Source organism: Ruegeria sp. CG3, from assembly GCF_056537205.1.
In genome coordinates this window covers 1-55288 of the sequence record NZ_JBQFRC010000007.1, presented here as the reverse complement: position 1 = coordinate 55288, position 55288 = coordinate 1, and the positions used below count along the sequence as shown (strand labels likewise).

The 55288-nt window shown below is 63.3% G+C and carries 47 protein-coding genes and 1 tRNA gene; 15 read left to right on the top strand and 33 right to left on the bottom strand.

Features of this window, described 5'->3' with window-relative positions; all coding sequences use genetic code 11:
- Positions 1–367 precede the first annotated feature (367 nt).
- The gene (gene katG / locus ACR0NB_RS18820; protein WP_480776485.1) at positions 368–2575 is read right to left on the bottom strand and encodes a catalase/peroxidase HPI; all 2208 of its coding nucleotides are present in this window, start codon (positions 2573–2575) and stop codon (positions 368–370) included.
- A 304-nt stretch (positions 2576–2879) separates the two neighbouring features.
- On the opposite strand from katG, the gene ACR0NB_RS18815 reads away from it, so the two are divergent.
- On the top strand, positions 2880–4499 hold the full coding sequence (locus ACR0NB_RS18815; protein ID WP_480776484.1) for a GMC family oxidoreductase: 1620 nt from the start codon (positions 2880–2882) through the stop codon (positions 4497–4499).
- Here the strand turns inward: ACR0NB_RS18815 and ACR0NB_RS18810 are convergent, their stop codons facing one another.
- Entirely contained in the window at positions 4500–5360 is an 861-nt protein-coding gene (locus ACR0NB_RS18810) for an SDR family oxidoreductase (RefSeq protein WP_170364247.1), read from the bottom strand.
- Between the two features lie 87 nt (positions 5361–5447).
- On the opposite strand from ACR0NB_RS18810, the gene ACR0NB_RS18805 reads away from it, so the two are divergent.
- Positions 5448–6083: a class I SAM-dependent DNA methyltransferase gene (locus tag ACR0NB_RS18805; RefSeq protein WP_170438810.1), complete on the top strand. Its 636-nt coding sequence runs from the start codon at positions 5448–5450 to the stop codon at positions 6081–6083.
- Positions 6084–6089: 6 nt separating this feature from the next.
- On the opposite strand, the gene ACR0NB_RS18800 is transcribed toward ACR0NB_RS18805, so the two are convergent.
- From ACR0NB_RS18800 to ACR0NB_RS18790, 3 genes are read right to left on the bottom strand one after another with little or no spacing between them, the layout of a single operon-like run.
- Positions 6090–6869, bottom strand: coding sequence for a carnitinyl-CoA dehydratase (locus tag ACR0NB_RS18800; protein ID WP_480776483.1), 780 nt, complete (start codon positions 6867–6869; stop codon positions 6090–6092).
- 2 nt (positions 6870–6871) lie between these two features.
- Entirely contained in the window at positions 6872–8929 is a 2058-nt protein-coding gene (locus ACR0NB_RS18795; RefSeq protein WP_170438814.1) for an acetate--CoA ligase family protein, read from the bottom strand.
- 2 nt (positions 8930–8931) lie between these two features.
- On the bottom strand, positions 8932–10092 hold the full coding sequence (locus tag ACR0NB_RS18790) for an acyl-CoA dehydrogenase family protein (RefSeq protein WP_480636878.1): 1161 nt from the start codon (positions 10090–10092) through the stop codon (positions 8932–8934).
- Positions 10093–10170: 78 nt separating this feature from the next.
- Here ACR0NB_RS18790 and ACR0NB_RS18785 point away from each other — a divergent pair, with 78 nt between their 5' ends.
- Positions 10171–11118, top strand: a complete 948-nt coding sequence (locus ACR0NB_RS18785; RefSeq protein ID WP_480776482.1) for a GlxA family transcriptional regulator — start codon at positions 10171–10173, stop codon at positions 11116–11118.
- On the opposite strand, the gene ACR0NB_RS18780 is transcribed toward ACR0NB_RS18785, so the two are convergent.
- Together ACR0NB_RS18780 and ACR0NB_RS18775 are read right to left on the bottom strand one after the other, a co-directional pair.
- Entirely contained in the window at positions 11115–12104 is a 990-nt protein-coding gene (locus ACR0NB_RS18780) for a sterol desaturase family protein (RefSeq protein ID WP_170447131.1), read from the bottom strand. The genes ACR0NB_RS18785 and ACR0NB_RS18780 overlap by 4 nt on opposite strands.
- A gap of 11 nt (positions 12105–12115) precedes the next feature.
- Entirely contained in the window at positions 12116–12871 is a 756-nt protein-coding gene (locus ACR0NB_RS18775; RefSeq protein ID WP_480776481.1) for a class II aldolase and adducin N-terminal domain-containing protein, read from the bottom strand.
- Between the two features lie 115 nt (positions 12872–12986).
- Between ACR0NB_RS18775 and ACR0NB_RS18770 the strand changes: the two genes are divergently transcribed.
- A complete protein-coding gene (locus ACR0NB_RS18770) occupies positions 12987–13871 on the top strand; it encodes a LysR substrate-binding domain-containing protein (RefSeq protein ID WP_480776480.1) in 885 nt (294 codons plus the stop codon).
- A gap of 3 nt (positions 13872–13874) precedes the next feature.
- Here the strand turns inward: ACR0NB_RS18770 and ACR0NB_RS18765 are convergent, their stop codons facing one another.
- Positions 13875–14300, bottom strand: a complete 426-nt coding sequence (locus ACR0NB_RS18765; protein WP_480776488.1) for a VOC family protein — start codon at positions 14298–14300, stop codon at positions 13875–13877.
- 127 nt (positions 14301–14427) lie between these two features.
- On the opposite strand from ACR0NB_RS18765, the gene ade reads away from it, so the two are divergent.
- The 3 genes from ade (at position 14428) to ACR0NB_RS18750 (ending at position 18108) form a co-directional block, all read left to right on the top strand.
- Positions 14428–16230, top strand: coding sequence for an adenine deaminase (gene ade, locus ACR0NB_RS18760; RefSeq protein ID WP_480776479.1), 1803 nt, complete (start codon positions 14428–14430; stop codon positions 16228–16230).
- Positions 16227–17690: an AMP nucleosidase gene (locus tag ACR0NB_RS18755; protein WP_480776478.1), complete on the top strand. Its 1464-nt coding sequence runs from the start codon at positions 16227–16229 to the stop codon at positions 17688–17690. Before ade ends, ACR0NB_RS18755 begins: the two co-directional genes overlap by 4 nt.
- 130 nt (positions 17691–17820) lie before the next feature.
- Positions 17821–18108 (top strand): HU family DNA-binding protein, encoded by a 288-nt coding sequence (locus ACR0NB_RS18750; protein WP_170340577.1) that lies wholly within the window; start codon positions 17821–17823, stop codon positions 18106–18108.
- Positions 18109–18216: 108 nt separating this feature from the next.
- Here ACR0NB_RS18750 and ACR0NB_RS18745 read toward each other — a convergent pair whose 3' ends face one another.
- A complete protein-coding gene (locus ACR0NB_RS18745) occupies positions 18217–19413 on the bottom strand; it encodes a BCCT family transporter (protein ID WP_480776487.1) in 1197 nt (398 codons plus the stop codon).
- Positions 19414–19597: 184 nt separating this feature from the next.
- Here ACR0NB_RS18745 and ACR0NB_RS18740 point away from each other — a divergent pair, with 184 nt between their 5' ends.
- The gene (locus ACR0NB_RS18740) at positions 19598–20485 is read left to right on the top strand and encodes a DMT family transporter (RefSeq protein ID WP_480776477.1); all 888 of its coding nucleotides are present in this window, start codon (positions 19598–19600) and stop codon (positions 20483–20485) included.
- On the opposite strand, the gene ACR0NB_RS18735 is transcribed toward ACR0NB_RS18740, so the two are convergent.
- Positions 20461–20982 (bottom strand): glutathione peroxidase, encoded by a 522-nt coding sequence (locus ACR0NB_RS18735; protein ID WP_480776476.1) that lies wholly within the window; start codon positions 20980–20982, stop codon positions 20461–20463. The genes ACR0NB_RS18740 and ACR0NB_RS18735 overlap by 25 nt on opposite strands.
- Positions 20983–21127: 145 nt before the next feature.
- Here ACR0NB_RS18735 and msrB point away from each other — a divergent pair, with 145 nt between their 5' ends.
- Positions 21128–21577: a peptide-methionine (R)-S-oxide reductase MsrB gene (msrB, locus tag ACR0NB_RS18730; RefSeq protein WP_480776475.1), complete on the top strand. Its 450-nt coding sequence runs from the start codon at positions 21128–21130 to the stop codon at positions 21575–21577.
- Positions 21574–22086 (top strand): peptide-methionine (S)-S-oxide reductase MsrA, encoded by a 513-nt coding sequence (msrA, locus tag ACR0NB_RS18725; RefSeq protein ID WP_170391424.1) that lies wholly within the window; start codon positions 21574–21576, stop codon positions 22084–22086. Before msrB ends, msrA begins: the two co-directional genes overlap by 4 nt.
- A 3-nt stretch (positions 22087–22089) precedes the next feature.
- Here msrA and ACR0NB_RS18720 read toward each other — a convergent pair whose 3' ends face one another.
- From ACR0NB_RS18720 to ACR0NB_RS18685, 8 genes are all read right to left on the bottom strand, one after another.
- Entirely contained in the window at positions 22090–24093 is a 2004-nt protein-coding gene (locus ACR0NB_RS18720; protein WP_480776474.1) for a hydantoinase/oxoprolinase N-terminal domain-containing protein, read from the bottom strand.
- Positions 24094–24164: 71 nt separating this feature from the next.
- A complete protein-coding gene (gene queG / locus ACR0NB_RS18715; protein WP_480776473.1) occupies positions 24165–25202 on the bottom strand; it encodes a tRNA epoxyqueuosine(34) reductase QueG in 1038 nt (345 codons plus the stop codon).
- Positions 25203–25277: 75 nt separating this feature from the next.
- Positions 25278–25943, bottom strand: coding sequence for an FtsZ-binding protein FzlA (fzlA, locus tag ACR0NB_RS18710; protein ID WP_170340588.1), 666 nt, complete (start codon positions 25941–25943; stop codon positions 25278–25280).
- A 59-nt stretch (positions 25944–26002) separates the two neighbouring features.
- Positions 26003–26743 carry a monofunctional biosynthetic peptidoglycan transglycosylase gene (gene mtgA / locus ACR0NB_RS18705; protein WP_170433449.1) on the bottom strand — a complete coding sequence of 247 codons (741 nt, stop codon included), beginning with the start codon at positions 26741–26743 and terminating at the stop codon, positions 26003–26005.
- A gap of 40 nt (positions 26744–26783) precedes the next feature.
- Complete coding sequence (locus ACR0NB_RS18700) at positions 26784–27701, bottom strand: Hint domain-containing protein (RefSeq protein WP_480776472.1); 918 nt, start codon at positions 27699–27701, stop codon at positions 26784–26786.
- A 176-nt stretch (positions 27702–27877) separates the two neighbouring features.
- Positions 27878–32410, bottom strand: coding sequence for a glutamate synthase large subunit (gltB, locus tag ACR0NB_RS18695; protein ID WP_480776471.1), 4533 nt, complete (start codon positions 32408–32410; stop codon positions 27878–27880).
- Positions 32407–32844: a GFA family protein gene (locus ACR0NB_RS18690; protein ID WP_005979708.1), complete on the bottom strand. Its 438-nt coding sequence runs from the start codon at positions 32842–32844 to the stop codon at positions 32407–32409. Before ACR0NB_RS18690 ends, gltB begins: the two co-directional genes overlap by 4 nt.
- A 28-nt stretch (positions 32845–32872) precedes the next feature.
- Positions 32873–34306: an NAD(P)-dependent oxidoreductase gene (locus ACR0NB_RS18685; protein ID WP_170363909.1), complete on the bottom strand. Its 1434-nt coding sequence runs from the start codon at positions 34304–34306 to the stop codon at positions 32873–32875.
- 228 nt (positions 34307–34534) lie between these two features.
- On the opposite strand from ACR0NB_RS18685, the gene ACR0NB_RS18680 reads away from it, so the two are divergent.
- On the top strand, positions 34535–35338 hold the full coding sequence (locus tag ACR0NB_RS18680) for an undecaprenyl-diphosphate phosphatase (protein WP_480697837.1): 804 nt from the start codon (positions 34535–34537) through the stop codon (positions 35336–35338).
- Here ACR0NB_RS18680 and ACR0NB_RS18675 read toward each other — a convergent pair whose 3' ends face one another.
- The gene (locus ACR0NB_RS18675; protein ID WP_480776470.1) at positions 35339–36322 is read right to left on the bottom strand and encodes a complex I NDUFA9 subunit family protein; all 984 of its coding nucleotides are present in this window, start codon (positions 36320–36322) and stop codon (positions 35339–35341) included.
- 211 nt (positions 36323–36533) lie between these two features.
- On the opposite strand from ACR0NB_RS18675, the gene ACR0NB_RS18670 reads away from it, so the two are divergent.
- Positions 36534–36620 (top strand) — tRNA-Leu (locus tag ACR0NB_RS18670).
- A 56-nt stretch (positions 36621–36676) separates the two neighbouring features.
- Here the strand turns inward: ACR0NB_RS18670 and ACR0NB_RS18665 are convergent.
- From ACR0NB_RS18665 to ACR0NB_RS18610, 12 genes are all read right to left on the bottom strand, one after another.
- Positions 36677–37657 (bottom strand): hypothetical protein, encoded by a 981-nt coding sequence (locus tag ACR0NB_RS18665; protein ID WP_480776469.1) that lies wholly within the window; start codon positions 37655–37657, stop codon positions 36677–36679.
- Between the two features lie 91 nt (positions 37658–37748).
- Positions 37749–38201 (bottom strand): SRPBCC family protein, encoded by a 453-nt coding sequence (locus ACR0NB_RS18660; RefSeq protein WP_093963846.1) that lies wholly within the window; start codon positions 38199–38201, stop codon positions 37749–37751.
- 106 nt (positions 38202–38307) lie between these two features.
- Positions 38308–39120, bottom strand: coding sequence for an XdhC family protein (locus ACR0NB_RS18655; RefSeq protein WP_480633867.1), 813 nt, complete (start codon positions 39118–39120; stop codon positions 38308–38310).
- Between the two features lie 12 nt (positions 39121–39132).
- Positions 39133–40323, bottom strand: coding sequence for a vWA domain-containing protein (locus ACR0NB_RS18650; RefSeq protein WP_480634041.1), 1191 nt, complete (start codon positions 40321–40323; stop codon positions 39133–39135).
- Entirely contained in the window at positions 40323–41123 is an 801-nt protein-coding gene (locus ACR0NB_RS18645) for an AAA family ATPase (protein ID WP_480776486.1), read from the bottom strand. Before ACR0NB_RS18645 ends, ACR0NB_RS18650 begins: the two co-directional genes overlap by 1 nt.
- 168 nt (positions 41124–41291) lie before the next feature.
- Positions 41292–43709 carry an aerobic carbon-monoxide dehydrogenase large subunit gene (locus ACR0NB_RS18640; protein WP_480776468.1) on the bottom strand — a complete coding sequence of 806 codons (2418 nt, stop codon included), beginning with the start codon at positions 43707–43709 and terminating at the stop codon, positions 41292–41294.
- On the bottom strand, positions 43706–44200 hold the full coding sequence (locus ACR0NB_RS18635; protein ID WP_093963851.1) for a (2Fe-2S)-binding protein: 495 nt from the start codon (positions 44198–44200) through the stop codon (positions 43706–43708). Before ACR0NB_RS18635 ends, ACR0NB_RS18640 begins: the two co-directional genes overlap by 4 nt.
- 14 nt (positions 44201–44214) lie before the next feature.
- Positions 44215–45048, bottom strand: a complete 834-nt coding sequence (locus tag ACR0NB_RS18630) for an FAD binding domain-containing protein (protein ID WP_480776467.1) — start codon at positions 45046–45048, stop codon at positions 44215–44217.
- A gap of 133 nt (positions 45049–45181) precedes the next feature.
- A complete protein-coding gene (locus ACR0NB_RS18625) occupies positions 45182–46258 on the bottom strand; it encodes an MHYT domain-containing protein (RefSeq protein WP_170365947.1) in 1077 nt (358 codons plus the stop codon).
- A gap of 141 nt (positions 46259–46399) precedes the next feature.
- Entirely contained in the window at positions 46400–47938 is a 1539-nt protein-coding gene (locus ACR0NB_RS18620; RefSeq protein ID WP_093963852.1) for a tripartite tricarboxylate transporter permease, read from the bottom strand.
- Positions 47939–47947: 9 nt separating this feature from the next.
- Entirely contained in the window at positions 47948–48379 is a 432-nt protein-coding gene (locus tag ACR0NB_RS18615; protein ID WP_170340610.1) for a tripartite tricarboxylate transporter TctB family protein, read from the bottom strand.
- A 78-nt stretch (positions 48380–48457) separates the two neighbouring features.
- Positions 48458–49426 (bottom strand): Bug family tripartite tricarboxylate transporter substrate binding protein, encoded by a 969-nt coding sequence (locus ACR0NB_RS18610; RefSeq protein ID WP_170361035.1) that lies wholly within the window; start codon positions 49424–49426, stop codon positions 48458–48460.
- 157 nt (positions 49427–49583) lie between these two features.
- Between ACR0NB_RS18610 and ACR0NB_RS18605 the strand changes: the two genes are divergently transcribed.
- From ACR0NB_RS18605 to ACR0NB_RS18595, 3 genes are read left to right on the top strand one after another with little or no spacing between them, the layout of a single operon-like run.
- On the top strand, positions 49584–50255 hold the full coding sequence (locus ACR0NB_RS18605) for a response regulator transcription factor (protein ID WP_170340612.1): 672 nt from the start codon (positions 49584–49586) through the stop codon (positions 50253–50255).
- Entirely contained in the window at positions 50248–51645 is a 1398-nt protein-coding gene (locus tag ACR0NB_RS18600; protein WP_480776466.1) for a sensor histidine kinase N-terminal domain-containing protein, read from the top strand. The genes ACR0NB_RS18605 and ACR0NB_RS18600 overlap by 8 nt, the downstream gene beginning before the upstream one ends.
- Positions 51642–52682, top strand: a complete 1041-nt coding sequence (locus tag ACR0NB_RS18595) for an ABC transporter substrate-binding protein (RefSeq protein WP_480776465.1) — start codon at positions 51642–51644, stop codon at positions 52680–52682. Before ACR0NB_RS18600 ends, ACR0NB_RS18595 begins: the two co-directional genes overlap by 4 nt.
- Here ACR0NB_RS18595 and ACR0NB_RS18590 read toward each other — a convergent pair.
- Together ACR0NB_RS18590 and ACR0NB_RS18585 are read right to left on the bottom strand one after the other, a co-directional pair.
- Positions 52679–54187: a heme biosynthesis HemY N-terminal domain-containing protein gene (locus tag ACR0NB_RS18590; RefSeq protein ID WP_480697850.1), complete on the bottom strand. Its 1509-nt coding sequence runs from the start codon at positions 54185–54187 to the stop codon at positions 52679–52681. The two genes, ACR0NB_RS18595 and ACR0NB_RS18590, sit on opposite strands and share 4 nt — an antisense overlap.
- A 10-nt stretch (positions 54188–54197) precedes the next feature.
- Positions 54198–55288, bottom strand: a 1091-nt coding sequence (locus ACR0NB_RS18585; RefSeq protein WP_480776464.1) for a COG4223 family protein, incomplete at its 5' end; no start/stop codon positions are given.

Genomic DNA, 55288 nt, shown 5'->3' with positions numbered 1-55288 from the left:
CCGGTCTCTCCCAGGCGTCTCAACCGTCTTTCCAGTCCGTCAGGCCGTCCTTCCGACCAACCAACACCGCCTCAGCAGCGCCGGTGAAGGGGTATTTACGGATTAGGTCCGGGACCTGCAACCCCCATTTTGAAAAAACTTCGCAATTCTCGGCGGAATCTTTCCTGTGTTAATAAAAACAATAGGTTAGATTAATAATTCCCACGATTTCTCCCATTTTTGCGGTATGCGTTGGCCGTTTTGCAGGGTCCCTCTACGCGGTGTGGGTGGAATCGTGGCCGCGCGTCTTGGCAAGACCAGGACTCGGGTACGACAAACGCCGCCACGGTTTCCCGTGGCGGCGCTGATCATGGGAGCTGTTCCGCCCTCAAGTCAGGTCGAAGCGGTCCGCGTTCATCACCTTGGTCCACGCCGATACGAAGTCACCGACAAATTTGGCGTCGGCATCTTTCTGGCCGTAAACCTCGGCCAGAGCCCGGAGTTGTGAATTGGAACCGAATACCAGGTCAACGCGGGTTCCGGTCCACTTCACCTCACCCGAAGCCCGATCCCGGCCTTCATACACTCCTTTGGCGTCTGCCGCCGGCTTCCATTCGGTGCGCATGTCCAGCAGATTGACAAAGAAGTCATTGCTCAGAACCCCGACCCGGTCTGTCAGGACGCCATGCGCCGTGCCACCGAAATTCGCACCCAGAACGCGCATACCGCCGACCAGGACGGTCATCTCGGGTGCCGACAGGGTCAACAGTTGCGCCTTGTCCACCAGCAACTCTTCAGGAGACACGCTGTACTCCTTGCGCTGGTAATTCCGGAACCCATCCGCGATTGGTTCAAGCGGGGCGAAGGACTCGGCATCGGTCTGGTCCTGTGTGGCATCCGTACGGCCGGGCACAAAGGGAACATCGATGTCATGCCCGGCAGCCTTGGCGGCTTTTTCGATCGCCGCAACGCCGCCCAGCACGATTACATCCGCAAGTGAGACCTTCTTGTTGCCGGACTGCGCGGCATTGAACTCGGCTTGCACCGCCGCCAGAGCATCCAGCGCCTTGGACAGTTTCTCGGGCTCGTTGACGTCCCAATCTTTCTGGGGCGCTAGCCGGATGCGGGCACCGTTGGCGCCACCGCGCTTGTCCGAGCCGCGGAAGGTCGAAGCTGAGGCCCATGCCGTCGCGACCAATTCCGACACCGACAGGCCACAATCCAGCAGCCGGGCTTTCAGGTCGGCCACGTCCGCGGCGTCGATCAGATCATGGTCCACCGCCGGCACGTTGTCCTGCCAGATGAGCTCTTCTGCCGGCGCCTCGGGACCGATGTAGCGCGCCTTTGGCCCCATATCGCGATGGGTCAGCTTGAACCAAGCGCGCGCGAAGGCGTCGGCGAACTCGTCGGGGTTTTCGTGGAACCGCTTCGAGATCGGCCCATAGATCGGATCCATGCGCATCGCCATGTCGGCGGTGGTCATCATCGTCTTGACCTTTTTCGACGGATCATGCGCAGCTGGTGCCATGTCCTCTTCCTTGACGCCGACCGGCTCCCAGATCCACGCTCCGGCGGGGCTTTTGGTCAGGTTCCAGTCATAACCGAACAGAAGGTCGAAATAGCCGTTGTCCCACTTGATCGGGTTCGCGGTCCAGGCGCCCTCGATTCCGCTGGTCGTGGTATCGTCACCCTTGCCTGTGCCGTATTTGTTGATCCAGCCAAAGCCCATCTCTTCGATCGGCGCGGCCTCGGGTTCGGGGCCGACCAGCGCCGGGTCCCCGGCACCATGCGCCTTGCCGAATGTGTGGCCACCGGCAACCAGCGCGACGGTCTCTTCATCGTTCATTGCCATCCGGGCAAAGGTGTCTCGGATGTCGCGGCCCGAGGCCAGCACGTCCGGCTCCCCGTCCGGGCCTTCGGGGTTCACGTAGATCAGGCCCATCTGCACGGCGGCCAGCGGATCTTCCAGATCGCGCTCACCCGAGTAGCGGCTGTGCGGGTTTTCGGTCGGGGCCAACCATTCTGTCTCGGCACCCCAATAGATGTCTTCCTCGGGCGCCCAGATGTCCTCCCGGCCGCCGGCAAAGCCGAAGGTCTTGCCGCCCATCGATTCAATGGCGCAGTTGCCGGCCAGGATCATCAGGTCGGCCCACGAAATCTGGTTGCCGTATTTTTGCTTGATCGGCCACAGCAGACGACGGGCCTTGTCGAGGTTGCCGTTGTCCGGCCAGCTGTTGAGCGGCGCGAACCGCTGGTTCCCGGTCGAGGCGCCGCCCCGCCCGTCAGCCGTCCGGTAGGTACCGGCGCTGTGCCAGGCCATGCGGATGAACAGACCGCCATAATGGCCGTAATCCGCCGGCCACCAATCCTGCGAGTCCGTCATCAGGTCATACAAGTCCTGTTTCAACGCGTCATAGTCGATCTTCTTGAACGCGTCGGCATAGTTGAACTCGGCCCCCAGCGGATTGCCGGCCGGCTGGTGCTGGTGCAGGATCGCCAGGTTCAGCTGGTTGGGCCACCAGTCCCGGTTCGATCGGGTTCCGGCGCCGTGCATGATGGGGCATTTGCCCGTGTTGGGGTTGTCGCTTCCGTCCATCTTAATCTCCGATCCTGGCTGGTGTCTGTCTGTTTGCGAGGCAACCGTGCGTATGGCACGTCAAAAAGGGGCGGACCGCAGTCCGCTGGAATACCCCGAGTCATAGCAAATCCCTGTCATGAGAAAAAATTTTGTTTTCGGATCGATTTGATAGGTATTGATTATGGCTCTGCCGTGATCTTTCAAACCGATCCCCATCCACATGACGCGGCGTTTCCCGCCGCCCCGATTGCGTTTTGCCGCCGGTGCTTCAAACTGCGGGCCGTGACGCGCGACACCGCGCGGGCCACAGGGGAGGATCGCCATGCAATTCGACTACGTCATCGTCGGCGGAGGGTCCGCGGGATGTGTGCTGGCCAACCGTCTGAGCGCCAATCCGGGCACGCGGGTCTGCCTGCTTGAGGCGGGCGGGGGCGGGAACGGCATTCTGGTGCGGATGCCTGCCGCTGTGGTCGCCATGCTGCCGGGACGACCCAAGATCAACAACTGGGCCTTTGAAACGGTGCCGCAACCGGGGTTGAACGGGCGCACGGGCTATCAGCCGCGCGGCCGCGCCTTGGGCGGGTCCAGCGCGATCAACGCAATGCTCTATGTGCGCGGACAGCGGCAGGATTATGACGGCTGGGCCGATCTGGGCTGCGAGGGCTGGGACTGGGACAGCGTTCTGCCCTATTTCAAACGGTCCGAGAACAACGAGCGCGGCGTGGATGACCTGCATGGCGCCGACGGCCCGCTTCAGGTGTCCGATCAGAAAGAAGAACGCCCGATCACGCGCGCCTTCGTCGAGGCCGCCGCCCAGTTGCAACACAAGGTGACCGACGATTTCAATCGCGGCGACAACGAAGGCGCGGGGCTGTACCAGGTCACCCAGTTCCACGACCCCGCCAAAAACGGCGAGCGGTGCTCGGCCGCCGCGGCCTATCTGTTTCCAGTCATGGACCGGCCCAACCTGACGGTCATCACCGGGGCACAGGCGCGCGAGATCACCTTTGACGGCCACCGCGCAACCGGCGTGATCTATCGCCAGGGCGGCAAGGGCGCCGACCTTACTGTCACCGCCGCGCGCGAGGTTCTGGTCTGCTCGGGCGCGCTGAAATCGCCGCAACTGCTGCAGCTGTCGGGCATCGGCGACCCCGAGGACCTGACCCCGCATGGCATCACCGTCCGCCACGCGCTGCCGGGCGTGGGCAAGAACCTGCAGGATCACCTAGATTTCATCCTGGCCTACAAGACGAAGGACACCGACAATTTCGGCATCGGCGCCGCCGGTACGGTGGGGCTGATCAAACACCTTATGCGCTGGCGCAAGACCGGCGTGTCGATGGCGGCCACCCCCTTTGCGGAAGGGGCGGCCTTTCTGAAGACCGCTCCGGATCTGGACCGCCCCGACATCCAGCTGCATTTCACCATCGCGCTGGTGGATGACCACGCGCGCAAGCTGCATCTGGGCTATGGGTTCAGCTGCCATATCTGCAAACTGCGCCCCGAAAGCCGCGGCACCGTTTCGCTGCACAACGCCGACCCCTTTGCCGCCCCGGCGATCGACCCGGCCTTTCTGTCCGACCCGCGCGATCTGGACACGATGATCAAGGGCGCGCGGATGACGCGCGAAATCCTCGAGGCACCGGCCCTCGCCAAATACCGCCACAAGGAAATGTTCGGCACCGACACCGCCCGGACCGACCCGGATTGGGAAGGCCATATCCGCGCGCGGGCCGATACGATCTATCACCCCGTGGGCACCTGCAAGATGGGGGTGGACGATTTGGCAGTGGTCGATCCGCAGCTGCGCGTGCGTGGGCTGCAGGGGCTGCGGGTGGTCGATGCCTCGGTCATGCCGACGCTGGTCTCGGGCAACACCAACGCCCCCACGATCATGATCGCGGAAAAGGCCGCCGACATGATCCTGGCGGATGTGGTCTGATCAGTCGCCGTTCAACGTCTGATCCGCGTGCAGCGCCTCAAGGCCCACGCGGTAGTTGGGATATTTCAACGTCACGCCCAGATCGGTCTTGATCCGGTCGTTCCGAACGCGCTTATTCTCGTTGTAGAAACTGCGGGCCATCGGCGTCAGGTCGGCCGTGTCGAAATCCACCGCAGGCGGCAGCGGCAGGCCCTGAAGTTGCGCGGCATAGCCGATCACGTCCTGTGGCGGCACCGGTTCGTCATCGCATACATTGTAGATCGCGCCCGGATCAGGACGTCGCATCGACGCCTCGAGCACCTGCGCAATGTCTTCGACATGAATACGAGAAAACACCTGCCCCGGCTTGATGATCCGCCGCAGACCGCCTTTTTTCAGCTTGGAAAACGGCCCCCGGCCCGGCCCGTAGATGCCCGCAAGGCGAAAAATGTGCAGCGGCAGGCCGGGGATCGCGGCCCAGTCCTGCTCGGCCCGCAACCGCCAGCGCCCGCGCTCGGCCGTGGGTGTCGCCGGCGTGGTTTCATCGACCCAGTCCCCCTGGTGGTCGCCATAGACGGCGGTGGTCGACAGGTACCCGACCCAGTCGAACTGACCGGCGCGCGCGGCAATCTCATCCCGCAGGGCGGCCAGAACCGGATCTCCCTTGGCCGTGGGCGCGGTCGAGATCAGCAGATGCGTGACCCCGTCCAGGTCGGGGGCCTCGCCCGGCCAGACCAGCGGTTCGGCCCCGGCGGCGCGGATGGCGTCCTTCTCGGCGGCATCGCGGGTGGTTCCGACGATGCGCCAACCCTTGGGGGCCAGCCGGCGCGACAGGGCGCGGGCGGTATAGCCGTGCCCGAATGAAAAAAGCGTTCCAGTCATGGCCCCTTGATGATCGCGCCGCGGGCGGGATGCAAGCGCCGGATGGCCGCACTTGATTCGAATCCCCGCCTGCGCCTTCATGGTGTCATGAGTGATGACAAACCCAGCCTGCACGCGGCCTATGCGCTGAAAACTCCGGCAGACAACAAACGGCTCTATGCCGAATGGGCCGGAGATTACGATCGCGGATTCGCCGCGCGCGAGGATTACCAACTGCACATCCACACCGCCCGCGCCTTTGTCGGCGCCGGAGGGCAGGGCCCGGTGCTGGATGTGGGCGCGGGAACCGGCCTGTGCGGCGCGGTTCTGGCCGATCTGGGCGTGGGGCCGATCGACGCCACCGACATCAGTGCCGAGATGCTGGACAAGGCGATGCGCAAGGACATCTACCGCGACGCGATCGAGGCTGACCTGAACGAAGGCATCCCGGTTCCGCGCGAAAGCTATTCGGGCATCGTGTCGTCGGGCACCTTCACCCACGGCCATCTGGGCCCCGAGGTTTTCCCCGCCCTGCTGCGGGTGGCCCGGCCAGGGGCGCAATTCGCCCTGTCGATCAACGCCAAACACTTCGAGGCGCTGGGATTCGCAACCGCCTTCGACAATCTGCAGGCCGAGGGCCGGATCGAACATCTGACCCTGACCCCGGTTCGCATCTACGGCGATCTGGCCGCCGGCCCCAACAAGGACGACACCGCGCTGATCGCCCTGTTCGAGAAATCCTGATCCGCCTCAGCGGCCCTTCCAGACCGGGTCACGCTTCTCGGCGAAGGCGCGAGCCCCTTCCAGATTGTCCTCGGAGCCATAGAGAACATCGACCGTGCGCAGCTGGCGTTTGGTGATGCGGTTCATGATGTTCTGGAACTTGGAATCTTCGGCCTCGCGCAAGATCTCCTTGATCGCGGCGTAGACCAGCGGCGGGCCGCTTGCCAGCAGGCGCGCCAGGTCCCATGCCCGGTCCATCAGCCGGTCGGCCGGGACGATCTCGTTCACCAGCCCCCAGCGGTGCGCCTCTTCGGCGTCGAACCAACGGCCGGTCAGCAGTAGTTCCATCGCGATGTGATAGGGGATGCGCTTGGGTAGCTTGACGCTGGCCGCATCCGCCACTGTGCCCGAACGGATTTCCGGCAGGGCAAAGGTGGCGTGATCGGCGGCCAGGATCATGTCGGCGCTCAGGGCCAGCTCCAGCCCGCCGCCGCAGGCGATGCCGTTCACGGCGGCAATCACCGGCTTGTTCATGTCGCGCAACTCCTGCAAGCCGCCGAAACCGCCGACCCCATAATCGCCGTCCACCGCATCGCCCTCGGCCGCGGCCTTCAGGTCCCAGCCGGGGCAAAAGAATTTTTCGCCACCCCCCGTCAGGATCGCCACGCGCAGGTCGGGATCGTCGCGAAAGTCGCGGAACACTTCGCCCATGACACGGCTGGTCGCCAAATCGATGGCATTCGCCTTGGGCCGGTCCAACGTGACCTGAAGGATTGCACCATCGCGGTGGGTTTTGATCGGGTTCATGGTCATGCCTTTCGGATCAGGGCATCAACGGCGACCACACTGTCGGCCGCGCAGATGAGAGGGTTGATTTCAACTTCGTCCACGACCGCCGCGTTGGCAATGACGTAGTTCTGCACCGCCATGGCCACCCGCACGACCGCATCGATATCCACGCCGGGCTTGCCCCGATATCCGCTCAACACGGGCGCACAGGCCAGCTTGCCCAGCGCGTCGCGGACCGCAGACGGCGTGGACGGGATCAGGATCGAGGTAGAGTCGCGCAGGAGCTCGGTCAGAACCCCGCCCGCCCCAAGGGTCAGCACATAGCCATGCGCCGGGTCGCGGGTGACGCCGATCAATAGCTCGACAATCCCGGCCGGGGCCATTTCCTCGATCAGAACCTCATCGGTGCCGATTGATCTCGCGACCTCGGGCAGATCTTGTGCAGAAACGCCCAGCTGCACCGCGCCATGTTCGGATTTGTGCGCCAGGCCAACGCCTTTCACCACAAAGGGTCCGCTCAGACCGTCCACCGCCTTTCCCGCCCGATCCGCCCGCGCGACGACCGAGCGGGGAATCGGCACGCCGCAAGCGGCCAGTTCGGCCTTGGCCTGGGCCTCGGTCAGAGCGGTTGTGGCCGCATTGGCGGCGGGCAGCAGAACAGGCTCCTGCGGTTGGGGATGCGGGCGGGCCGCAGCGCGTGTCGCCGCCAGCGCCTCACGCAGCCCGGCAAAGGGCACGACACCGCCCGCCATCAACCGCTCGGCTACGTCCTCGGGCATCAGTTCCGGCAAGGTCGCGGCCACGGCAAAGGGACGACCGGTTTCGCTTGCGCAGGTCAACGCCGCACGGGTGGCGCAGTCCCAATCGGCGGCATCGGTGTGAGGGTAGTCAACGATCGAGATCGTCATCGCCACATGCGGCCCCGTCATCGCCGACCACGCCCGTGCCATCGCGTCAGCGTCGCGCCAGACATAGGTGTGGTAGTCCAGCGGATTGGCCAGCGCCACCATCGGCCCCAGCGCCGCGCGCAGGCCCGAGACCTGATCCGCGGTCAGCGGCGGAAAGTGCAGGCCGGATCCTTCGGCCATGTCGGCGGCCAAGCTGGCCTCGCCACCGGAACAGCTGATCGTCGCCACTCCGGTCCCGTCCAGCGGCCCGGTGACATGCAACAGCTTCAGTGTTTCCAGAAACTCGGGCACGTCCCCCAGCCGCGCGATTCCCAGCCGGTCCAGAAACGCCTGCGCCCCGGCATCGTCCCCCGCCAGCGATGCCGTGTGCGAAATGGTCGCTGCCTGCGCGTGTTCCGACCGCCCCACCTTGAGCGCCACGATCGGCACGCCACAGTCATGCGCCTTGGCGGCCAGCGCCTCCCACTTGCGCAGGTCGCCAAAGCCTTCGACATGCACGCCGATGGCGGTGATCCGGTCATCCTCCAGCAGCGCCATGGCGATTTCGGCCTGATGGGTCTGCGCTTGATTCCCGCAGGTTAGCATAAAGGCCAGCGGCAGCGCCCGGCGCTGCATGGTCATGTTGATGGCGATGTTCGAGCTTTGCGTCAGTATCGCGACGCCCCGGTCCACCGGGCGCATCCCGTGCTGGTCGGGCCAGATCGCCACCCGGTCCAACCCGTTGACGAAGCCGTAACAGTTGGGACCGAGGATCGGCATGTCCCCCGCCGCAGCGACCAGTTGCGCCTGCAGATCGGCCCCATCTGCGTCCTCGGCCTGCGCCTCGGTAAAGCCCGAGGCGAAGCACACCGCCCCGCCCGCGCCGATGCGGGACAGAACCTCGACCGCCTCGATGGTGGCGCGGCGATTGATGCCGACAAAGGCCGCGTCGGGCGCTTGGGGCAGGTCTTCGATCGTGGCAAAGACGCGCTCGCCCGCCACCTCGTCGGCCTTGGGATGCACCGGCCAGACCGGGCCGGTGAAGCCCAGTTTCCGCACCTGCCGGATGACCTCGGCGCACCATGCGCCTCCGCCAATCACCGCCAGCGAGCGGAACCCCAGCATCCGCCTCAGCGCGGCGAGCTTTCCCGGCGCGAGCGCACCCGCCGCGCCGCTGAGGCCCGGCGTCATGTTCACGCCCCCAACGCGCGCAGCAGGTCGCGGCTGATGATGTGGCGCTGGATCTCGCTGGTGCCGTCCCAGATTCGCTCGACCCGGGCATCGCGCCAGAAGCGTTCCAGCGGATAGTCATCCATCAGACCCATTCCGCCATGCACCTGGATCGCCGCATCGGTCACCCGCGCCAGCATTTCCGAGGCATAGAGCTTGGCCGAGGCGATCTCGCGATTGGCGGGCAGGCCCTTGTCCAGCCGGTCGGCGGCGGCCAGGGTCAGCAGGTCGGCGGCGTCGATCTCGGTGATCATGTCGGCGATCTGAAAGCTGACGCCCTGAAACTTGCCGATCTTCTGGCCAAACTGTTCGCGGGTGGCGGCATAGTCCAGCGCATAGTCGAAGGCCCGGCGGGCGCGGCCCACGCACATGGCCGCCACGGTGATTCGAGTGGCATACAGCCAGGTGTTCATCACCTCGAACCCGCCATCGACCTCGCCCAGCACCTGCGCGTCGGGCAGGCGGCAGTCGTCGAAATCCAGCACCATGTTCTTGTAACCGCGATGACTGACCGATTTGTAGCCGTCGCGGATGGTGAAGCCCGGCGTGCCGCGATCGACCAGAAAGGCGGTGATGCGCTTCTTGGGGCCTTTCGGCGTCTGATCCTCGCCCGTGGCGATGAAGACGATGATGAAATCGGCATGTTCCGCGCCCGAGATGAAATGCTTGGTGCCATTCACCACCCAGTCGCCGCCGTCACGCACGGCCGAGCATTTCATGCCCCGCACGTCCGAACCCGCGCCCGGTTCGGTCATCGCCAACGCATCCATTTTCTCGCCGCGCACGGCAGGCATCAGATAGCGTTCGACCTGATCACCCTGACAGGCCATCAGGATGTTCTGCGGCCGCCCGAAGAAATGGTTCAACGCCATCGACCCGCGCCCCAACTCGCGTTCGACCAGCGCGAATTCCAGATGGTTCAGCCCCGCGCAGCCGACGCTTTCGGGAAAGTTGCAGGCGTAGAAGCCGAGTTCGATCGTCTTGCGCTTGATCTCGTCGGCGATCTCTTTCGGTACATCGCCGGAGCGTTCGACCAGCTCTTCGTGGGGATAGATCTCATTCTCCACAAAGCTGCGGACAGTCGAGACGATCATCTCCTGCTCGTCGGTCAGGCCATATTGCATCGCGGGTCTCCGGTTTCTGGGCGTGCGATAATCCTGACGCGGCTTGAGGTCGCAATAATGCAGAACTAGACTTCAATCATGCAGAGATGGACCAAATCACCCGCCGCACCGCAGCGATTCGGGGTACTTCTGTTCGACGGGTTCTCGAACCATTGTCTGGCCAATGCGGTCGAGCCGCTGCGCGCGGCCAACACGCTGTCGGGGCAGCGACTGTATGACTGGCAATTCCTGTCACTGGATCCAAGGCCGGTCACGTCGTCCTCAGGGTTGCAGGTGGCACCCCATGCGGCGCTTACGGATGCGGATGGGGATATGCTGCTGGTGATGCCCTCCTACGGGTTTCAAGCACATGGTGGTTGGCGCACCCAGGCGGGGTTGCGTGCGGCGACGCGGCGCTTTCGCACCCTCGCCGGGCTGGACACCGGCAGTTGGTTGCTGGCCCAGGCCGGATTGCTGAACGGCCACCGCGCCACGATCCATTGGGAGGAACTGACCGCGTTCACCGAGCGATTCCCCGAAGTCGAGACCTGCCGCGAGCGCTATGTCATCGACGGTGACCGCATCACCTGCTCGGGCGCCATGGCCGCCTTTGATCTGGTGATGCACCTGATCGGGCAGGATCACGGTCAGGCGCTGGCACTGGAAGTCGCGCAGCTGTTCATGACGCGCGACTCCGCCCGGTCACATTCCGGCGGCGCAGGCTCGGCCAGTTCGCATGTCAACAAGGCGCTGGCACTGATGCAGGAAAATCTCGAGACCCCTCTGCCGATCCCCGAGATCGCCCGGCGCGTGGGACGGTCGCAAAAAGCACTGGAATCCCGGATGCGGGCGGACTTGGGGGCCGGGCCGGCTAAGGTCTATCGTCGGATGCGTCTGAACCTTGCGCGCAAGCTGGCCGCGGAAACCGGCCTGAGTATCGCCGAAATCGCTCTGCGCGCGGGATATGAGGACCCCAGCGCGCTGACCCGCGCCTTTCGGGCCGAGTTTGGACTCAGTCCACGAGCCCTGCGCAGCCGGTCCCGCTAGGTATACATCTGTTTCTTGTAGGCCCGCGTCCGCGTCGTCGCCTCGGCCGACCCGTCGTGGTAGGTGCCGAACCACTTGTCGAACGGGATCTCGGACGTGCCGTAGTTGCACTCGAAATACCGGTGGTGCAGCTGGTGAAAGAAATCGCCTGCCCGCGCGGCATCCGTGTCCCCTGCTTTCAGCTTTTCGAACCCCGAATGGGACAGGACCGGGCTGATCTGCTGGAAATAGACATGAAACAGCAGATGCAACGGGTTTGAGGGCACGATCAGGTGGATGAAATAGGTCGTGAAATACAGCAGATTCTCGTACCAGTGGTTCGAGATGCCCGACCACGGCCCAACATTGACGTTGCGGTGATGAACGGCGTGCACATGCTTGTACAGTTTCGGGTGATGCTCCAGCCGGTGCACCCAATAGAAATGCAGACCCGACCACATCGGAATGAACAGCATCCAGACCACGCACCAGACCGGCGCGCTGGCCCAAGTGACCGTTGGCGCATACCCGTTGGCCATCGCCCAGTAGATACCCCATTGATAGACGGTCGCCACCGTCATGGCGCTGCCCAGGGTCCACCAGATGTTGTCCCAGACCTGATTGCGGAAGGTGAAGGTTCCGTTGTCGCGGGTCAGGTCGCGGCGATCGAACTTTTTGTACATACCCTGCCCCTTGCGCATGTAGAGCCACCAGTGCAGCCCACCCGCAACAAGGATCTGAGGCACCATGTTCAGCAGCCAGACGCGGAACATCCAGCCGGGCGCAAAGCTTTGCATCGCCTCGAGCGGCGGCAGGAACAGCACATAAGCAATCACGGCCAGCCCCATGCACAGGGTCAGCGCTGTGATCGGCAGCCACGCCCCGGAATACCATTTCAAAACGGCGATCGGGCGCGGTGGCCAACTGAACAAAGGGTTCAACGCAACAGGGTCAGACGGCCGATAGTGCCAGCGGGCGGCTTCGGGATCATGCGGGGCATCGGTCATGATAAAACCCTCTAGGTGGCGTAGTCCGAGCCTTCCGCATCCAGAACGGCCTTTATTTCGCGCAGATGCGCCTCGGCCTGCCCCGGGTAGTCATCCAGCTCCTGCGCGGTCTTTTCGGCGATCTCGTCCGAAAGCACCCGCAACGGCCGGCCCGTCTGAAGGGCGCGTACATAGGTCTCGGCGGCGCGCTCGAAATAATAGAGTCTGTTAAAGGCATCCGCTGCATTGTTGCCAATCACCAGCACCCCGTGGTTGCCCATGATCATGACCTTCTTTTTCGGGTCCTGCAGCATTCCAGCGCAACGCTCACCCTCGCTTTCAAAGGCCAAACCGCCGAATTCGTCATCAATGACATAGCGGTTGAAAAAGGTTGCGGTGTTCTGGTCGATCGGCGGCAGGTTGCTGTCGGCCAAGGAGGCCAGGACAGTGGCAAAAATCGAATGCACATGCATCACGCAACGCGCATGCGGGCATCTCCGGTGAATCGATCCATGCAGACCCCATGCGGTCGGGTCCGGTGCTCCGGGCTTGTTCATCGTGTCGGGATCGTTGGCATCCAGCAGCAGAAGGTCCGAGGCGCGGATGCGCGCGAAATGCATCTGGTTCGGGTTCATCAGGAACTGCGTGCCATCCTCGTTCACGGCAAGGCTGAAATGGTTGGCCACCCCTTCATGCATGTTCAACCGCTCGATCCAGCGGAAAGCGGCGGCCATGTCCACGCGCTCCTGCCAGTGGTCGATATTCGGTTTCAGACTGGTAACGCTCATCCGGGGGGCTCCATTCGGCTTGGACAGGTGGCTGGTGAAAACCGTGCCGGGCCGGGGCGCAATTGACCAACGAAAAAATTGGCGCTTTGGCATTAGCTGAACTTATGATTGGATTATGAAACCCCGGACTCCCCTTCCCCCGCTTGGCTGGCTGCGCACCTTCGAGGCCGCCGCCCGCCACCTGTCGTTCACCGGCGCGGCGCGCGATCTGAACATGACGCAAAGCGCCGTCAGCCAGCAGATCAAATCGCTCGAGGGCTATCTGGGCCAGCCCCTGTTTCACCGGCGCCCCCGCGCATTGGAACTGACCGAGGCCGGAATCACCTATCTGCCCGTGGTACGCGAGGCGTTCCGGACGTTGGTGCGTGGCACCCAGGCCGTGACCGGGCAGCAGGAAAACACCGTTCAGGTGCAGTGCAACATCACCTTTTCGGTGAACTGGCTGGCCCGGCGCCTGCCCGCCTTCCGCGCGCTGCACCCCGATGTCCACCTGAACATCTTCACCGAGTTGTGGGAGCCGCGCGAGATGGCCGAAGGCGCGGCGGTCGAGATCCGCTATTCCCTGCGCCCGGCCGACACGGTCCGCACCGAGCTTTTGCGCAGCGATCACTACTACCCCGTCTGCGCCCCAGACTATCCGGTGACGCTGGAAACCCTTCAACAACAGCCGTTGTACGATTGTTCGAATCTGCTGTCGAACTGGGCCAGCTGGGCCGAAGATCAGGGTCTAAACTGGGGCAATCCGCCGATTGCCTATGCCACGACCTATATGGTCGGCCTGTCCGTTGCGATGGCCGGCGGCGGGCTGTGTCTGGCCCATGACACGATCGCAAAACGCCTGCTGGACGAAGGCCGTCTGATCGCGCCGTTCGAGCATCGCGCGCCGATGCCCGAAGCCTATTACCTGCTGCTGTCGCCCCAGGCCGAGGAGACCCCGGGTGCCGTGGCCTTTGCCGAGTGGATCAGGGCGGAAATCGCGGCCGAGCAACACCGCGCCTGACTTTCAGCCGTCTTTGGGGCAGCTGGCAACCCAGGCATAGCCGTTCTCGCACAAAATATAGGTCTCGCGCAGGCCATGGGGCTTGTCGGTCGGCTCCTGCAGCACGACCGCGCCTGCGGACCTGGCGCGCTCCGCCGCCTCGTCCGGGTCGGTGTCGTACAGGTGAATCTCGATCCCGCCACCGCGTGGGGGCGTTTCGGGAACCAGCCCCAGCAGCGGGTTGGAATGATAGGTGCCGTCCGAATGCAGCTGAAACACCTGATCGCCATAGGTGACGATGGCAAAATCCGTCGTCACCTGATGGGATTTCAGGCCAAAAACAGTCTCCAAAAAAGCGCATTCCGCCCGCACGTCGCGCACCAGCAGGTTCAGCCCGATCCCGCGCAGGCTGCGGCCGAAACTGTCCGCATCTATGGTTTCGTAATCCATGTCGCTACCAGACCCCGCATCGCAGCGCGGATCAAGCATTTGCTGCCCCGCGCCCGGTCGGATGACGGTTTCATGAAGGTGGCACGGCAGGGGTTGCACCTTCCGATGCATTCGGGAAAGTTGTGCCATGGAATACGCACCCTTCCCCTCTTGGCCCGACGTCGCCCCCCGCCTGATCGCCGTTGCCGCTGGCCGCGAAGCCGCCGACATGGTCATTCGCGGCGGGATCTGGATCAACGTGCACAGCCGCGAGGCGCTGCCCGATCACTCCATCGCCATCGCCGCCGGACGCGTGGCCTATGTCGGCCCCGACGCCAGCCACTGCATCGGGCCCGACACACAGATCATCGAGGCCAAGGGCCGCTACATGATCCCCGGCCTGTGCGACGCGCATATGCACATCGAATCCGGCATGCTGACCCCGGCCGAGTTCGCCCGCGCGGTGATCCCGCATGGCACCACGTCGATGTTCACCGACCCGCATGAAATCGCCAATGTCCTGGGGTTGGACGGCGTGCGGATGATGCATGACGAGGCGCTGATGCAGCCGGTCAACATCTTCACCCAGATGCCGTCCTGCGCGCCCTCGGCGCCCGGGCTGGAAACCACGGGCTACGAGATCACCGCCGAAGACGTGGCCGAGGCGATGACCTGGCCCGGCATCATCGGGCTGGGCGAGATGATGAACTTTCCCGGTGTGATCAACTCCGATCCCAAGATGCTGGCCGAAATCGCCGCCACCCAGCGCGCGGGAAAGACGGTGGGCGGACACTATGCATCCCCTTATTTAGGGCCTGATTTTGCAGCCTATGTCGCCGGCGGCCCGGCGGATGACCACGAAGGCACCTGCGAAGCCGACGCCATTGCCCGCGTGCGGCAGGGGATGCGGTCGATGATGCGGCTGGGCTCGGCCTGGTATGACGTGGAAAGCCAAATCACCGCCGTCACCGAAAAGGGGCTGGACCCGCGCAACTTCATCCTGTGCACCGATGACTGCCACTCGGGCACGTTGGTGAACGAGGGCCACATGAACCGCGTCGTGCGCCATGCCATCGCCTGTGGCTGCGACCCGTTGATCGCGTTGCAGATGGCCACGATCAACACCGCCACCCATTTCGGGCTGGAACGCGAGATCGGCTCGATCACGCCGGGCCGCCGGGCGGACGTGATCCTCAGCTCGGACCTGACCGACTTGCCGATCGAGATGGTCATCGCGCGCGGGCAGGTGGTGGCCGAGAACGGCGCGATCACGGTGGATTGCCCGCATTTCGACTGGCCTGACCGGGCACGCAACACGGTGCATCTGGGCCATGCCCTGACCGCTGCCGATTTCGAGATCACCGCGCCCGAAGGCGCAAACCGCGTGCGTGCCAATGTGATCGGCGTGGTCGAGAACCAAGCCCCCACCCAGGCGCTGAAGGCCGAGCTGCCGATCATCGGCGGGCTGGTCGAGGGCGAAGGCGATGTCTGCCAGATCGCGCTGGTCGAGCGGCACCGGGCCACGGGAGGCGTGACCAACGCCTTCGTGTCTGGCTTTGGCTATCAGGGCCGGATGGCCATGGCCTCGACCGTGGCGCATGACAGCCACCACATGATCGTGGTCGGCACCGACCGCGATCAGATGGCGCTGGCCGCCAATCGCCTGGCCGAAGTAGGCGGCGGCATCACCATCTTCCGTGATGGCGAAGAACTGGCGCTGGTCGAACTGCCCATCGCCGGCCTGATGTCCGACAGCCCGGCCTCCGACGTCGCGGCCAAGGCGCAGAAGATGGTCGAGGCGATGCAGGCCTGCGGCTGTCAGTTGAACAACGCCTACATGCAGCACTCGCTGCTGGCCCTTGTCGTCATCCCCGAACTGCGGATATCCGATCTGGGACTGGTGGATGTCCGCACATTCGAAAAAATTGACCTTCTGGAACCCCTCGCATGACAAAAATAACAACGCCCGACCCACGGGACCCCGAGATTTTCACCGATGCCGCCGCGGCCGTTGCCCGGCTGGAAGAGCTGTACAACGAGGCCACCGCCTTTCTGTGCGACAGCTTTGCCGAGGCCATGGAAAGCGGCACGCCCAAGGTCCGTTACAGAGCCTATTACCCGGAAATTCGTATCCGTACGGCGTCTTACGCGCATGTGGACAGCCGCCTGAGCTTTGGTCACGTGTCCGAGCCCGGGGTACATGCTACTACCGTGACCCGGCCGGATCTGTTCCGGTCCTACCTCACGCAGCAGATCGCGCTGCTGATCAAGAACCATAACCAGCCGGTGACCATCGGCCCCTCGACCACGCCGATGCCGGTGCATTTCGCCGTGGCCGGCAACCCCGATCTGGTGGTCCCTCATCAGGGTGCTGCAGGGTTCACCCTGCGCGACGTGTTCGACGTGCCCGATCTGACCACCACCAATGACGACATTGTCAACGGTGTGCACGAACCGCAGGATGGCGTCGGCCCACTGGCCTTGTTCACCGCCCAGCGCATCGACTATTCTCTGGCCCGGCTGGCCCACTATACCGCCACCGACCCGGACCATTTCCAGAACCACGTTCTGTTCACCAACTACCAGTTCTACGTCTCGGAATTCGAGAACTATGCGCGCGCGCAACTGGCCGACCCCGACAGCGGCTATACCAGTTTCGTCTCGACCGGGAATGTCGAAATCACCGACCCCGACGCGCCGCTGCAACAGCCGCTGAAACTGCCGCAGATGCCGACCTATCACCTGAAACGCGCCGACGGGTCGGGGATCACGCTGGTCAATATCGGCGTCGGGCCATCCAACGCCAAAACCGCCACCGATCACATCGCGGTGCTGCGCCCACATGCCTGGCTGATGGTCGGCCACTGCGCGGGGCTGCGCAACACGCAGGCTCTGGGGGACTTCGTGCTGGCCCATGCCTATCTGCGCGAAGACAAGGTGCTGGACGACGATCTGCCCGTCTGGGTGCCGATCCCGCCGCTGGCCGAAGTTCAGGTTGCGCTGGAACGCGCCGTGGCCGAAGTGACCGAGCTGGAAGGCTATGAGCTGAAGCGGATTATGCGCACCGGCACGGTGGCCTCGGTCGACAACCGCAACTGGGAACTGCGCGACCAATCCGGCCCGGTGCAGCGCCTCAGCCAGTCGCGCGCCATCGCGTTGGATATGGAAAGCGCCACGATCGCCGCAAACGGCTATCGCTTCCGCGTGCCCTACGGCACTTTGCTGTGCGTGTCCGACAAGCCCCTGCATGGAGAATTGAAGTTGCCCGGCATGGCGTCCGAGTTCTATACAACCCAGGTCAGCCGCCATCTGGCGATCGGAATCCGCGCGATGGAACACCTGCGAGGCATGCCGCTGGAACGTTTGCACAGCCGGAAATTGCGCTCGTTCGACGAAACGGCCTTCCTCTGACGCAAAAAAGCAACGAAATCCCCATATTTTTTGGGGTTTCGGTGCTACTATTCGTTGTGTTCGCCCACAATATCCCGTTACAGTTACGCGGTGAGGCCCAATAGATCGGGCACGTTAAGGAGACCAAGAAATGGCAAAGCCTATGACGAAGACTCAGCTGGTTGCTGCTCTCGCTGAGGAAATGGGAACCGACAAGAAATCCGCGAACGCGGCGCTGGAGGCGATCACTGGCCTGATCACCCGCGAAGTTTCGGCCGGTGGCGCCGTGACCCTGCCGGGCGTCGGCAAGATCTACTGCCGCGAGCGCCCCGAGCGTCAGGTTCGCAACCCGGCCACTGGTGAGACCTTCACCAAAGAAGCCGACAAGGTTGTGAAGATGACCATCGCCAAGGCCCTGAAGGACAGCGTCAACAGCTGATCCGCGCCTTAGGGAAAACGATCAAGGGCCGCGAAATCGCGGCCCTTTTTCTTTGGTATTTGTTTACCGGGCCCGTTCGACCAGACCCGGTGTTGTCGTGTGCCGAGGTCAGTGAACAGTCTCGACCTTGTGGAAATCCAGATCCCGATCTTCGGGCATCGAGTCGATGCTCATCACCTCTTTGCGCTTGGCGATCAGGATATAGATCACGCAGGCGAGGTAGAGGCCAACCACAACGGCGCCGATCCACTGAATCTGCAGCCACTGGCTCTGGAACAGAAGCGTCAGCACAAACAGAAGCACCACGTTTCCGGCAACATAGGCCGTCTTGCCGAAGCGTTCGACCGTCATGTTCAGGTTGTCGGTATAGAGCCTGATGAGCGAGTCCAGTGAGTTGATCACGAAGGTCACGCCGACGATCACCATCGCGATGTTGGTGATGCCTGCCGTGCTGATGCCGTTCAGGTGATAGTAGTAAAGCACGCTGAACCAGATCGCCAAGGGGATCGACGGAAAGATCAGCAGCGCCGCCAGCAATTGCCAAGTGGTCAGCCCTCCGACAAAGCGCGAGGTGAACTGACCGATCATGATCGACCAGGCAAACCACCAGAACAGGTAGAAGGCGTGATAGTCGGTCAGAGGCAGTACGAACTTGTGGATATTGGCGAAATACGCCCCGATATTGCTGCTGGTTTCCACGAAACCCGCAAGGCCCATACCGGCCGCGGCCCACATGCCAAGGATCAGTGCCAGGAACAGAAACGTCGAGCCGACAGAAAGAATCCGCACGTATTTCAGGTCAGTCGAGGAATAGGCCGCGGCCAGAATGACGACAAACACGATGATGTAAAACGTGGTCACTACGGACTCGCCATCACCAACTTCGGGCAGGTATCCGGGCAGGTAGATCAGGAACAGGCTGGCGGTGAAAGCGCAGGTCCCGATGATCACCACATTGTTGATCAGCTTGACCACCGGGATTTCAAAGAACTGCACTCGGGGTTCGATGACGCAGAAATAGAAGGCCGTCAGGAAATAGAAGGCCCAGATCAGAAAACCCCAGAACCCGAACTCAATCGCCAGCGGGTTTGCGAAGGCATAGGCTGGATCTTCGGCATAGCCGCCGAATTCGGTCAGCGGGAACATGATCAGCCCGACATCCAGGCCGGATGTGAACAGGATCGCGATGAAAGTGAACAGATGAACAGGTGTTACGCCCACGCACCGCAGGTTCCACCATTTCACGACGAAGAACGCTACCAGCCCAAGAGCAAGCAGGACCCCGAATGACAGGATGTATTCCAGTAGCACCGACAAACCTCCCTTTAGATGTCAGATCACCGAGCGGATATCTTTAATTGGCTAGTCAATCAATAAAACCGACATCTAGGGAAAACTTGCGTGCACCATGTGTCTTTTTTGACGCTCGGGCGCTTGTGGCCTGCGGGAAAATCGGAAACAGTCGCCGCACGTTCAAACAGGAGCGGTCATGGATCTGCGCGCCATCGCCATGGGGCTGGCCTTTGCCTTCATCTGGTCGTCGGCCTTCACGTCGGCGCGGATCATCGTCGCGGATGCCTCGCCGCTGTTTTCACTGGCGGTTCGCTTCCTGATTTCCGGCATCCTGGGTGTCGCAATCGCCCGGGCCATGGGCCAGAGCTGGCGCCTGACGCGGTCGCAATGGTACGCGACCATCCTGTTCGGAATCTGCCAGAATGCCCTGTATTTGGGTCTGAATTTCTATGCAATGCAAACGGTCGAGGCCTCGGTCGCGGCGATCATCGCCTCGACCATGCCGCTCTTGGTGGCGCTGGCCGGTTGGCTGCTGTTCGGGGAACGGTTACGCCCGCTGGGTGTTCTGGGTCTGCTGGCCGGGTTCGCCGGCGTGGCCTTGATCATGAGCAGCCGGATCAGCGCCGGGATCGACCTGTTTGGAGTTGCTCTCTGCGGGTTGGGCGCGCTGGCGCTGACCTTCGCCACGCTGGCCGTGCGCGGCGCGACCTCGGGCGGGAATTTCATGATGGTCGTCGGTTTGCAGATGTTCGTCGGGTCGGCGGTTCTGTTCGTCGCCGCCCCGTTGTTCGAGACGATCTATGTCCGTCCAACCTGGCCGCTGGCGTTGGCCTTCACCTACACGACCCTGTTCCCCGGCCTGCTGGCCACTCTGATCTGGTTCCTGCTGCTCAACCGGATCGGGCCGATCCGCGCGGCGACCTTCCATTTCCTCAACCCGGTGTTCGGGGTCACGATCGCCGCGATTCTGCTGGGTGAGCGGTTGGGCGCAATGGATGCCGTCGGCGTTGCGGTCACCACGCTGGGCATTCTGGCCGTGCAGTTGTCACGCCAGCCGGTTCAGCGCAGCAGGGCCTCGACCTGACGGCGCAGCTTGCGGGAATCCGGCCGGGTCGTCGATCCGAAGGTCGCCACGACCTCGCCTTCGGGGCTCAGCAGGATCTTGTTGAAATTCCAGTTGGGCACAAACCCGGATTCGGCCGCGACCGCCTTGTAGAACGGGTGGGCCTGAGGGCCGGTCACGGGGGTGATGTCGGTCATGGGCAGGGTCAGGTCATAGTTCAACTCGCAGAACTCCTTTACCTCGCTGGCGGTTTCCAGTTCCTGGTTGAAGGAATCCGACGGGACCGCCAGAACCACCAAACCCTTGGGTCCATAAGTGTCCTGCAGCTTTTGCAGCCCGGAATACTGCCCGGTAAACCCGCATTGCGAGGCCGTGTTGACCACCAGAACCGGCTGGCCGCGCCAGTCCGACAGCGACAGCGTGCCGCCATCGATTGAAGGGAACTCTCCGGACACCGGTGCGCCTTGCACCGTTCGACCGATCAACAGCAAGGCAGACAACAGCAACATTCTGAACATGGCGTGACCTCCTCTTTGATACTGATACGCGCGAAGCACGGCGGCAGATCACCCGCACGATCGCGCGAGCCGGGTGAAACAGGGCTTTGCTTTTGTCGCGGCGCGCCCCAATTATCTGACCAAAGACCACAACGCCGGAGGACCAATGCCCAAATATACCAAAGATCCATCGGTTGTCGCGGCCCTGTCGCCCGAGGAGTTCCACGTCACCCAACGCAACGGGACCGAACGCCCCGGCACCGGCAAATACCTGCACAACACCGAACCCGGCATCTACGTGGATATCGTATCAGGCGAGCCGCTGTTCGCCTCGACCCACAAATACGAATCGGGCTGCGGCTGGCCCAGTTTCACCAAGCCCATCGCGCATGACCACGTTACCGAGCTTGAGGACCGCTCGCTGGGCATGATCCGGACCGAGGTCCGCTCGAAACACGGCGACAGCCACCTGGGCCATGTGTTTCCCGATGGTCCGCTGGATCAGGGTGGGCTACGCTATTGCATCAACTCCGCCGCGCTGCGGTTCATCCATCGTGACGACATGGAGGCCGAGGGCTATGGCGAATACCTCGATCAAGTGGAGGACCCGAAATGACCGAACAACGCGCCGTTCTGGCCGGAGGCTGCTTCTGGGGCATGCAGGACCTGATCCGCAAGCTGCCCGGCGTTCTGCGCACCCGCGTCGGATATACCGGCGGCGACGTGCCCAACGCGACCTATCGCAACCACGGCACCCATGCCGAAGGGATCGAGATCTGGTTCGACCCCGCGCAGATCACCTATCGCGATCTGCTCGAGTTCTTCTTCCAGATCCACGACCCGACCACCGTGAACCGTCAGGGCAATGACATCGGAATGAGCTATCGCTCGGCCATCTATTACTGCGACGAGACCCAGAAACAGATCGCGCTGGACACGATCGCCGATGTGGATGCCAGCGGGCTGTGGCCCGGCAAGGTCGTGACCGAGGTCGAACCCGTCGGCGATTTCTGGGAGGCCGAGCCCGAGCATCAGGACTACCTTCAGCGTATCCCCAACGGCTATACCTGCCACTTCCCGCGCCCGGACTGGGTTCTGCCCAAACGCAGCAGCGCTGCCGAATAACATTCAGCCGACGGCCACCCGCGGGCGGCCGCTGGCTTCGACGGTCAGCATCGCCTCGACGAAGACATCCTTGCCTTCGATCCGGGCGGTGCGGATGTCGCGGTTGACGATCACGCGGATATCCTCGGCCCCGGCCTCGCGCACGGCGCTTTCGGTCTCGCGCCGCAGTTCGGCCTCCAGCAGGGCCAGCGCGGGTTCGGGTTCGGGGAAATCCTGCGGCCCGTCGTTCAGATGCACGCGGTACCGGCCTTCGGACGGGGCGGTCACCGTGCCCGCCCGGCGCATGGTCAGCCGCCCCACGACGGCCCCGATCGCGTTGGCCACCCCGGCATGGTCGGGCAGCACCATGGTACAGCGCAGCCGCTCACCGACCGCCGGGTAATAGCTTGGCGCCGAGGCCCCCAGCCCGACCACATCCACGTTCAGCTTCGTGTCCAGCGCCAGCAAACCGCGATGCCCGCGCAAGCCCCGCCGCGTCAGAACATGGCGCGCCAGATCCTCGGGCGGCAGGCCGAACGCCTCGGCTTCTTCTGCAAAAGCGGTCTCTAACAAGGTCAAAACGGTCTGTTCGGTCAACTGATCCACGATCATCCCGGCCAGTTCATCGGCCGAGCCGGCCAGCCGGTCGCCCGACCCCACACGTCGGCGCGCAATCAACTCCAGCGCCTTGCGCGCGGCATCGGCATCCCAATCGGACAGGCGCCCAAGAACGTGGCTGGCATCCGACGGCGTCACCCCCGAAACCTGAACGATCCCGCGATCCACCAGCCGGGTCAGAGCACCGTTTTCCATCCGCGTGCGCAACAGGGCGCTCAGGGGCAGAACCTTGTCCCCCAGCCGCTCCAGCAGCCCCGCCTCGCGCGGTCCCAGACCCTCGGCGTGGATGCCGGACACACGGCGCGCGAAACGGGTGTCGTGCTCGCCCACCGTGGTCGCGCGCAACTGCTCGTCCAGCGCGGCATGGACCACCTCGGCCGCCTCAGCCGCGATCAGCGACACCGGCAGCACCCGGCGCGGACCCAGGAAAACGCCGCCGCGCAGGCCCTCGGTCACCACATGCACCTGGCTGTCACCGCCCAGACCATGGGTGCGCATCGCCACCGCCTCGACCATGGTGCGGAACCCGCCGACCCGGGCGCCCGCCGGGTCGATCGCCGGTTTTCCATCGCGGATCAGCGCCACATCAGTCGTCGTCCCTCCGATATCCGAAACCAGCGCATCCTGTACTCCGGTCAGCCAGCGCGCCCCCACGATCGAGGCCGCCGGACCGCTGAGAATCGTTTCGATTGGCCTCTCCCGCGCCTGCTCTGCGCTCATCAAGGCGCCATCCCCACGCACCACCATCATCGGCGCGTCGATGCCCAGCTCGAGCAACACATCCTGCGCCCGGCCGATCAGACGGTCGATCATTCCGATCAGACGTGCATTCAGCACCGCCGTCACCGCACGTTTCGGCCCGTTCAGCTTGGCCGACAACTGATGCGAGCAGGTCACCGGCGCGCCGGTCTTTGCGGCGATGATCCGCGCAACCTCAAGCTCGTGCGCGGGGTTGCGCGTGGCAAACTGGGCTGCGACCGCGAACCCGGAAATCCCGGACTGCTGGTCCAGAAATTCGGTCAACGCCCCTGTATCCAACGGCGCGGCCTCGGCCCCGGCATGGCTGTGCCCGCCCGCGATCACCAGCGCCGGGTCACCCTTCAGCGCATCGCGCAGCCCATGCCTGTCCAGATCGCCGTCCCGAAATCCGACATAGATCAGCGCAACGCGCCCGCCCTGCCCCTCGACCAGCGCGTTCGTGGCCAGCGTCGTCGACAGCGACGCCATCGAGACCTGGCCGGGTGCGACCTGCGCCTGGTCCAGCACCGCCCGGATCGCCCGCCCGACGCCGATCGCCAGATCTTCGCGCGTGGTCAGGGACTTGGCCGAGGCGATCACCTCTTCCTCGTCCCGGATCAGCACCGCATCGGTATAGGTTCCACCGGTATCCACGCCCAAAGCCAACGCCATCGGGGTCTCCATCCTGTTCGCAGTCACGGGTGTAGCGGTTTGAACCGACGCGTCCAGCCTGTTTGCGGCATTCACGACAGTTGTTCGACCGCCCAGCGCGCCGCGTCCGCCACCGTCGGATCGGGATCCTCGGTCAGCGCCTGTGCGACCGGAATCAACTCCGCCGACCCGGAATTGCCGATGGCATAAAGAACGTTGCGCACGAACCGGTCGCGCCCGATCCGCTTGATCGGTGAGCCCGAGAACCTGGCCCGGAACGCCGCATCGTCCAACCCGGCCAGTTCCGCCAGCGGCGGCGCCATCAGGTCTTGGCGCGCGGCATAGCGGATGTCGCTGGCCGCCACCGCGAACTTGTTCCACGGGCAGGCGGCCAGACAATCATCACAACCATAGATGCGGTTGCCCAGCTTGCCGCGCAACTCCTGATCCACCGGCCCCTTGTGCTCGATGGTCAGATAGGAAATGCAACGCCGCGCATCCAGCTGATAGGGCGCCGGGAAGGCATCCGTAGGGCAGGCATCCAGACAGGCCCGGCACGACCCGCAATAATCCACTTCCGGAGGATCCGCTGGCAGGTTCAGAGTAGTGAAAACAGACCCTAAAAAGGCCCAATTGCCCCAATCCCGGCTGACCAGATTGGTATGTTTGCCCTGCCACCCCAACCCGGCCGCATGGCCCAGTGCTTTCTCGGGCACCGGCGCGGTATCGACGAACACCTTCACCTCGCCCCCGGCCTCGGCAATCAGCCACCGGGCCAGCCGCTTCAGCCGCTTCTTGACCAGATCGTGGTAATCCCTGTTCTGCGCATAGACCGAGATCGCCCCGCGATCGGGTCGCCCCAGAACCTCGGTCGGATCATGATCCGGCGTGTAACTCTCGGCCAGCATGATGACCGAGCGCGCCTCGGGCCACAGCTGCGCCGGATCGCCCCGCCAATGGGCCCGCTCGGCCATCCAACCCATCTGCCCGTGATAATCCGCCGCCAGAAAGGCGGCCAACCGCGCAGGCACCTCGGGCACGTCCCAGGGTCGGCAGATCCGGCACGACACGAACCCCTCGGCCCGGGCCTGCGCCACCAACCTGTCCTTCAATGCCGTCGCGCTGTTCATCTGGCCCAAAATATCCTCTGGGGTGAATTGGCCCAACGGGCCAAGAGGGGGCAGACAGCCCCCTGCCCCAACCTATCAGAAATCCAGGTCGGCGTAATGGGCGGGCGGGCGGAAGCCCGGCACCTGATCCGCCAGGATCGACCGGAAGGCCGGGCGCGACTTGATCTTGGCGTACCAGTCCTTGACCACCTGGCTGCGATTCCAGTCCACGTCCGAAATATAGTCCAGCGCCGACAGATGCGCGGCAGCCGCGAAATCGGCCAATGTCATCTGATCTCCGGCCAGCCAGCGCCGCTGATCCAGCAGCCAGGCCATGTAATCCAGGTGGAATTTGATCGCCCGCGCGCCTTCCTTGACGTTCTTGCTGTCGGGATAGCCCTGACCGGTCACTTTCTTGTTCACTCGCTCGTACAGCAGCTTGGATGTCACCTCGTGGTGGAATTTGTCATCAAACCAACTGACCAGTCGGCGCACCTCAAACCGGGCTTCCGGAGTTTTCGGCATCAATGCGGGTTCCGGCCGCGTCTCTTCGATGTATTCGCAGATCGCTGCGCTTTCTGACATCACCCGGCCATCCAGCCGCAGAACCGGGACCTTGGCCGCAGGGTTTCTGCGCAAGAAGTCCGGGGATTTTTCCCAGTACTTTTCCTCGACCAATTCGACTTCGATCTTCTTTTCCGCCAGTGACAGGCGGACTTTTCGACAAAAGGGGGACAGGGGAACGTGAAACAAACGCGCCATGTGGATCCATTCGAACCAATTGAGTACCGCTCAGCAATAGCCGCTGACGGGCAGAAGTTTCAATCCTCGAAGCAATCTGCGCGACCATCTGCGCGGATGGTGGCCGCTCCATCGCGGATCGCGGCGGCTCGTCTGCGGGTGTAAACCGACGGGTCCGTGACCGAACGATTTCGCGGTGACGGAAGGATTGCCGCCAGCCGCGCCGCCTGCACCGGGCTGAGTTGGGCGGAACTGACTCCAAAATTCTTGCGGGCGGCCGCCTCGATCCCGAACAGGCCCTCACCGGTCTCCGCCACGTTCAAATACACCTCGAGAATGCGCTTCTTGCTCCAGAAGATTTCGACGACCGGGGTCATGGAGGTCTCAAGCGCCTTACGCACCCAACTGCGCCCCTGCCACAGAAAGACATTCTTGACCACCTGCTGAGAAATGGTCGACGCCCCGCGGTTGCCACCATCTTCAAGCGCATCGCGGATCGCGTTCACGTCAAAGCCCCAATGCAGGCAGAAATTCGCATCCTCGGCCGCAACGACCGACCGGGCCATGACCGGAGACATATCCTCGATCGCGACCCATTCCCGGTCCACCTTGCCCAGGCGGCGCCACTCGGACCAGATCGTATGGGTGATCGGCGGGTTGACCACGGTGTAGAGCAAAACAAGCGCCACGAACGCCGCGGCCAGAGCACCGATGACACGCAGTACCCACCGCCGAATCCGAACGATGAGCGTTTCCGTTTTCCGAGACCGGGTTGCCTTTTTGGACTTACCGCGGGATTTGCGCGCTGCTTTCTTCGCCATGTTCCTGCTATACGCCGCAGCACCGGTATTTGGAACGGAATTATGACGCGATCAGCCGCCCTTCGCGCGGGCGCACCACCGGACGGGCGGTTTTCGGACCACCATCTTCCACCGCTGCCAACTGCGGGAACAGTCGCAACAGCTCGGCCTGTGTTTCCCGGTCAGACTGCGTGACGGCGTGGCCGGGATAGTAGCTTTCGCTTTTGGCGCCGTTGGCGATGACGATCTCGTGTTGGTCGAACAACAGGTGGAAATACTCGATCTCTCCACCTTCGACCCGCGTCACCGTCGTGCCGTTGACCAGGGAATGTGCGGGAACCAAAACCTCGGGGTGGCCGTAGAAATAAGCCGCGCGCCAATCGTCGATCAGCATCCGGTGCTGGGGCGAGAACAGAGTGTCACGGTCCAGTCCCAAAACCCCTTCGGCAAAGCGGATCGGTGCGGCGTTGCCCTCGGCCGCGACGGTGGTTCTGCCGACCCAGATGAGAGCCTGCGCGCCATTGTCGACCGTCGTGACCAGGTCACCGGGCTGCAGATCCTCGACGCGGCGCAATCCATCGGGTGTCTTTATCATCGTTCCGGCGGTAAAACACGGCGGCCCAAGCTCGCCCGGAACCACCAGAGGGCCTTGGGTATTGACGAAAGTCGTCGAGACAAGCGTTCCCTCTTGCAGCACCTGACCGTCCGTCGGGGTGAATACCCGACTGCCATCAGCCAGATAGAAGGTGATTCCCGTGTAGGTGACGTTCCCCACACCGGACACGTTGATCGTCACCGTATCGCCCGGCCAGGATCGGGTGACATCGATGCCGTTGACCGAGTCATTGTCGGAACTGTCGATATCACCATCGTCGTTCTGGTCGACCAGATTGTACTTCTCAACCGTCAGAAGGGTCCCCGTTGCCGGCGGGCTGGCCGGATCCATGGCAAAGAACTGGTCAAGATAGGTCGTGGGCATGCGACGACTCCCTGGCGAAATTGGCGGTAAGCGGAAGCATTGGCGAAATTTCCAAACTTTCCGTGTACAGGCCTAGCGACACGCAATGGTTTTTCAAGAAATCCGGAATCGGGAGGGCACAAAACGAAAACCCCGCGTGTCTTTTCAAACACGCAGGGCAGGTTTCATAGGCGGTCTTACTCGGCCGGAACCGCCGCTGCCTCGTGGCTCAGCGGGTAGCAGAGTTTGTTCAACATTTCCTTCGGGCAGACCTGCAGGAAGTTCGACAGCTCGACATCCCAGTGCTGCAAAATGTCGGCGGCCTTGCGGCTGCCGGTCTCCGCGGCGTGACGCTCGATCAGCGACTTCAGTTGGGTCTCCCAATGCTCGACCGTTACGGGGCAGGTCACCAGGGTTTCCATGTTCATCAGCAGCTGCGCCTTGCCTTCGGGGTCGTACAGATAGGCCATGCCACCCGTCATCCCCGCGCCAAAGTTCGCACCGATGTCACCCAGAATCACCGCAACACCGCCGGTCATGTACTCACATCCGTTCGAGCCGCAGCCCTCGACCACCACGGTGGCACCCGAGTTGCGCACGGCAAAGCGTTCCCCAGCACGGCCAGCCGCGAACAGGTACCCGTCGGTCGCGCCGTACAGGACCGTGTTGCCGATGATCGTATTCCGGTCGGCCTGCAACGGGCTGACCTGCGGAGGGCGCACGACGATGGTGCCGCCCGAAAGGCCCTTGCCCACATAGTCGTTGGCGTCACCCGACACTTCCAGTTTGAGCCCCGGCGCAGCGAAGGCGCCCAACGACTGACCGGCCGAGCCTTGCAGTTTCACATGCAGATGGTCCGGCTGGAACGTGTTGCGCATGCCAAAGTTCTGCACGATGTGGCTGGACACGCGGGTGCCGACCGTCCGGTGCGTGTTCTGCACAGCATAAGACAGCTGCATCTTCTCGCCATCCTTCAGGAACCGCGCCGCGTCGCGCACGATTTCAGAGTCCAGCGTATCGGGCACCGCGTTGCGCGGCTTGTCACGGTCATAGACGATGTTTTGCGCGCCATCGACGGTGATCAGCAGCGGATTCAGGTCCAGATCGTCCAGATGCGCCGAACCGCGGCTGACCTGCGCCAGCAGATCGGCCCGGCCGATGATTTCGTCGACCGACCGTGCGCCGAGGCTGGCCAGGATCTCGCGCACTTCTTGTGCGTAGAAGGTGATCAGGTTCACCACCTTGTCGGCATTGCCGGTGAACTTGGCGCGCAGGCTCTCGTCCTGCGTACAAACGCCCACCGGGCAGGTGTTCGACTGGCACTGGCGCACCATGATGCAGCCCATCGCGATCAGGGCGGCGGTGCCGATGCCGTATTCCTCGGCCCCCATCATCGCGGCCATGACGATATCGCGCCCGGTGCGCAACCCGCCATCGGTGCGCAGGGTCACCCGGTCGCGCAGGTTGTTCATCGCCAGAACCTGATGCGCCTCGGTCAGGCCCATTTCCCACGGCAGGCCGGCATATTTGATGCTGGTCGCGGGCGATGCCCCGGTGCCGCCATTGTGGCCCGAGATCAGGATGATGTCGGCCTTTGCCTTGGCCACCCCGGCGGCGATCGTGCCCACGCCCGAGGACGCCACCAGTTTCACCGTCACCTTGGCGCGCGGGTTGATCTGCTTGAGGTCATAGATCAGCTGCGCCAGATCCTCGATCGAGTAGATGTCGTGGTGCGGCGGCGGCGAGATCAGCGTCACGCCCTTGGTCGAGTGACGCAGGCGCGCGATCAGATCGGTGACCTTCATGCCGGGCAGCTGGCCGCCCTCGCCGGGCTTGGCACCTTGGGCCACCTTGATTTCCAGCTCTTCGCACTGGTTGAGGTATTCGGCGGTCACACCGAACCGGCCCGAGGCCACCTGCTTGATCTTGGCTGAGGGGTTGTCGCCATTCGGCTCGGGCACGAAGTGTGCGGGATCTTCCCCACCTTCACCCGAGTCGGATTTCGCGCCGATCCGGTTCATCGCCACGTTCAGCGTCTTGTGCGCCTCGGGGCTGAGCGCGCCCAGCGACATGCCCGGCGTGACGAACCGCTTGCGGATCGAGGTGATCGACTCGACCTCCTCGATCGGGATCGGCTTGCCCAGCGGTTTGAAATCCATCAGATCGCGCAGATGGATCGGCGGGTTGGCCTGCATCTTGGCCGAGTACTGCTTCCACAGCTCGTACGAGGCGCGGTTGCAGGCCATCTGCATCATGTGCATCGAGGTCGCTTCCCACGCATGGGTCTCACCCGATTTGCGGGCCTTGTAGAAGCCACCGATAGGCAGAACATCCAGGCCACTCTCCCAGCCTTTGGCGTGGATTCCTTCGGCCTTGGACTGAATGCCGGTGACGCCGATGCCCGAGATCCGGCTGGTCATGCCGGGGAAGTATTCGGCCACCATGGCGCGGCTCAGGCCCACGGCCTCGAAATTCAGACCGCCGCGATAGGACGAGATCACCGAAATGCCCATCTTGGCCATGATCTTCAGCAGGCCCTGGTCGATCGCCTCGCGATAGCGCGCGACGTTTTCAGTCAGGCTGCCTTCCAGCAACCCGCGTTCGATCCGGTCGGCCAACGAATCCTCGGCCAGATAGGCGTTCACCACGGTCGCGCCACAGCCGATCAGCACCGCAAAATAATGCGGGTCGATGCATTCCGCCGAGCGCACGTTGAGCGAGCAGAAGGTCCGCAGGCCCTGACGGATCAAGTGCGAATGCACCGCGCTGGTGGCCAGGATCATCGGCATCGCCACTTTGCCGGGGCCGGAATACTGGTCGGTCAGCACCAGGTGACCCGCGCCCGAACGCACGGCCTCCTCCGCCTCGGCGCGGATGCGGGCCAACGCGGCGCTCAGCGCGCCGGTGCCGGGTTCGAAGGTGCAGTCGATCTCGGCCAGCGGCGCATCGAAATTCGCCACCAGTTCTTCCCACTGGGCGTTGCCGACAAAGGGGCTTTCCAGCACCACGATCTCGGTCTGGCTGCTGTCTTCATCCAGCACGTTCTTGAGGTTGCCGAACCGCGTCTTCAGCGACATCACGCGGTATTCGCGCAGGCTGTCGATCGGCGGGTTGGTCACCTGGCTGAAGTTCTGGCGGAAGAAATGGCTGAGCGGCCGGTACTGTTTGGACAGAACCGCCGAGGGCGTGTCGTCGCCCATCGAGGCGATCGCCTCTTTGCCATCCTCGGCCATCGGTGCGAGGATCTGCTCCAGTTCCTCGACCGTGTAGCCCGCCGCGATCTGGCGCTTGCGCAGTTCCTCACCGGTGAACAGCGGCTTTTCGGCGACCTTCGCCAGCTTTTCGTCCAGATCGTTGATCTTGCTGACCCATTCGCCGAACGGCAGGGCCGCGGCCAGCTTGTCCTTGATCTGCTTGTCGCGGTACAGCTTGCCCTTCTTCATGTCGACGGCCAGCATCTGGCCCGGACCCAGCGCGCCTTTTTCCTTAACGCTGGCCTCGTTGATCGGGACCATACCCGCCTCGGACCCGGCGATCACCAGACCGTCGCCGGTGACGACATAGCGCATCGGGCGCAGGCCGTTGCGATCCAGCCCGGCGCAGACCCAGCGGCCATCGGTCATGGCCAGCGCGGCGGGGCCGTCCCACGGCTCCATCACCGAGTTGCAGTAGGAATACATGTCGCGCCAGGACTGCGGCAGTTCCACCGCCTGTTTCGACCAGCTTTCCGGCACCAGCATCGTCTTGGCCATCGGGGCCGAGCGGCCCGCGCGCACCAGAACCTCGAACACCGAATCCAGCGCCGCCGAATCCGACGATCCGCCCGCAATGATCGGCTTGATGTCTTCGGCATAGTCGCCAAAGGTCGCCGAGGCCATGCGGATCTCGTGGCTTTTCATCCAGTTGATGTTGCCCTTCAGCGTGTTGATCTCGCCATTGTGGGCCAGCATGCGGAACGGCTGCGCCAGCCACCATTGCGGGAAGGTGTTGGTGGAATAGCGCTGGTGATAGATCGCAAAGGCGGATTCGAAACGCTCGTCCATCAGGTCGGGGTAGAACACAGCGACCTGCTCGGCCAGCATCATGCCCTTGTAGATGATCGACCGGCAGCTGAGCGAGGCCAGGTACAGACCCGAAATCCCCGCGGCGGCAGCGGCTTTCTCGATCCGGCGGCGGATGACGTACAGCTCGCGCTCGAACGTGTCCTCGTCAACGCCCTTGGAATTCGAGATCAGGATCTGCTCGATCTCGGGCCGGGTCGCGTTGGCCTTTTCGCCCAGGCAGGTGACATCCACCGGCACATGGCGCCAGCCATAGATGTAGTAACCCATCCGCAGAACTTCGGTTTCCACGATGGTCCGGCAGCGCTCCTGCGCGCCGAAATCGGTGCGCGGCAGGAACACCTGCCCCACGGCGATCAGCTCGTCCATCTTGGGCTCGTGCCCGGTGCGGCGGATCTGGTCATAGAAAAAGGGGGCCGGGATCTGCACATGGATGCCCGCGCCGTCGCCGGTCTTGCCGTCGGCATCCACCGCGCCGCGGTGCCAGATCGCCTTGAGCGCATTGATCCCGGCCTCGACCACCTTGCGGCTTTTCTTGCCGTCAACCGAAACCACCAGGCCGACCCCGCACGAGGAATGCTCTTCCTGCTCGGAATACAGGCCATTTTCGGCCATCCACTTGCGCTTGGCTTCCTCGGCCCGGACCCAATCGGCATCATATTTCGTCATTGGCTGTCTCCTTCTTCCGACGGGGCGTACATGGCCATGACCTCGGCTTCGGTCATCTGGCGGCGTTCACCTGCGAACGCGTAACCCTCGGGCTTCTTGTCGATGTAGAGTTCAAGTTTGAGCGTGTTGCCGGCCGCGTTGTCGAACAGGCCGGCCGCGATCTGTGTCTGGCCGTGCATCTCGCCCGGCAGGGTGATCCGGTACCACAGGGCCGAGCCGCACTCTTCGCAGAAGGCGCGTTCGGCCCAATCGGACGAGGTGAAGGTCTTGACCGGCCCCAGCGCCGCATAGCCCGGCTGCGCCGGAAAGGTGACCAGCGCGCTGCTGGTCCAGCGGCGGCACATGTCGCAATGGCAGGCGCCCAGCGCGTCGCGTGCGGGGGTCGCGGTCACGGTGACCGCACCGCACATGCATTGGCCTTGCAATTCGGGCATCCTGTCCCTCCTGTCGCTGGGCTGTAGGTTATTCTGCGGCAAGCGCAGCCTTGCCGTTGAACCGGTCGATGATGGCTTGCGCGCAGTCGCGGCCGTCGCGGATCGCCCAGACCACCAGCGAGGCGCCGCGCACGATGTCACCGATGGCATAGACGCCGTCCATCTCGGTCTCGCCGGTTTCGAACGCGGCCTTGATGGTGCCCCAGCGGGTCACCGGCAGGTCGGGCTGGCCGAACAGGGTGGGCAGGTCCTCGGGCTCGAAGCCCAGCGCCTTGATGACCAGATCGGCTTCTTCGACGTAATCCGCGCCTTCGATCACTTCGGGGGCCTGGCGGCCGGTGGCGTCGGGTTGGCCCAGGCGCATCTTCTGCACCATCACGCCGGTGACCCGCTCGTCGCCAACAAACCCCTTGGGCGCGCTGAGCCATTCGAAGATCACGCCCTCTTCTTCGGCGTTCTGGGTTTCGCGCTGCGAGCCAGGCATGTTCGCCCGGTCGCGGCGATACAGGCATTTGACCGAGGTCGCGCCCTGGCGGATCGAGGTTCGGACGCAATCCATCGCCGTATCACCGCCACCGATCACGACCACCTTCTTGCCCTTGGCGTTCAGGCGGCCATCGTCAAACTCGGGAACCTCGTCACCAAAGCTTTTGCGGTTCGAGGCAGTCAGGAAATCGATCGCCTTTTCGATACCGGGCAGGCCACTGCCGGGCATGGACAGATCCCGCGACTTGTAGACACCCGTCGCAATGATCACGGCGTCATGTTTTGCATGGATTTCGGCGAACTTGGCAGCGTCGACGTCACAGTTCAGTTCAAAAGTGACGCCGCCCTCGGCCAGAAGGTCGTTGCGGCGTTGAACCACGTCCTTTTCCAGCTTGAAGCCCGGAATGCCGTACATCAGCAGGCCGCCCGCGCGGTCATAGCGGTCATAGACCGTGACCTGGATCCCGGCCCGGCGCAGCATGTCCGCCGCCGCCAGACCACCGGGTCCGCCCCCGATGATGCCGACGCTTTCGGGGCGTTCGGCGGTTGGAGCGACAGGTTTGACCCAGCCTTCCTCCCACGCGGTGTCGGTGATGTATTTCTCGACCGCACCGATGGTGACAGTGCCATGGCCCGATTGCTCGATCACGCAGTTGCCTTCGCACAGTCGGTCCTGCGGGCATATACGTCCGCAGATCTCGGGGAAGGTATTGGTGGCCTGGCTGGTCTGATAGGCTTCTTCAAGCCGTCCGGTGGCGGTCAGGCGCAGCCAGTCCGGGATGTTGTTGTGCAGCGGGCAGTGCGACTGACAATACGGCACACCGCATTGGCTGCAACGGCTGGCCTGCTCGGCGGCTTTTTCGGCGGCGTATTCGGCATAGATTTCATGAAAGTCCGCTCTGCGATCGGTTGCGGCGCGCTTTTCAGGCATGTCACGATCGATCTGCACAAATTTCAGCATCGGTTGCTTGGCCACGGTCAGACTCCATGAATTGGCTTGGTCGGATTTCTTTATGCGAAGCCAATTCGGATGAAAAGTCAATTGTACTGACCTAAATTGGAAAAAATCAGAAAGATCGACCTCTTTCGGCGACTTTCTGTTCATTTTTAGGACCACTTCGGACCTAAATCCTGGCTTTCTTTTTGCTGGTCGCGCTTATACGCCTTGAATGCAAAGAACGCAGGCGCAAACACGGGCGGGCAGATGAGTCTTTTTCAGCTGATTCTGGTGGCGATCATCCAGGGGATCACCGAGTTTCTGCCGATTTCGTCATCAGGCCACCTGATCCTGCTGCCCAGCCTCACCGGAATGGAAGACCAGGGCCTGGCCATCGACGTCGCGGTTCATGTGGGTACATTGGGCGCGGTGGTTCTGTATTTCTGGAGCGACGTGAAACTGGCCCTAGCGGGCCTGCCACGTGCTTTGCGCGGGCGCATCGACACCCCACAGTCCCGACTGGCCCTTGCCTTGATCGTGGCCACCATCCCGACCGTTATCGTCGGTGCCATCCTGCACCTGACCGGCCTCAGCAGTGCGATGCGGTCCGTGGCGGTGATCGGGTGGGCGATGCTGGTTTTTGGATTGCTGCTGTATTGGATGGACCAGAAGGGCCCCCAGACCAAAGAGGCCGCCGATTGGGGGCTGCGGGACGCGGTTGTTCTGGGTCTGTGGCAGGTCCTGGCGCTGATTCCCGGCACCTCGCGGTCGGGGATCTGCATCACTGGCGCGCGGCACTTGGGGTATACCCGCGAGGACGGCGCGCGCATCGCGATGCTGATGTCGATCCCTACAATCATCGCCTCGGGCGCGCTGCTGTCGCTGGACGTGATCGGGCAGGCCAACGCTCAGCTGGCCAAGGACAGCGCTATTGCAGCCGTGTTCGCCTTTGTTTCGGCCCTGTTGGCGCTGAGCCTGATGATGCGTCTGCTGCGTAGCGTCAGCTTCACGCCATATGTGATCTATCGCGTGATCTTGGGTACGATCCTGCTGATTGTCGCTTACAGCTGATCAGATGCGCAGGTTCCGGGCCGAGTTCTGGATGTCGTCATACTGACCCGACGGGCGGAATTTCCACAGGTATTCCGGCAGAACCGATTCCAGCGAAGCAGGCTCGATCCCCAGATCGGCGAAACCCTTCGCTCCTTCGGACACCACATTGTCACGGCGCAGGTTCTTCAACTGGTCGCGGGTCAGAATGTTGTTCGGAAACAGCTGGAAGCTGATGAATTTCAGCATGTCCAGAACCCCGGCCATGATCCGCCCAACCCAGAACGGCAGACCGATGATGATGCGGCGGCGGTGGATCACCCCGAGCATCTGCTGCATCAGCTCGCGGAAGGTCTTGGCCTCGGGCCCACCCAATTCGTAGACGCCCGGTGCGGCCTGACCCAGCACGCCTTTGACCGCGGCCTGCGCCACATCATCCACAAACACCGGCTGGAACCGGGTGTCGGCGCCAAAGATCGGAAGGAAGGGCGAGATACGGGTCATGCCGGCGAAACGGTTGAAGAACTGATCTTCGGTCCCGAAGATCACCGAGGGTCGCAGGATCACGGTATCGGGCATGTGGGTCAGCACAGCAGCCTCACCTGCGGCCTTGGTGCGGGCGTATTCGCTGTCGGAATTCGCGTCAGCACCGATGGCCGAAATGTGGACCATGCGGGAAATGCCTTGCTCGGCCGCCAGACGGGCGATGCGGCCCGCGCCTTCGGCTTGCACGGCGCCAAATCCATTCTTGCCCAATTCGTTCAGAACGCCCACACAGTTGACGACCGCATCGGCACCATGCATCGCACTGGCCACCGAGGCATCATCGCGGATATTGCACAGAATTGGCTCGACCTGGCCCACGACGCCATAGGTCTTGACGAAGATCGCCTCGTTCGGACGGCGGACCGCCACCCGTACACGCCACCCTTCGTTCGCCATGCGTCGCGCGATGTAGCGGCCGACGAATCCCGATCCACCGTAAATCGTGACCAGTTTGGACATGGTTGGGCTCCTGCTGTGTAGGTCTTGTTCCGATCTACCGCTCCAAAGCCCGGCAAACAAGGCGCAATAACGCCGCGCATCAGGCAAAAAACACTGCCGGAACCGGCGGGATCGCGCTGCGGGAAGGTGGCTCAAAAAAAACTTTCGAAATTCCGTTCGAATCCTGTTGACGCCCTCGGCGAGTAGGCTTAAACGCCCCTCCACGACACCTGCCCAGGTGGCGGAATTGGTAGACGCGCTAGCTTCAGGTGCTAGTGTCCGTATGGACGTGGAGGTTCGAGTCCTCTCCTGGGCACCATATCCCCGAACAGATATGACGACCGCGCAAACCACCCTCGAACGGGTGGTCGGCTCTCATTCCGTCTTCTGCAATTCCTCCATCTCGCGGCGACGGATCTTTGCCTGAGACCGCACCCGCTTGATGAATTGCTGGGGAAGGTCCGGTCCGCGCAGCGCCGCGTAGGCCTTGCTGGTCGGGTCGCCGATCAGCTCGGCGTATTTGACCCATGTGCAGAAGGCGAAGACATCGCGCAGGCTCACATGCTCACGGGTGTTGCTGTCCCGGGCCTGTGCCGGAAGCTTGATCGACCTGAAATAGGCCTTTTCGATAGCGGGCCATTGCGGATCGGGAACGAACTCGGGCGCGTCATCGGTTTCCGGAAATTTGAATGCCGGATACTTCTGCCCGTATTCCGAACATCCGTGCGAGATCTTGCTGCTGATTCCTTCAATCCCCTGCTTGGCCTGAAGATCGCGGAACGCCTGCAGGCAGGCGCGCACGTCATCAACGGTGTCGCAATAGATATAGCCCTTGTACGGAAATTTGATCCCGTCGCGCAGCTCGATCATGCATTTGCGGGCGTTGTCATTGGGTAGATCCAGCTTAAGCAGCAGGGCATAGGTCTGGAACATCGCACGCAGGTCATGCGGCAAAATCTGCACTTTGTAGCAGTCATTGCACAGCGCCGGGATGGCGCCGGTCTCTTTGAAGAAGTCCAGAAAAACACTGCAATAGGCGTTCTGCCCGCGTACCTTGAGGACGCGCCCGGAAAAGACCTGCCCGATCGGCACCGCTTGCGAAACTCCGCGGCTTCGCAATGCAGCCAACCATGCGCGGTACTGTTTGACCATGTGCTCGGGCTCAAAAAGATCCGCCTGCCAATCGGCGCCCAGAGAGGTAACGATGTCCGCTTGTGCCGCAGAAAAACGCCCAGCCGAACCCGGAGCCTTGGGCGCATGTTCCAGCCGTGTGACCAGCTGACGAATCGACTTGAGGTCACCGGGCTTCATCGCCAGCCAATTCTCAAGTTCGGCAATTTTCGAGGTGGGGGGCACCACTGTCTCCTGCTGCATCAGCACCAAACACTATGCAGGTGCATACCCCCCTCACGCAATTCGTCAACCGGAACGGCGCCGGGCGCCTGCCTCAGGCAGCGGTTTGCGCGGCAACGACCTCGCCGAACCGGGTGAAGAACTTGCCCGAGAGCTTCTTGGCCGTCCCGGCGATCAGACGACTGCCCAACTGGGCGATCTTGCCCCCGACATCAACCTTGGCGGTATAGGTCAGAACGGTCTCGTCACCATCCTCGGTCAGCGTTACGTCCGCACCACCCTTGGCAAAGCCTGCGGCTCCGCCCTTGCCCTCGCCCACCAGCGAAAACCCGTCGGGGGCGTTGGTCTGGTCCAGTGTCACCTCGCCAGCGAACCGCGCTTTCACCGGACCGATTTTCAGCACCACCTTGGCCTCAAGCTCGTTGGGGGCGGTCTGGGTCAGCTCTTCGCAGCCGGGGATGCACTCACGCAGAACCTCGGGATCGTTCAGCGCGCGATAAACCGCGTCCCGGGGGGCCGCAATGCGAATTTCGTCAGTCAGTTCCATTGGGTATTCCTCTGCTCAGCAACATCTGGGAAAGACGCGCAGCGCCTGTTCCGCGGCATCCTCGGGGGTTTGGGCGGGTCGGGGCGGCCATAGCCGCGCCACCCAGCTACGCAAGTTTTTCATCATGAGTTGTCTCCTCGGCAGTGTCCGCATTTCGCCAGCGCACGATCTCGGCCAGGATCGACAAGGCGATTTCGTGCGGATCAATGGCCCCGATATCCAAGCCGGCAGGCGACTTCAGGCGCGCAACCTTCTCGGTGTCCATACCCTGCAATACCAACCTGTCCGTCAGAACCTTCGCCTTGCGCTGGCTGGCCACCATCGACACCCGCCTTGCCGGCGTACCGAGCGCCGAGGCCAACGCTGCCCTGTCGTTCCGGCCTTGCGAGGCGACGACGACAAAATCGCGGGGCTCAACCCCCAACGCATCCACGTCGTCTGGGTCGAAACATGATTGCGCAGCCGCGTCGCTGGTCTCAAACGAAACGAATACGCGCAACCCGGCCAATGCCGCATGGTCCGCCAGCGCATGGGCAATCGGGGTGTCGCCAAAGATCACCAGGCGGGGCGCGTGTTGATAGGGTTCGACCAGCAGATCGACCGTACCGCCGGATGGGCAACCACTCTTGAAGGTCTGAACGCCATCCGGATCGGTCATTGCCACCACCTTGTCCGAGGGTTTCACGCGGATCATCCGCGACGCACCGCTGGCCAGCGCTTCCTGTGCCGAGGCGCGCACCGCCCGCTGGACACAGGCTCCACCCAGATGGCCAAGGATCCTCCCGTCCCGGGTGATCGCCGCCTTGGCGCCCGCCTTGGCCGAGGTCGCATCTGCCGTCCGCACCACCGTTGCGACGCAGAACGCTTCGCCGCTGCTGCGCAACTGGTCAATCGTGTCGAAAATGTCGAAACCAGGCATGGTCGGTTCCTCTCACAACTTTTGAAACTCGGGCTCCAACGCGGCCAGCGCGTCGAGCGTATTTGCCGGAAGGTGCGCATCCAGATGGGGCAAGGCGGCCTGCATGGCGGCGGCGACGGGCTGATAGTTCTCCCAACCTTTCAGAGGGTTCAGCCAGACGATCCGGCGCGCCTTGCGCCGGATCCTCGCCAAAGCCGCACCCAGCGCCTGCGGGTCAGAGCTGCAATAGCCATCCGAAAGGATCAGCACGATGGTGCGCCCATTCAGCGCTCGCGCGCCGTATCCGTCCAGAAATCCTTCGAGACTGCCGGAGATGTCCGTGCCGCCGCCAAAACCTTCGGCCATCAGCGACAACCGGCCAGCGGCGCGCAGTGTGTCGTGGTCCCGCAACGCATCGGTGACCCGCATCAACCGCGTGTGAAACAGATAGGCATCCGCATCCGTTCCGCTGGCCACAAGGCCCTTGAGAAAGGCCAGAAATACACGCGAATAGACGGTCATGGACCCGCTGACATCACACAGCGCGACGATCCGCATCGGGCGTGGTGGTCGGGCACGGCGAAACAGCTCCAAAGGCTCGCCCCCGCGCGCAAGGCTCGCCCGCTGGATGCGACGCATGTCCAGCGCCGGACCCCGCCGCGCCTGTTTGCGCCTGCGCGAACGTCGATCCCGGATCGCCCGCGCCAGGGCGAGGGCCGCGGCTTCGGCCCGGCGCAGGGATTGCTCGTCCATCAACTCGCGCAGATCCCGGCGCGACAGGTTGTCGGTCCGGGTTGCGATCAGCTTCCCGTCCATTCCTTCGGCCTGTCCATCCCCGGAACCCGGAGTGCTGGCATCCTGCGCATCGGGGGAAGCGTCAGCGGAGTCTCCGCGATCTTCGGTCTGCCAGATCATCGGATTGGCCGACTGGACCCTGACATGGGTGTTCTGTGCGACACCGCTCCGCTGCTTGCCCGCGTTGAACCAATAGGCATTGAACAAATCGTCAAAGCGCCGGCAATCCTCGGCATCCCCGGACATCAGGGCACACAAGGCATCCCGCGCCTGCCCGACATCGGTGGCCTCGACCGAGGCCAGTGCGGCCAGCGCATCTCCGGTCTCACGCGGTCCGACCCGCAAACCGTTCCCGCGCAGATGCGCCACGAATCCCGCCATCCGGTCAGCCAATCCGTTCGCCCGCGCTGGAAACCGTGTCACCTGCATCACGCGACCTTTCCGATCAGGCGATCCATCACCTCGGGTGGAACGGCATCGTAATCCGCAGCGGTCTTCAGCAGACAAACCAGTGTGGCCTGTACGGCCTCGGGTGATTGGGACAGATCGTTGACGCCAAGACCCGACAGGGCCGCGGCCCAATCCAGCATCTCGGCAATGCCGGGTGTCTTTTCCAGATCTTCCTTGCGCAGGTTCTGAACCACTCCGATGATCTGGCGCGCCAACAGCCCTTCGACTTCGGGCATCCGTGCCCGCAGGATGGCCATTTCGGTCTCGCCAGACGGATAGTTCAAAAAGCTGTACAGACACCGCCGCCGCAGCGCATCCGAAAGATCGCGCGTGCCGTTTGCAGTTAGAATGACGACGGGTCGCGTTTTGGCAGAAATCGTGCCCAGTTCCGGGATCGTGATCTGAAAGTCCGACAGGATTTCAAGTAGATAGGCTTCAAATTCTTCATCGGCCCGGTCAATCTCATCGATCAGCAAAACGGGCGGATCATCGGCGCTGATCGCCTCCAACAACGGCCGCTTCAGCAGATAGTCATCGGAAAACAGCTGGGCCTCGCTGGTTCCGCCACGCGCCTCGGAGGCTCGGATGGCCAGCAGCTGCCGCTGGTAGTTCCACTCATAGATCGCGTGGCTGGCGTCCAGCCCTTCGTAACACTGCAAGCGGATCAAACGGGCGTCGCGCCACGCCGCCAGCGCCTTGGCCACTTCGGTCTTGCCGACACCGGCCGGCCCCTCCAGCAGCAGCGGTCGTCCCAGGGTCTGGGCCAAATGCAACGCCATCGCCAACCGGTCGTCGGCAACATAGCCCTGCTGGGCCAAACCGTTCTGAACGTCACTCAGTGTCACACCAGGGTCCAATCTTCGTTTGACCAAAATATCCCGAGGGGGTCGGAGAGGGTCAGCACCCCCTCCGTTCGGTCGGACCGGGCCCAGCCGGTCCGAAACCGATTACCCGTGCATCCCCAAGCCGTTGGCGATCTTCCAGATCCGCCAATGGTCATGCGGCATGTGGCTCTGAACCAGGCCAAACGGCCGGAACGCATCGTGCACCGCATTCGAGAACGCCGGCACGCCACCCACATTCGGGCTTTCGCCGACACCCTTCGCGCCGATCGGATGATGCGGCGAGGGGGTCACCGTGTGATCGGTCGTATAGTTGGGCGTTTCCCACGCGGTTGGCAGGAAGAAGTCCATCAGCGTGCCGGTCTTGACGTTGCCCATCTCATCATAGGAAATCTCTTGACCCATCGCGATGGCCAGCGCCTCGGTCACACCGCCATGAACCTGACCTTCGATGATCATCGGGTTGATCCGGGTTCCGCAATCGTCCAGCGCATAGAACTGCCGGACTTCCCATTCGCCGGTATCGACATCAATCTCCATGACACAGACATAGGCGCCGAACGGATAGGTCATGTTGGGCGGGTCATAGTAGCTGACGGCCTCCAGACCCGGCTCCAACCCCGGGATGGCCTGGTTGTAGGCGGCAAAGGCGATCTCTTTCATCGTCTTGAACCGCTCGGGCGCGCCTTTGACCGCGAACCGGTCCACGTCCCATTCGACATCGTCGTCGTGAACCTCAAGCAGGTAGGCCGCGATCATCTGCGCCTTGGCGCGGATCTTGCGTGCAGCCATGGCCGTTGCAGCCCCCGCAACCGGCGTGGACCGAGAACCATAGGTGCCCAAGCCATAGGGCGCGGTGTCGGTGTCTCCTTCCTCCAGCGTGATGTCGTCGGCTGGAAGACCGATCTCGCTGGCGATGATCTGGGCAAAGGTCGTGGCGTGACCCTGGCCCTGTGAGATCGTCCCCAGCCGCGCGATGGCTGACCCGGTCGGGTGGATGCGGATTTCGCAGCTGTCGAACATCCCCAAGCCCAGAATATCGCAGTTCTTCACAGGCCCTGCCCCGACGATCTCGGTAAAATGCGTCAGACCAATCCCCAGAAGCTTCCGCGTCTTGCCGGCCTTGAAGTCCTCGACCCGCTGTGCCTGTTCGGCACGCAGATCCTCGTATCCAACCGCGGCCAGCGCCTTGTCCCAGGCGGTGTGGTAATCGCCCGAGTCATATTCCCATCCCAGCGCGGACTGATAGGGGAACTGGTCGGCCTTGATGAAATTGATCCGGCGCAGCTCGGCCGCGTCCATGTTCAACTTGATGGCCAGAACCTCGATCATCCGCTCGATGAAATAGGCGGCCTCGGTCACGCGGAAGGAACAGCGATAGGCCACACCCCCCGGAGCCTTGTTGGTGTAGACGCCGTCCACGGCCAGATAGGCGGTCGGGATGTCGTAGGACCCGGTGCAGATGTTCATGAACCCGGCCGGGAACTTGGTCGGGTCGGCGCAGGCGTCGAATCCACCGTGGTCCGCGGTTGTATGACACCACAGGCCCGTGATCTTGCCGTCTTTGGTGGCGGCGATCTTGCCCTGCATCCAGTAATCGCGGGCAAAGGCGGTGGACATCAGGTTTTCCATCCGGTTCTCGACCCATTTCACCGGCTGACCGGTGACGATCGAGGCCACGACCGAACAGACATAGCCTGCATATGCGCCCACCTTGTTGCCAAAGCCGCCACCGATATCGGGGCTGATCACCCGGATATTGTGCTCGGCCAGGCCCGAAATCAGGGACACGACGGTGCGGATCGCATGCGGGGCCTGGAAGGTGCCGTACAGCGTCAGCTTGCCGGTCACCTTGTCCATGCTGGCCACGCAGCCGCAGGTCTCAAGCGGACAGGGGTGGGTGCGGTGGTAGTAGACCATTTCCTCGGCCACCACATCGGCTTCGGCCAAGACGGCTTCGGTCGCGTCCTTGTCGCCCTGTTCCCAGGTGAAGATGTGGTTGTGATGCTTGCGCGGCCCGTGGGGGCCTTCTGTCTGACCCTCGAGATCCTCACGCAGCACCACGTCAGATTTCAGCGCCTCGAACGGGTCGGTAATAACCGGCAATTCCTCGTATTCGACTTCCACCAGTTCGACGGCATCCGCGGCAACATAGCGGTCTTCAGCAACCACATAGGCCACCTCCTGGCCCTGGAACAGCACCTTGCCGTCGGCCAGCACCATCTGCTTGTCGCCAGCAAGCGTGGGCATCCAGTGCAGACCCAGCGGCGCCAAGTCCTCGGCCGTCAGAACGGCCACGACACCTGGCACGGCCAGAGCGGCCTCTTTGTTGACGCTGACAACCCGGGCATGGGCATAGGGTGAACGGACAAAGGCGCCGAACAACATTCCGTCCAGCTTGATGTCATCGACGTAGTTGCCCTTGCCTTGGGTAAAGCGCACGTCCTCGACGCGTTTGCGCGAGCTGCCCATCCCCTTGAGGTTGGCGGCGCGTTCTTCGGGGGTCATGGTCTGGTCGTTCATTCCGCGGCCTCCTTCTGCGCGTTCAGCATGTCAGCCGAGGCTGAGATCGCCTTGACGATGTTCTGGTACCCGGTGCAGCGGCAGAGATTGCCGGCCATGCCAAAGCGGATTTCTTCTTCGGTCGGGTTGGGGTTTTCCTGCAGCAGGCGATGCGCACGGGTGATCATGCCCGGCGTGCAGAAACCGCACTGAAGCCCGTGATGCTCGCGGAACATTTCCTGCAACACGCCAAGGCTGCCATCGTCATTGGTCAGCCCTTCAACGGTGGTGATATCGGCCCCGTTCACCTGCGCCACGAAGGTCGTGCAAGATTTGACGGATTTGCCATCGATATCCACGGTGCAGGCTCCGCAATGGCTGGTTTCGCAACCGATATGCGGGCCGGTGATTTTCAGATCTTCCCGCAGGAAGTGGATCAGCAACGTGCGCGGCTCGGCCAGGCCCTCAACCTGCTTGCCGTTCACGGTGAGTTTGACATGCATCTTCGACATCTGTGTTCCTCCCCTCAGCCCGCGCGGTTCTGCGCACGGTCGATGGCGCGGCGCAGCATCACGGCGGCCACGTGTTTCTTGAATTCGACGGGGCCGCGGTTGTCGGCCACCGGGTCGATCGCCGCGAGCATCGCGGCCACGCAGCCGTCGACATCGCCCGAGGCCAGTGCAGCGCTGGCCGCGTCAGACCAGACGGGCGTGTCGGACAGATTGGTCATCGCCACCGATGCCTGACCGTTGCCAACCATCACTGCGGCAGCCGCGGTTGCGTAATCGCCGATCTTGCGTTTCTGCTTTTCATAGGCCTGCCCGACACCGGGGCCGGGAACAGGGATGGAAATCCGTGTCAGGATCTCCTCGTCCTCGCGGGCGGTAAAATAGGCCGCCTCGTAGAAATCGCGGGCCGGGACGCTGCGGGTGCCGTCAGGGCCGGACAGTTCGAACGACGCGTTCAGGCACTGCATCAGACCCGGCATGTCATTGCCCGGATCCCCGTTGGCCACGTTCCCGCCGACCGTACCCATGTATCGCACCTGCGGATCCGCGATCTGCAGCGCCGCTTCGCGGATCAGCGGGATCGCGTCGGCCAGACCGTCGTGGGTGATCAATTCGTGCTGCGTGACCATCGCGCCCAGGGTCACGGTATCGGACCCGACTTCGATGCCTTTGAGTTCCTCGATGGCCTGCAGGTCGACCAAATGGCCCATCTCGGCCATGCGCAGTTTCATCATCGGGATCAGACTGTGCCCGCCTGCGATCACGCGCGCCTCGTCCCCGTGTTCCTGCAGAATGCCGATGGCCGAGGCGACGTCGCCTGGCCGGTGATACTCGAAACCGGCTGGTATCATGTTTTCCTCCCTTGGCCCGTTCACGTCGGGGCCTTGGGATCAAGCAAAGTCCTGAGGGCGTGCGCAGGCTATCGCGCAGGAACGGGGGGCGCGGGTTGTTTCACGAAATGCGAATGGGCTGCACGAGTTGCGATCAGAGGCCCAGCGCCTCGCGGATGTCCGTCAGGCGGGATCGGCTGACCGGCACCTTGCTGAGCGCATCGACCTGGTCGAAATAACAGGTGCCGTTGTCCTTGTGCCGCTCAAACCGGGAAACGTGTCTGGGGTTCACAAGGTAACTTCGGTGGGCCCGCAAAAAGCCGTCTGGTTTCAGGCGGGTTTCGGCCTCGGTGATCGACCAAGGGCAGAACAGTTTCTCGGCGCCCATGTACAGAACGGTGTAGTGCCCCTCGGCCCGAATGGCGGCGACGCGCGCTGGTTCGGTGAAAAAGGTCTGGCCCTCGCGCTCGAACGGGACGCCGGCGCGCAGAGCCGGTTCCGGCTGCGGCGCTTCGACCGCCGGCTCGGGCCCGATAAAGGTGATCCCGGTCAGCAGAAATGCCCCGCAAATCAGGAACACCGCAACGGTCACCCCCATCGCAAGAACCTGATTGTTCAAAGCCGGGCCCGCGCCACCTGCATTGTCACTGGCGGTAAAATCGGTCAGGCCCGTGGCGACGAAGTGCATGGTGAACACGGCCAGGCCAAAACACACCGTGCCCAGCAGGATATTGCGCTGGGTGCGATTATCGTAGGCAACCCAGATCGCCAGCACTGACAGCACCACCGAAGCCACGGTCGCGATCGCAACGTCTGATGCGGTGTAGACGGGGCGGCACAGCTCCATCCCGGCCATGCCGATATAGTGCATCACCACGATACCAAGACCCACGATCACACCCGCGCCGACAATCGTGCCCGGGCTACGCGCGCGGAAGTGCAACAGCAGCAACGCCAGCCCGACCATCAGAATGGCGACCAGGGCCGAGATCAGGGTGATCAACGCGTCATAATAAAAAAGGATCGGCAGTTGCAGGCCCAGCATGGCCACGAAATGCATCGACCAGATGCCCCCGCCCAAAATGACTGCGGCCAAGGCGACAACGAACTTCCGCCTCTGGTCATCCAGCTTTGAGGCGCCATGCGTCAGATACAGGCCCGTGAACCCGGCCATGAGTGCGACGGCCAACGAGGCCGCCACGAGCCAAGCGTTATGCGAGTAATCCAGCATTTCGGTTTGCACGCCCTCCCCGACGCGAGAGTGACGTTAGCAAAGCGAGGTGTCTGGGACAATCGGCAGGCGGACCCTGCGGATCACGGGCCGGCAAAAGATCCGCCGCCCGCCCATTTCGGCGGGCGGCGGGCAGGCAGATCAATCGCTGATCGCGCCTTCTTCGTCACGACGCTGGTGCATCTTGGCCTTGACCCGGGCGCCCACGATCAGGGGCAGGACAAAGCCGATGATCGCGATTGTCCACAACCCGATGGACAGCGGGCTGTCGATCAGCGTCCACCAGTTGCCATTGTCGATGGTCACGGCGCGACGCAGGTTGTTCTCCATCGCGTTGCCCAGCAGGGTACCCAGAATGATCGGCACCAGCGGCACGTCCAGCTTGCGCAGGACCCAGCCCATCACGCCGAACCCGATCATCACCAGCAGGTCAAAGCTGGACCCGGAAATGCCGTAGATGCCGACAAAGCTGACCATGGCCACGATCGGCATCAGGATGCGCGACGGGATCATCAGCACGCGGGTGAACAGGCCCACCATGGGGATGTTCATGGCCAGCAGCATGAAGTTGGCGATGAACAGCGCCGCGATCAGGCCCCAAACCACATCCGGGTTCTGGGTGAACAGCAGCGGCCCGGGCGTGATGTTCAGCGCCAGCAGCACCGCCAGCAGCACCGCCGTGGTACCCGACCCCGGAACGCCCAGCGCCAGCATCGGTACCAATGCGCCTCCGGCGGCGGCGTTGTTGCCAGCCTCGGGCGCGGCCACGCCGCGCGGATCACCGGTGCCAAAGGTGTTTTTCTTGTCCACCAGCCGCTTTTCCATCGAGTACGAAATGAACGACCCCAGTGATGCCCCGGCCCCGGGAAGAACCCCGGCGATGAAGCCCAGGAACGAGGTGCGCAGCATCGTCGGCGTGCAGCTCTTGATCATCGACATCGGAGGGTAGAGCTTGCCGATTTTCAGCTTGCTGCCCTCGGCGTCAGACCCGCCATGCCGGTGTTCGAGGAAAATGAACACCTCGGACAGAGCGAACAGGCCGACGATGGCCACCAGGAAATCGATCCCGTCGTACAGATGCACTTCGCCATAGGTGAAGCGCGGCACGCCCGTTTGGGTATCAACGCCGATGGTCGCCAGCCCAAGCCCCAGCGCGGCGGCAAAAGCCGATTTGGCCTGGTTGGTCGACGACACACCGCCCAGCGTCATGAACGCCAGCGCAAAAAGGGCAAAATATTCGGCCGGGCCGAACAGCAATGCCACTTTGACCAGCTGAGGCGCCAGCAGGATCAGGCCCCAGGTCGCCAGGAACGCGCCGACGAACGAGGCGATACCGGACAGCGAAAGAGCTTCACCCGCCAGGCCTTTTTTGGCCATGGGATGCCCATCCAGACAGGTCATCATCGCAGGCTCGTCACCGGGGATGTTCAGCAGGATCGACGAGATCCGCCCCCCGTACATCGCCCCGTAATAGACACTGGTCAGCAGGATCAGCGACGGCGTCGCGCCCAGCCCCAGCGTGAAGGCCAGTGGGATTAGGATGGCCACGCCGTTCGACGGGCCAAGGCCCGGCAGCGCGCCCATGACCGTGCCCAGAAAGCAGCCCAACAGGGCCAGCATCAGGTTCTGCCAAGTCAGCGCGATGGCGAACCCATCGGCCAAGGATGCAAAAGTTTCCATGATCGCCCCCTAGAAACCCAGCGGCCCTTTGGCCAACGACAGGCCCAGAACCAGGTGGAAAATGACGTAGATGCCAACCGAGGTTCCCACGCCAACCAGAACGCTTTCGATCGGACCGGACCCCAATCGCCAGGCCAGGTAGGCCGCGGCAAAGGCCGTGGCGATGACGAAGCCCAGCTCGGGCAGCAATTCGGCATACAGGATCATGACCACCACCGCGGCGGCGATCTCGACCAGACGGCCAAGGGCCGGCCATTCCGGCTCGGCGTCCGGGCGCAGGGCGATCACCGCGCTGGACACGCCCAGAATGGCGGCGATGATCAAAGGAAAGGCCTTGGGCCCAACGGCATCGGACAGAAAGCTTTCTTCGATCGCCAGCGCGGATATCGCGAAACCAATGGCAAGAAGAAGTCCGACAACCCCGAAGATGCGGTCACTCATCGGTGTCTCCTGTTGTTCGGGTAGAAAAAGTGCGGGCGCCACGCTGTCGCGGCACCCGCCTGCACGTGAGTGGTGCGGTTACTTGATGATCCCGATCTCTTTCGAGATGGTCTGGATCTGACCGACGGACTCGGCAACGAAGTTCTGGAAGTCCTCGCCCTGCAGGTCCAGCGGAGCCAGGCCGTTGGCGGCCATCACTTCTTTCCACTCGTCCGACGCATACAGGTCACCGATTTTTGCGACCCAGTCGTTGTAGGCCTCGTCCGACATGCCGCCCGGAGCGTAGAAACCGCGCCAGTTGGCGCCGATGGCATCCACACCCTGTTCCTTGGCGGTCGGGAAGTCAGCGAATTCACCGGGCAGACGCTCGGGCGCCAGAACCGCGATCACTTTGATGTCGCCGGAATCCACGAAACCCTTGGCTTCGGAAATGTCACCGGTAAAGGCCTGGACCGAGCCGGCCAGCAGCTGGGTCACCGCCTCGCCACCGCCGTCAAAGGCGATGTACTTGACCGAGCGGACATCGTCGATGCCATAGGCGTTGGCCGCGATCAGCACCTTCAGGTGGTCCCAGCCGCCCACGGCCGAACCGCCAGCAACCGAAACCGAAGCCGGGTCGGCTTTGATCTGGTCCAGCAGCTCGGGCAGGGTGTTGACGGGGCTATCGGCAGCCACGGCGATCACGCCATAATCGGCGCCGATCGCGGCCAGCCAGCGGACTTGATCCATGGTGTTGCCCGGATAGGCGCCCTGGGCCAGACGGGTTGCAGTTGCGGCACTTGCGGCGACAATCAGGTTGTTGTCGTCATTGCGCTTGTTCACCACCTCGGCAAAGGCCACGCCACCGCCGCCACCGGCCAGGTTCACGACCTGCATGGTCTGGTCGATCAGGCCCAGATCCTGCAGCGACTTGCCCACCTGACGGCAGGTAAAGTCCCAACCACCACCGGGGTTTGCCGGTGCAATACATTCCTGAGCGCTGGCGGCAAAGCCGGTCAGGGCGAATACGGCAGCGGCTACGACGCCGCCGGTTCCAAACAGTTTCATTTGGTTCTCCTCCTAGTGTCTTCTTGGCCTGCTGTTACGCAGACGAAACCGGTCCCTGCAGGGAGTCGGGCGCGCAGCCCTTCCTTGCAGGTTGATTTTCTTTAACGAATAATGCTGTCACGAACCTGTCATGTTGCGACGGGCGTTCGGGGGGACAATGCGCGTATTGATGATCGAGGATGCCGAGGATCTGGCCGAGGGCGTCGTGGCCCATCTGGGCCGGTCCGGTGTCGTTTGCGATCTGGCGACCTCGGTCGAGGCCGCGCGCGATTTCCGCGCGGTCCAGGGCTATGACGCGATCCTGCTGGACATCAACCTGCCCGACGGGTCGGGCCTGGGCTTTCTGGACGAAATCCGTGGCGGGGGTGACCGCATTCCGGTCTTGATGCTGACCGCACTGACTGCGGTCGAGGACCGGGTCGCCGCGCTGGACAAAGGGGCTGACGACTACTTGGGCAAACCCTTCGACCAGCGCGAGCTCGAGGCGCGGCTGCGCGCGCTGGTGCGCCGAGATGCCGACCGTAAAAGCGAACAGATCACGCTGGGCCCGCTGGTCTATGCCCCCAAAGACCGCAGCGCCACGCTGGGCGGCAAACGCCTGAACCTGACCGCACGCGAGGCCGCCGTGCTGGACGCCCTGATCCGGCACGAGGGGCAGTTCCTGTCCAAGGCGCGGCTGTACGACTCGCTTTACGGGTTCGAGGATGCCGATGTGGGCGTGAACGCGATCGAGCTGTATATCGCCCGGCTGCGCAAGAAATTCTCGGGCAGCGGTGTGACCATCACAACCCAGCGCGGGGTCGGGTACCGGATCGGCCTGCATGGTTAGGCCGCCCCTGCCCCACAGCCTGACCGCCCGGGTGCTGAGCGCGGTGATGCTGATCCTTGTTCTGGGCGGCGTGCTGGTCGGCCTGTCGATCTGGGCCAACGGCCGGTTGGCGGCCCGTCAGGCCTATGACCGGCTGCTGCTGGGCGCGGCCAGCGACATCGCCGAATCCGTGCGCATCCAGGACGGCCAGCCCATCGTCGACCTGCCGGTTTCGGCCTTTGAGCTGCTGGCCCAGGCCCCGGATGACCGGATCTATTACGCGGTGCGCGGGCCCGACGGGCGCTTCATCACCGGGCTGGACCCGGACACGGTGATCGCGCCCCCGCAGCCCGTCAGCCAGTCGGCCCAATATTTCGCGGCAGACCTGAACGGGGAACCGGCCCGGTTCGTCCGACTGCCCCGCCTGTTCGCCGAGCGCGACTTCTCGGGCGAAGTTGAAATCGTTGTCGGGCAGACCTTGCTGGCACGACGCGCGATGACCGCCGGGCTGATGCTGGATGCCCTGCTGCCGATGGCGGCTGCCGGCGCGTTGCTGCTGATCATGTCCTGGTTCGTCACCCGTTCGGCGCTGCGCCCGCTCGAGGCGATGTCGGACGACCTGATCCGCCGCGACCCCTATGACCTGACGCCCGTGGCCAGCGACGGTCTGCCGCGCGAATTGCAGGTCATGATCGCAGCGATGAACCGGTTCATGGGGCGACTGGACCGGCAGGTTCTGTCGATGCGCAACCTGATCGCCGACACCGCCCATCAGTTGCGCACCCCGGTCGCGGCGATCCGGGTCCAGGCCGAAATCGCGCAGGCGGATCCGGATGCCCCAGCTCGCCACCGCGCGCTGGACCGGCTGCTGAATCGCACGCGGTCGCTCGGGACACTTCTGGATCAGCTGTTGTCGCGCGCGATGGTCATCCACCGCATCGACAGCGCCCCGCGCCTGCTGGTCGATCTGCGCGAAGTGGCGCTCGAGGCGCTGGAGCAGAGCGACCACGAGGTGATCGCCCCCGGCGTCGAGGTGCATCTGAAAATCGGGGAAAACCCGGTCTGGGTGCGGGGCGATGCGTTTTCGCTGGGCGAGGCCACCAAGAACCTGCTGGGCAACGCGCTGCGCCACGGCAAGGCCCCGGTCAGCATCGGCGCCAGCCTGGAGGGTGGCCGCGCCGTTCTGTGGGTGCGCGACAGCGGCCCGGGGCCGGAAACGTCGGTCTCTGCCCGGCTGGGCGACCGGTTCAACCGCAACGCAGGCTCGGGCGAGGACAGCAGCGGGCTGGGGCTGTCGATCGTCAAATCCACCGCCGAAGCCTTTGACGGCACCGTCGAGATGACCCGCACCGATGACGGGTTTCGCGTATCGCTGAACTTTCCGGCCGCCACCGAAGGACCAGGCGCATGATACGGTTTCTGATCCCGCTGGCCCTGTGTCTGCTGATGCCCGCTTCCCGCACTGCTGCGCAGGAAGCAGTTACCGAATTTGGCACCGGGCCCACCCCCCTGCTTGTGCGCTCGACCACGGATATCGGCATTATCCGCCCGGTGATGGAACAGTTCGCGGCGCAGAACCCAGACCTGACCATCACCTATGAACAATGGGGCTCGAACGCGCTGTTCCAGCACAGCAAGACGGCCTGCAAGACCGGCCACAGCCCGGCCGATGCGGTGTTTTCCTCGGCCGTTCAGCAGATGGTCTGGTTGGTCAATGCCGCCTGCGCCCACCGCTACAGCTCGGCCCAGACGCAGGCGCTGCCCCCGGCCCGGCGCTGGCGGGACGAGCTGTGGGGGATCACCACCGAACCCGCCGTCATCGTCTACAACAAGGACCGTCTGGACGACCTTGAAGTGCCGCGCAGCCGCTTTGCCCTGCTGGACGCGATGCGCACCCGCCCCGACCTGCTGCGCGGCCGGGTGGCGACCTATGACATCGCGGCCTCGGGGCTGGGGTATCTGTTTGCCTATGGCGACAGTCTCGAGGCGACCACCTTCGGGTCACTGATCGAAGGTTTCGCGCGCATAGATGCAATCGCCACCTGTTGTTCCGCCGAGATCATTCGCGACGTTGCCGAGGGCCGGTTCCTGATCGCCTACAACGTGCTTGGCTCATATGTCGCGAATGCCCAGGACCCCGCGGTTGGGGTGATCCTGCCCGAGGACTACACTCTCGTCCTGTCCCGCGCCTTTCTGATCCCAAAGAATGCAGGAAACAGTGTCGCCGCAGCCCGTTTGCTGGATTTCCTGCTCTCTGCACAGGCGCAGGACTTGCTCGCAACCTCTGGGCTTGTGTCCCGGATGGACTCGGCCGAGACCGGGCTGACGCCCAGCGCACGACGGTTCATCCCCTTGTCGCCCGCCCTTCTGGTGGCCAGCGACCCGAACCGCCGGGCAGAGTTGTTCAAACTGTGGAACGACGCCTTTGACGTCGAAACCGCCCGCTAGGCCGGTTTCGGTCCGGCGTCTTCGGTCTCAGGCTCTTCGGGGGCCTGATCGGCCATGCTGGCATCGACAATCTCAGGCTCGGGGATATCTTCGATCTCGGCGTCCTCGGCCATATCCGAGCGGTCTTCCAACGCCCCCACGATCAGAGGAAGCATGTGAACACCCGTCGCCGTGGCGATCTCGGGGGTTTTGGGCGTCTGCCAGCTGAGCGTGTCAAAGCTGTGACAGTTGGGGCAGACCGGCGCCCATTCAGCCTGGATGTCATGGCAGTTGTCGCAGACCCATTGCGGCCCGCGCGGCGCATTCAACGCTTTGGCCAGCCAGCCCTGTACCACCGCGTCCGAGGCCCCTTCGCCGCGCTCGATGGCGGCCATCAGGGTATAGGCTCGGGCATCGGCACCTTTCTCGACCACATCGCCAAGCGCCCGGCGGGCCTCGGGAAAGTCTTCGGCGACGATGTTCAGCTCGGCCAGGATCAGGCGGGTTTCCAAATGTTCGGGATGGATGCGCGTCAATGCCGTAAAGCGCTTGACCCGCTCCTCCGCGGTTTCGTCGGGTACGATCTCGGCAAAGGCATGGGCCAGATCCGGATGCGGCTGCGCCTCCCATGCCTTTTTGAGAATCTTTGTCGCGGCGCGCGGCTTGCCCTTGGCGATGTAGGCCCGTGCGGCCATGGCGGCCGCCGGCACCAGGTCGGGTGAGAGGCGGTTCGCCTCGATCGCGCGCTCCTGCTGTTCGACACTGGCGGTTTCATCCAGAATTCCCTTGGCCTCGGATAGGGCCAGAACAGCGTCGCGTCGCTTGAACACATCACGCGGCAGCGCGCCGGACTTCAACTTGGCGGTCAGGGTCGACCGTGCGCCGGCCCAGTCCTGCGCCTTGGTCTGCAGTTTCAGAAGCACATCCTGCGTTTCCTGATGCCGCGGCTTCAGCGCCAGTGCTTTTTCGGCGAGTTTGCGCGCGGTTTCATCATCGCCCTCGGCCAACTTCTGTTTCATGATTCCGCGCACGCCGACGAAACGTGTGGCCTGATCCGTCACCAGTTTCTTGTAAGTTTCCGAGGCCTTCTTGGTGTCACCGACCATTTCGGCCGCCTGGGCCACCAGCAGGTTCGTCAGTTCCGGCTTGTTCAACAGCCGTTCTGCCTTGTGCGCCATCGTCATCGCCGTCCGCCCCTCGCCCGAGGCCAGCGCCATCAATCCGTCAGCCAGCGCCTGATAGCCCCGTTTCTCGCGGCTGCGGTCGAAATAGCGCGAAAGGGCAGTTTCATCACCGTTGAGGAATTTCAGGGTCGCAATCAGCAGGCTGAGCAGCTTGAAGAACAGCCAAACCGCCAGAACCAGCAGGCCCAGAGCGATCACCGATTGCAGCGGGCTGAGCGTGACCTCGGTTCCCATCGCGGTGATCTGGATGCCACCGCTCGTTTCCATCAGAACGCCTGCCCCCATGGCCAGAAGCCCGACGATCGCGACAAAAACCAGGATCTTCAACAATGACCAGAGCATGGCAGGCCCCTCAGTTCGAGTTCACGCTTGTCACAAGCGCATTGGCGGCTTCGACCGCGGATTGGCGGGTTTTGGCAGCCGCGATCCATTCGGCCATGGCTGGCTGCGCCGCTTCCGGTAGCGCGTCCAGCTCGGTCAAGGCCGTGCTGATGTCACCTTTGCCCAACGCGGCCTCCGCTCGTGACAGGATGGCGTCGGGATCATTGCCATCTTTTGGCGAGACGGACCGGGCACCGGTCTGTCGCTGAAGAAAGGCGACAAGGCCCGTTCCCTTGTCGGCTTCGCGCGCATCGGCCAGCGCAGTTCGGGCGGCAGGCGCAAAACTCTCGCGCAGATCCGTCAGTGTTGGCACACCTTCGCCAGCCGGAGCGGACAGGGCTTCTGGCACCTGCACGCCGCCGGTCTGCAACCGGGCCACCAGATCGGCATAGGGTGCGCCGGCATCCAATTGACCCTGAATCTTGGACAGCGCGGCCAGGTTCTCTGCCGCCTGTGCCCGGGCTTGGGCCTGCGCGTCCAGGGTTTGCGCTTCGGCGACCATCTTTTCGACTTCGGCACGCTGGGCGGCCAGCGACTCCTGCAGCTTCTTCAGCTCGGCCTCGACGGCCGCAACGGTTTCGGGCGAGGCGGCGTCGGTCAACGGACGTGCCTCAAGCTGTGCGACGCGTTGCGCCAAGGGGTCGAGCTTGCCGGACAGATCGTCGACATTGGATTTGAGCGCGCCAAGATCGCTTTCGATCGGCGTCAGCTTGGCACTCAGCGCCGCGATTTCAGCCGACGGGTCGGGAACTTCAGACAATTGCTTGCTCAGGTCAGCCAGTTGCTGAGCCTGGTCGGTCACCTTGGTCTCAAGCGCTGCAATCGCCTCGGACGGATCGGACCCTGCCGGCCAAAGCAGATCGCTGCGTCCGGCGGCGAACCCCAACGCCGCTGCGATGACGCCACCAATTAGCGCCGGCATGAACCCCCTTCGCTTGGCCTCAGGTTGCTGATCGGTTGCCGTAGCCCGATCGGCTTCGGCTTCGGCTTCGGCTTCGGCTTCGGCTTCGGCTTCGGCTTCGGCTTCGGCTTCGGCTTCGGCTTCGGCTTCGGCTTCGGCTT

Bases quoted from the DNA above. Each gene is read 5' to 3' on its own strand.
- ACR0NB_RS18650 (WP_480634041.1), bottom strand. From the start codon at position 40,323: ATGCAGGTGACACGGTTTCCAGCGCGGGCGAACGGATTGGCTGACCGG.
- ACR0NB_RS18615 (WP_170340610.1), bottom strand. From the start codon at position 48,379: ATGAGTGACCGCATCTTCGGGGTTGTCGGACTTCTTCTTGCCATTGGT.
- fzlA (WP_170340588.1), bottom strand. From the start codon at position 25,943: ATGGCGCGTTTGTTTCACGTTCCCCTGTCCCCCTTTTGTCGAAAAGTC.
- mtgA (WP_170433449.1), bottom strand. From the start codon at position 26,743: ATGGCGAAGAAAGCAGCGCGCAAATCCCGCGGTAAGTCCAAAAAGGCA.
- ACR0NB_RS18625 (WP_170365947.1), bottom strand. From the start codon at position 46,258: ATGCTGGATTACTCGCATAACGCTTGGCTCGTGGCGGCCTCGTTGGCC.
- ACR0NB_RS18655 (WP_480633867.1), bottom strand. From the start codon at position 39,120: ATGCCTGGTTTCGACATTTTCGACACGATTGACCAGTTGCGCAGCAGC.
- ACR0NB_RS18660 (WP_093963846.1), bottom strand. From the start codon at position 38,201: ATGGAACTGACTGACGAAATTCGCATTGCGGCCCCCCGGGACGCGGTT.
- ACR0NB_RS18740 (WP_480776477.1), top strand. From the start codon at position 19,598: ATGGATCTGCGCGCCATCGCCATGGGGCTGGCCTTTGCCTTCATCTGG.
- katG (WP_480776485.1), bottom strand. From the start codon at position 2,575: ATGGACGGAAGCGACAACCCCAACACGGGCAAATGCCCCATCATGCAC.
- ACR0NB_RS18680 (WP_480697837.1), top strand. From the start codon at position 34,535: ATGAGTCTTTTTCAGCTGATTCTGGTGGCGATCATCCAGGGGATCACC.
- ACR0NB_RS18735 (WP_480776476.1), bottom strand. From the start codon at position 20,982: ATGTTCAGAATGTTGCTGTTGTCTGCCTTGCTGTTGATCGGTCGAACG.
- msrB (WP_480776475.1), top strand. From the start codon at position 21,128: ATGCCCAAATATACCAAAGATCCATCGGTTGTCGCGGCCCTGTCGCCC.
- ACR0NB_RS18785 (WP_480776482.1), top strand. From the start codon at position 10,171: ATGCAGAGATGGACCAAATCACCCGCCGCACCGCAGCGATTCGGGGTA.
- ACR0NB_RS18800 (WP_480776483.1), bottom strand. From the start codon at position 6,869: ATGAACCCGATCAAAACCCACCGCGATGGTGCAATCCTTCAGGTCACG.
- ACR0NB_RS18600 (WP_480776466.1), top strand. From the start codon at position 50,248: ATGGTTAGGCCGCCCCTGCCCCACAGCCTGACCGCCCGGGTGCTGAGC.
- ACR0NB_RS18750 (WP_170340577.1), top strand. From the start codon at position 17,821: ATGGCAAAGCCTATGACGAAGACTCAGCTGGTTGCTGCTCTCGCTGAG.
- ACR0NB_RS18790 (WP_480636878.1), bottom strand. From the start codon at position 10,092: ATGCAATATGGCCTGACCGACGAGCAGGAGATGATCGTCTCGACTGTC.
- ACR0NB_RS18690 (WP_005979708.1), bottom strand. From the start codon at position 32,844: ATGCCCGAATTGCAAGGCCAATGCATGTGCGGTGCGGTCACCGTGACC.
- queG (WP_480776473.1), bottom strand. From the start codon at position 25,202: ATGAACAGCGCGACGGCATTGAAGGACAGGTTGGTGGCGCAGGCCCGG.
- ACR0NB_RS18635 (WP_093963851.1), bottom strand. From the start codon at position 44,200: ATGTCGAAGATGCATGTCAAACTCACCGTGAACGGCAAGCAGGTTGAG.
- ACR0NB_RS18815 (WP_480776484.1), top strand. From the start codon at position 2,880: ATGCAATTCGACTACGTCATCGTCGGCGGAGGGTCCGCGGGATGTGTG.
- ACR0NB_RS18645 (WP_480776486.1), bottom strand. From the start codon at position 41,123: ATGGCGTTGCATTTGGCCCAGACCCTGGGACGACCGCTGCTGCTGGAG.
- ACR0NB_RS18620 (WP_093963852.1), bottom strand. From the start codon at position 47,938: ATGGAAACTTTTGCATCCTTGGCCGATGGGTTCGCCATCGCGCTGACT.
- ACR0NB_RS18640 (WP_480776468.1), bottom strand. From the start codon at position 43,709: ATGAACGACCAGACCATGACCCCCGAAGAACGCGCCGCCAACCTCAAG.
- ACR0NB_RS18775 (WP_480776481.1), bottom strand. From the start codon at position 12,871: ATGAGCGTTACCAGTCTGAAACCGAATATCGACCACTGGCAGGAGCGC.
- ACR0NB_RS18610 (WP_170361035.1), bottom strand. From the start codon at position 49,426: ATGAAACTGTTTGGAACCGGCGGCGTCGTAGCCGCTGCCGTATTCGCC.
- ACR0NB_RS18605 (WP_170340612.1), top strand. From the start codon at position 49,584: ATGCGCGTATTGATGATCGAGGATGCCGAGGATCTGGCCGAGGGCGTC.
- ACR0NB_RS18780 (WP_170447131.1), bottom strand. From the start codon at position 12,104: ATGACCGATGCCCCGCATGATCCCGAAGCCGCCCGCTGGCACTATCGG.
- ACR0NB_RS18675 (WP_480776470.1), bottom strand. From the start codon at position 36,322: ATGTCCAAACTGGTCACGATTTACGGTGGATCGGGATTCGTCGGCCGC.
- msrA (WP_170391424.1), top strand. From the start codon at position 21,574: ATGACCGAACAACGCGCCGTTCTGGCCGGAGGCTGCTTCTGGGGCATG.
- ACR0NB_RS18595 (WP_480776465.1), top strand. From the start codon at position 51,642: ATGATACGGTTTCTGATCCCGCTGGCCCTGTGTCTGCTGATGCCCGCT.
- ACR0NB_RS18755 (WP_480776478.1), top strand. From the start codon at position 16,227: ATGACAAAAATAACAACGCCCGACCCACGGGACCCCGAGATTTTCACC.
- ACR0NB_RS18810 (WP_170364247.1), bottom strand. From the start codon at position 5,360: ATGACTGGAACGCTTTTTTCATTCGGGCACGGCTATACCGCCCGCGCC.
- ACR0NB_RS18720 (WP_480776474.1), bottom strand. From the start codon at position 24,093: ATGGCGTTGGCTTTGGGCGTGGATACCGGTGGAACCTATACCGATGCG.
- ade (WP_480776479.1), top strand. From the start codon at position 14,428: ATGGAATACGCACCCTTCCCCTCTTGGCCCGACGTCGCCCCCCGCCTG.
- gltB (WP_480776471.1), bottom strand. From the start codon at position 32,410: ATGACGAAATATGATGCCGATTGGGTCCGGGCCGAGGAAGCCAAGCGC.
- ACR0NB_RS18805 (WP_170438810.1), top strand. From the start codon at position 5,448: ATGAGTGATGACAAACCCAGCCTGCACGCGGCCTATGCGCTGAAAACT.
- ACR0NB_RS18795 (WP_170438814.1), bottom strand. From the start codon at position 8,929: ATGACGCCGGGCCTCAGCGGCGCGGCGGGTGCGCTCGCGCCGGGAAAG.
- ACR0NB_RS18770 (WP_480776480.1), top strand. From the start codon at position 12,987: ATGAAACCCCGGACTCCCCTTCCCCCGCTTGGCTGGCTGCGCACCTTC.
- ACR0NB_RS18765 (WP_480776488.1), bottom strand. From the start codon at position 14,300: ATGGATTACGAAACCATAGATGCGGACAGTTTCGGCCGCAGCCTGCGC.
- ACR0NB_RS18630 (WP_480776467.1), bottom strand. From the start codon at position 45,048: ATGATACCAGCCGGTTTCGAGTATCACCGGCCAGGCGACGTCGCCTCG.
- ACR0NB_RS18590 (WP_480697850.1), bottom strand. From the start codon at position 54,187: ATGCTCTGGTCATTGTTGAAGATCCTGGTTTTTGTCGCGATCGTCGGG.
- ACR0NB_RS18700 (WP_480776472.1), bottom strand. From the start codon at position 27,701: ATGCCCACGACCTATCTTGACCAGTTCTTTGCCATGGATCCGGCCAGC.